General features: G+C 42.8%; 54 protein-coding genes, 1 tRNA gene and 1 pseudogene (2 of these 56 only partly in view). 31 read left to right on the top strand and 25 right to left on the bottom strand.

The genetic code is table 11. The features are described 5' to 3' along the window. The 4 genes from recD to KDW99_RS14650 all read left to right on the top strand — a co-directional run. Positions 1–432, top strand: the final stretch of a protein-coding gene (gene recD / locus KDW99_RS14665) for an exodeoxyribonuclease V subunit alpha (protein WP_255825752.1). It extends 1503 nt beyond the left edge of the window; the window shows 432 of its 1935 coding nt (coding positions 1504–1935); its start codon lies off the left edge, out of view; its stop codon occupies positions 430–432. Positions 433–595: 163 nt separating this feature from the next. Next, positions 596–1603, top strand: a complete 1008-nt coding sequence (locus KDW99_RS14660) for a tryptophan--tRNA ligase (RefSeq protein WP_255825751.1) — start codon at positions 596–598, stop codon at positions 1601–1603. An 11-nt stretch (positions 1604–1614) separates the two neighbouring features. Next, positions 1615–2478 carry a Tim44 domain-containing protein gene (locus tag KDW99_RS14655; RefSeq protein ID WP_255825750.1) on the top strand — a complete coding sequence of 288 codons (864 nt, stop codon included), beginning with the start codon at positions 1615–1617 and terminating at the stop codon, positions 2476–2478. Between the two features lie 105 nt (positions 2479–2583). Beyond that, positions 2584–3093, top strand: a complete 510-nt coding sequence (locus tag KDW99_RS14650) for a chemotaxis protein CheW (RefSeq protein ID WP_175404901.1) — start codon at positions 2584–2586, stop codon at positions 3091–3093. A 116-nt stretch (positions 3094–3209) separates the two neighbouring features. Here KDW99_RS14650 and KDW99_RS14645 read toward each other — a convergent pair whose 3' ends face one another. Further along, on the bottom strand, positions 3210–4508 hold the full coding sequence (locus KDW99_RS14645; protein ID WP_255825748.1) for an inosine/guanosine kinase: 1299 nt from the start codon (positions 4506–4508) through the stop codon (positions 3210–3212). 87 nt (positions 4509–4595) lie between these two features. Here KDW99_RS14645 and KDW99_RS14640 point away from each other — a divergent pair, with 87 nt between their 5' ends. Continuing rightward, the gene (locus KDW99_RS14640) at positions 4596–5366 is read left to right on the top strand and encodes a HesA/MoeB/ThiF family protein (RefSeq protein ID WP_255829298.1); all 771 of its coding nucleotides are present in this window, start codon (positions 4596–4598) and stop codon (positions 5364–5366) included. 127 nt (positions 5367–5493) lie between these two features. Next, on the top strand, positions 5494–6447 hold the full coding sequence (gene trxB, locus KDW99_RS14635; RefSeq protein ID WP_255825747.1) for a thioredoxin-disulfide reductase: 954 nt from the start codon (positions 5494–5496) through the stop codon (positions 6445–6447). 80 nt (positions 6448–6527) lie between these two features. Here trxB and ppa read toward each other — a convergent pair whose 3' ends face one another. Beyond that, a complete protein-coding gene (gene ppa / locus KDW99_RS14630; protein ID WP_255825745.1) occupies positions 6528–7058 on the bottom strand; it encodes an inorganic diphosphatase in 531 nt (176 codons plus the stop codon). Between the two features lie 207 nt (positions 7059–7265). Here ppa and ihfB point away from each other — a divergent pair, with 207 nt between their 5' ends. The 5 genes from ihfB (at position 7266) to KDW99_RS14605 (ending at position 10384) form a co-directional block, all read left to right on the top strand. Beyond that, positions 7266–7574: an integration host factor subunit beta gene (gene ihfB / locus KDW99_RS14625; RefSeq protein ID WP_255825744.1), complete on the top strand. Its 309-nt coding sequence runs from the start codon at positions 7266–7268 to the stop codon at positions 7572–7574. A gap of 74 nt (positions 7575–7648) precedes the next feature. After that, the gene (locus KDW99_RS14620) at positions 7649–7972 is read left to right on the top strand and encodes a LapA family protein (RefSeq protein ID WP_255825742.1); all 324 of its coding nucleotides are present in this window, start codon (positions 7649–7651) and stop codon (positions 7970–7972) included. 5 nt (positions 7973–7977) lie between these two features. Continuing rightward, on the top strand, positions 7978–9156 hold the full coding sequence (gene lapB, locus KDW99_RS14615; RefSeq protein WP_255825741.1) for a lipopolysaccharide assembly protein LapB: 1179 nt from the start codon (positions 7978–7980) through the stop codon (positions 9154–9156). Positions 9157–9215: 59 nt separating this feature from the next. After that, complete coding sequence (gene pyrF / locus KDW99_RS14610; RefSeq protein WP_255825740.1) at positions 9216–9923, top strand: orotidine-5'-phosphate decarboxylase; 708 nt, start codon at positions 9216–9218, stop codon at positions 9921–9923. A 146-nt stretch (positions 9924–10069) separates the two neighbouring features. Continuing rightward, the gene (locus tag KDW99_RS14605) at positions 10070–10384 is read left to right on the top strand and encodes a ComEA family DNA-binding protein (protein WP_255825739.1); all 315 of its coding nucleotides are present in this window, start codon (positions 10070–10072) and stop codon (positions 10382–10384) included. A 29-nt stretch (positions 10385–10413) separates the two neighbouring features. On the opposite strand, the gene KDW99_RS14600 is transcribed toward KDW99_RS14605, so the two are convergent. Continuing rightward, positions 10414–12138: a SulP family inorganic anion transporter gene (locus tag KDW99_RS14600; RefSeq protein WP_255825738.1), complete on the bottom strand. Its 1725-nt coding sequence runs from the start codon at positions 12136–12138 to the stop codon at positions 10414–10416. Between the two features lie 272 nt (positions 12139–12410). On the opposite strand from KDW99_RS14600, the gene uvrB reads away from it, so the two are divergent. From uvrB to KDW99_RS14585, 3 genes are all read left to right on the top strand, one after another. Beyond that, a complete protein-coding gene (gene uvrB / locus KDW99_RS14595) occupies positions 12411–14435 on the top strand; it encodes an excinuclease ABC subunit UvrB (protein WP_255825737.1) in 2025 nt (674 codons plus the stop codon). Positions 14436–14454: 19 nt separating this feature from the next. Continuing rightward, positions 14455–14643, top strand: a complete 189-nt coding sequence (locus tag KDW99_RS14590) for a hypothetical protein (RefSeq protein ID WP_072841210.1) — start codon at positions 14455–14457, stop codon at positions 14641–14643. 82 nt (positions 14644–14725) lie between these two features. Then, positions 14726–14802: transfer RNA gene (locus KDW99_RS14585), tRNA-Val, on the top strand. A 149-nt stretch (positions 14803–14951) separates the two neighbouring features. On the opposite strand, the gene KDW99_RS14580 is transcribed toward KDW99_RS14585, so the two are convergent. Beyond that, positions 14952–16205, bottom strand: a complete 1254-nt coding sequence (locus tag KDW99_RS14580; protein WP_255825735.1) for a type II toxin-antitoxin system HipA family toxin — start codon at positions 16203–16205, stop codon at positions 14952–14954. Continuing rightward, on the bottom strand, positions 16189–16536 hold the full coding sequence (locus tag KDW99_RS14575) for a helix-turn-helix transcriptional regulator (RefSeq protein WP_255825734.1): 348 nt from the start codon (positions 16534–16536) through the stop codon (positions 16189–16191). The genes KDW99_RS14580 and KDW99_RS14575 overlap by 17 nt, the downstream gene beginning before the upstream one ends. A gap of 318 nt (positions 16537–16854) precedes the next feature. Here KDW99_RS14575 and KDW99_RS14570 point away from each other — a divergent pair, with 318 nt between their 5' ends. Next, positions 16855–17520 carry a hypothetical protein gene (locus KDW99_RS14570; protein ID WP_255825732.1) on the top strand — a complete coding sequence of 222 codons (666 nt, stop codon included), beginning with the start codon at positions 16855–16857 and terminating at the stop codon, positions 17518–17520. 58 nt (positions 17521–17578) lie between these two features. On the opposite strand, the gene KDW99_RS14565 is transcribed toward KDW99_RS14570, so the two are convergent. The 4 genes from KDW99_RS14565 to KDW99_RS14550 all read right to left on the bottom strand — a co-directional run bounded on the left by KDW99_RS14565 (position 17579) and on the right by KDW99_RS14550 (position 20372). Then, complete coding sequence (locus KDW99_RS14565) at positions 17579–18451, bottom strand: carbon-nitrogen hydrolase family protein (RefSeq protein ID WP_255825731.1); 873 nt, start codon at positions 18449–18451, stop codon at positions 17579–17581. A 15-nt stretch (positions 18452–18466) separates the two neighbouring features. Continuing rightward, on the bottom strand, positions 18467–19057 hold the full coding sequence (locus tag KDW99_RS14560) for a GNAT family N-acetyltransferase (RefSeq protein ID WP_255825730.1): 591 nt from the start codon (positions 19055–19057) through the stop codon (positions 18467–18469). A gap of 46 nt (positions 19058–19103) precedes the next feature. Beyond that, positions 19104–19511 carry a ketosteroid isomerase-related protein gene (locus KDW99_RS14555; RefSeq protein ID WP_255825728.1) on the bottom strand — a complete coding sequence of 136 codons (408 nt, stop codon included), beginning with the start codon at positions 19509–19511 and terminating at the stop codon, positions 19104–19106. A 165-nt stretch (positions 19512–19676) separates the two neighbouring features. Beyond that, a complete protein-coding gene (locus KDW99_RS14550) occupies positions 19677–20372 on the bottom strand; it encodes a response regulator transcription factor (protein WP_255825727.1) in 696 nt (231 codons plus the stop codon). A gap of 140 nt (positions 20373–20512) precedes the next feature. Here KDW99_RS14550 and KDW99_RS14545 point away from each other — a divergent pair, with 140 nt between their 5' ends. Both KDW99_RS14545 and KDW99_RS14540 read left to right on the top strand, forming a co-directional pair. After that, complete coding sequence (locus KDW99_RS14545; protein ID WP_255825726.1) at positions 20513–21811, top strand: aspartate aminotransferase family protein; 1299 nt, start codon at positions 20513–20515, stop codon at positions 21809–21811. 2 nt (positions 21812–21813) lie between these two features. Continuing rightward, complete coding sequence (locus KDW99_RS14540) at positions 21814–22848, top strand: phosphotransferase enzyme family protein (RefSeq protein WP_255825725.1); 1035 nt, start codon at positions 21814–21816, stop codon at positions 22846–22848. A gap of 316 nt (positions 22849–23164) precedes the next feature. Here KDW99_RS14540 and KDW99_RS14535 read toward each other — a convergent pair whose 3' ends face one another. Together KDW99_RS14535 and KDW99_RS14530 are read right to left on the bottom strand one after the other, a co-directional pair. Next, on the bottom strand, positions 23165–24082 hold the full coding sequence (locus tag KDW99_RS14535) for an ornithine cyclodeaminase family protein (protein ID WP_255825724.1): 918 nt from the start codon (positions 24080–24082) through the stop codon (positions 23165–23167). 1 nt (position 24083) lies between these two features. Next, complete coding sequence (locus tag KDW99_RS14530) at positions 24084–25244, bottom strand: alanine racemase (protein WP_255825723.1); 1161 nt, start codon at positions 25242–25244, stop codon at positions 24084–24086. Between the two features lie 99 nt (positions 25245–25343). Here KDW99_RS14530 and KDW99_RS14525 point away from each other — a divergent pair, with 99 nt between their 5' ends. After that, the gene (locus KDW99_RS14525) at positions 25344–26255 is read left to right on the top strand and encodes a LysR family transcriptional regulator (protein WP_255825722.1); all 912 of its coding nucleotides are present in this window, start codon (positions 25344–25346) and stop codon (positions 26253–26255) included. A 66-nt stretch (positions 26256–26321) separates the two neighbouring features. Here the strand turns inward: KDW99_RS14525 and KDW99_RS14520 are convergent, their stop codons facing one another. The 5 genes from KDW99_RS14520 to KDW99_RS14500 all read right to left on the bottom strand — a co-directional run bounded on the left by KDW99_RS14520 (position 26322) and on the right by KDW99_RS14500 (position 32780). After that, positions 26322–27758 (bottom strand): amidase, encoded by a 1437-nt coding sequence (locus tag KDW99_RS14520; RefSeq protein WP_255825721.1) that lies wholly within the window; start codon positions 27756–27758, stop codon positions 26322–26324. Between the two features lie 55 nt (positions 27759–27813). After that, positions 27814–29058 carry an MFS transporter gene (locus KDW99_RS14515; RefSeq protein WP_255825719.1) on the bottom strand — a complete coding sequence of 415 codons (1245 nt, stop codon included), beginning with the start codon at positions 29056–29058 and terminating at the stop codon, positions 27814–27816. Between the two features lie 12 nt (positions 29059–29070). Continuing rightward, on the bottom strand, positions 29071–30012 hold the full coding sequence (locus KDW99_RS14510; protein WP_255825717.1) for a SphA family protein: 942 nt from the start codon (positions 30010–30012) through the stop codon (positions 29071–29073). Between the two features lie 84 nt (positions 30013–30096). After that, the gene (locus KDW99_RS14505) at positions 30097–31065 is read right to left on the bottom strand and encodes a helix-turn-helix domain-containing protein (RefSeq protein WP_255825716.1); all 969 of its coding nucleotides are present in this window, start codon (positions 31063–31065) and stop codon (positions 30097–30099) included. Positions 31066–31337: 272 nt separating this feature from the next. Continuing rightward, the gene (locus KDW99_RS14500) at positions 31338–32780 is read right to left on the bottom strand and encodes an NAD-dependent succinate-semialdehyde dehydrogenase (protein ID WP_255825715.1); all 1443 of its coding nucleotides are present in this window, start codon (positions 32778–32780) and stop codon (positions 31338–31340) included. Positions 32781–33323: 543 nt separating this feature from the next. Between KDW99_RS14500 and KDW99_RS14495 the strand changes: the two genes are divergently transcribed. The 5 genes from KDW99_RS14495 (at position 33324) to KDW99_RS14475 (ending at position 39064) form a co-directional block, all read left to right on the top strand. Then, positions 33324–34289 carry a tripartite tricarboxylate transporter substrate binding protein gene (locus KDW99_RS14495; protein WP_255825714.1) on the top strand — a complete coding sequence of 322 codons (966 nt, stop codon included), beginning with the start codon at positions 33324–33326 and terminating at the stop codon, positions 34287–34289. A gap of 53 nt (positions 34290–34342) precedes the next feature. Next, positions 34343–34762 (top strand): tripartite tricarboxylate transporter TctB family protein, encoded by a 420-nt coding sequence (locus tag KDW99_RS14490; RefSeq protein ID WP_255825713.1) that lies wholly within the window; start codon positions 34343–34345, stop codon positions 34760–34762. Between the two features lie 10 nt (positions 34763–34772). Beyond that, the gene (locus KDW99_RS14485; protein WP_255825712.1) at positions 34773–36278 is read left to right on the top strand and encodes a tripartite tricarboxylate transporter permease; all 1506 of its coding nucleotides are present in this window, start codon (positions 34773–34775) and stop codon (positions 36276–36278) included. 159 nt (positions 36279–36437) lie between these two features. After that, positions 36438–37361, top strand: coding sequence for a LysR family transcriptional regulator (locus KDW99_RS14480; protein ID WP_255825711.1), 924 nt, complete (start codon positions 36438–36440; stop codon positions 37359–37361). Positions 37362–37717: 356 nt separating this feature from the next. Beyond that, a complete protein-coding gene (locus KDW99_RS14475) occupies positions 37718–39064 on the top strand; it encodes a pyridoxal phosphate-dependent decarboxylase family protein (protein WP_255825710.1) in 1347 nt (448 codons plus the stop codon). A gap of 175 nt (positions 39065–39239) precedes the next feature. Here KDW99_RS14475 and KDW99_RS14470 read toward each other — a convergent pair whose 3' ends face one another. Both KDW99_RS14470 and KDW99_RS14465 read right to left on the bottom strand, forming a co-directional pair. Next, positions 39240–39992, bottom strand: coding sequence for a helix-turn-helix transcriptional regulator (locus tag KDW99_RS14470; RefSeq protein ID WP_255825709.1), 753 nt, complete (start codon positions 39990–39992; stop codon positions 39240–39242). Positions 39993–40087: 95 nt separating this feature from the next. Further along, complete coding sequence (locus tag KDW99_RS14465; protein WP_255825708.1) at positions 40088–42028, bottom strand: FAD-dependent monooxygenase; 1941 nt, start codon at positions 42026–42028, stop codon at positions 40088–40090. Positions 42029–42195: 167 nt separating this feature from the next. Between KDW99_RS14465 and KDW99_RS14460 the strand changes: the two genes are divergently transcribed. Further along, a complete protein-coding gene (locus KDW99_RS14460; RefSeq protein ID WP_255825707.1) occupies positions 42196–43203 on the top strand; it encodes an MsnO8 family LLM class oxidoreductase in 1008 nt (335 codons plus the stop codon). 105 nt (positions 43204–43308) lie between these two features. Here the strand turns inward: KDW99_RS14460 and hpaR are convergent, their stop codons facing one another. The 3 genes from hpaR to KDW99_RS14445 all read right to left on the bottom strand — a co-directional run bounded on the left by hpaR (position 43309) and on the right by KDW99_RS14445 (position 46234). Further along, positions 43309–43731 (bottom strand): homoprotocatechuate degradation operon regulator HpaR, encoded by a 423-nt coding sequence (gene hpaR / locus KDW99_RS14455; RefSeq protein ID WP_255825706.1) that lies wholly within the window; start codon positions 43729–43731, stop codon positions 43309–43311. A gap of 285 nt (positions 43732–44016) precedes the next feature. Then, on the bottom strand, positions 44017–44931 hold the full coding sequence (locus KDW99_RS14450) for a p-hydroxyphenylacetate 3-hydroxylase reductase component (RefSeq protein ID WP_255825705.1): 915 nt from the start codon (positions 44929–44931) through the stop codon (positions 44017–44019). 133 nt (positions 44932–45064) lie between these two features. After that, positions 45065–46234: a p-hydroxyphenylacetate 3-hydroxylase oxygenase component gene (locus tag KDW99_RS14445; RefSeq protein WP_255825704.1), complete on the bottom strand. Its 1170-nt coding sequence runs from the start codon at positions 46232–46234 to the stop codon at positions 45065–45067. 372 nt (positions 46235–46606) lie between these two features. On the opposite strand from KDW99_RS14445, the gene KDW99_RS14440 reads away from it, so the two are divergent. The 6 genes and pseudogenes from KDW99_RS14440 to KDW99_RS20540 all read left to right on the top strand — a co-directional run. After that, the gene (locus KDW99_RS14440) at positions 46607–47563 is read left to right on the top strand and encodes a tripartite tricarboxylate transporter substrate binding protein (protein ID WP_255825703.1); all 957 of its coding nucleotides are present in this window, start codon (positions 46607–46609) and stop codon (positions 47561–47563) included. 52 nt (positions 47564–47615) lie between these two features. Further along, complete coding sequence (locus tag KDW99_RS14435) at positions 47616–48974, top strand: aldehyde dehydrogenase family protein (protein WP_255825702.1); 1359 nt, start codon at positions 47616–47618, stop codon at positions 48972–48974. A 245-nt stretch (positions 48975–49219) separates the two neighbouring features. Continuing rightward, complete coding sequence (locus KDW99_RS14430; RefSeq protein WP_255825701.1) at positions 49220–49732, top strand: universal stress protein; 513 nt, start codon at positions 49220–49222, stop codon at positions 49730–49732. Continuing rightward, on the top strand, positions 49722–50249 hold the full coding sequence (locus KDW99_RS14425; protein ID WP_255825700.1) for a hypothetical protein: 528 nt from the start codon (positions 49722–49724) through the stop codon (positions 50247–50249). The genes KDW99_RS14430 and KDW99_RS14425 overlap by 11 nt, the downstream gene beginning before the upstream one ends. Before the next feature lie 8 nt (positions 50250–50257). Next, positions 50258–51742, top strand: coding sequence for a tripartite tricarboxylate transporter permease (locus KDW99_RS14420; RefSeq protein WP_255825699.1), 1485 nt, complete (start codon positions 50258–50260; stop codon positions 51740–51742). Positions 51743–52207: 465 nt separating this feature from the next. Further along, positions 52208–52921, top strand: a pseudogene (locus KDW99_RS20540) (methyl-accepting chemotaxis protein); the annotation flags it as partial. 268 nt (positions 52922–53189) lie between these two features. On the opposite strand, the gene KDW99_RS14410 reads toward KDW99_RS20540, so the two are convergent. From KDW99_RS14410 to KDW99_RS14400, 3 genes are read right to left on the bottom strand one after another with little or no spacing between them, the layout of a single operon-like run. Beyond that, positions 53190–54146, bottom strand: coding sequence for a PLP-dependent cysteine synthase family protein (locus KDW99_RS14410; protein WP_255825697.1), 957 nt, complete (start codon positions 54144–54146; stop codon positions 53190–53192). Next, a complete protein-coding gene (locus tag KDW99_RS14405) occupies positions 54143–54763 on the bottom strand; it encodes an HD domain-containing protein (RefSeq protein WP_255825696.1) in 621 nt (206 codons plus the stop codon). The genes KDW99_RS14410 and KDW99_RS14405 overlap by 4 nt, the downstream gene beginning before the upstream one ends. A 24-nt stretch (positions 54764–54787) precedes the next feature. Further along, positions 54788–55900: a TauD/TfdA family dioxygenase gene (locus tag KDW99_RS14400; RefSeq protein WP_255825695.1), complete on the bottom strand. Its 1113-nt coding sequence runs from the start codon at positions 55898–55900 to the stop codon at positions 54788–54790. Between the two features lie 90 nt (positions 55901–55990). Between KDW99_RS14400 and KDW99_RS14395 the strand changes: the two genes are divergently transcribed. Then, positions 55991–56899: a LysR family transcriptional regulator gene (locus tag KDW99_RS14395; protein ID WP_255825694.1), complete on the top strand. Its 909-nt coding sequence runs from the start codon at positions 55991–55993 to the stop codon at positions 56897–56899. Between the two features lie 91 nt (positions 56900–56990). On the opposite strand, the gene KDW99_RS14390 is transcribed toward KDW99_RS14395, so the two are convergent. Further along, positions 56991–57671 carry the 3' portion of an AraC family transcriptional regulator gene (locus tag KDW99_RS14390; RefSeq protein ID WP_255825692.1) on the bottom strand. Its footprint extends 315 nt past the window's final position, so the window shows 681 of its 996 coding nt (coding positions 316–996); its start codon lies beyond the right edge, outside the window; the stop codon is at positions 56991–56993.

Raw genomic sequence — 57671 nt, 5'->3', positions numbered from 1 at the left:
TATCAACGAGGACGAGTGAAAGACCCCCATGTTTGGTATCCGGGAAAAGCGGTGATGCTGACGAGAAATGATGCGGCATTGGGCTTGTTCAACGGTGACATCGGTCTTTGTATGCCTGATGAGTTTCAGCGTCTTCGTGTCTGGTTTATGCAGCCTGATGGCTCTTTTACCGGCTTGTTGCCGAGTCGTTTGAGTGAATTTGAAGTGGTGTTTGCGATGACGGTACATAAATCCCAAGGATCAGAATTTGATCAAGTTGCTTTGCTGCTGCCTCTGACGCCATCACCAGTCTTGACCAAAGAGCTGCTTTACACTGGCATTACTCGGGCGAAAAAGTCTTTTAGTTTATGGGGATCGAGCGGATTAATTCGGGCAGCAAGCAGTGCGCGTATTCAGCGTGATTCTGGCCTTATCGGAGAGCTTTGGCATTGATATTTAATTATTCGGATCCATTATGGATAAGATATTGAATATAGGAATAAATAATCTTGATGTGCGATTCTTGATGTGATTTTTTTATGTTAGGGTAAGCGGCATTTCAACACTATAAAATTTCAAATTTCGACATTATGTAAAGTAGGAAAGAGTAGCAGCAATGGCAAAAGAAATTGTTTTAACCGGTGTTACCACCACAGGCACTCCACACCTAGGAAACTATGTGGGGGCAATTCGTCCTGCGATCGAAGCAAGCCGTCAAGAAAATACGGAATCTTACTTCTTTCTTGCGGACTATCATGCGTTGATCAAGTGTCAGGATCCAGAGCGTGTGAAACAGTCTCGTTTAGAAATCGCGGCGACTTGGCTAGCGTGTGGCTTAGATACCGACAAAGCAACTTTTTACCGTCAGTCTGATATTCCTGAAATTGCCGAATTGAATTGGCTACTGACTTGCGTAACCGCAAAAGGTTTGATGAACCGCGCCCATGCGTATAAAGGTGCAGTGGACGAAAACCTTGCCAATGATCAAGATCCAGATTTTGGTATTACTATGGGGTTGTTTTGCTACCCAGTATTAATGGCAGCGGATATTTTGGCGTTTAACGCGCATAAAGTGCCAGTTGGTCGTGACCAAATTCAGCATATCGAAATGGCACGTGACATTGCGGGTCGTTTTAACCATTTATTTGGTGAGCACTTTGTATTGCCTGAAGCGGTTGTTGGTGAAGAAGGTTCTATTCTGAAAGGCTTAGACGGTCGTAAAATGAGTAAGAGCTACAACAATACGATTCCATTATTTGATACCGAAAAGAAACTGCAAAAAGGTATTAATAAGATCAAAACAAACTTGTTAGAACCAGGTGAAGTGAAAGACCCTGAAGATTCTGTTGTATTTGATATTTATAAAGCGTTCGCAACACCAGAACAAACAGCGCAAATGCGTCAGAATTATGCTGAAGGCATTGCATGGGGGGAAGCGAAGAAGGAACTTTTTGCTTTGGTTAATGGTCAACTATCTGAACCACGTGAAAAGTACTTAGAGTTAATTGCTAATCCCGCTCATGTAGAAGAAGTGTTACAAGCAGGCGCGGAAAAAGCACGTGCTCGTGCACGTGGACTGATTTCAGACTTACGCAATGCCGTTGGTTTGGTCAACTTTAAATAAAGGAGAGTTTTGTGAAAACAACAGTATTTGCCATGTTAATGGCATTTGTTTTGGCGATTGGTGCTGGCGGTTACAGTGCTGATGTCCAAGCGAAAAAGTTTGGTGGTGGTAAAAGCTTTGGTAAAAGTTTTTCTATATCCAAATCTAAAAGTACAACAGCGAATTCTTCTAGTACGACGAACGCTGCGGCTGGCGCTAAAAAACCTGGGTTTTTAGGTGGTATGGGCGGCGGTCTGTTAGGTGGCTTGTTAGCTGGTGGGATATTTGCTGCCTTGCTAGGAAGTGGTGCGTTTGATGGTATTTCTTTCGGCGATATCTTGCTGTTTGCTGTGATTGGTTTCTTGATCTACAAGTTCTTTATCGCACCAAAACGCCGTGCAGCACAGGCTCAAGCCAGTGGTGCAAATGGTATGTTCCGCGAAATGCCGAACTCAACACGCGACAATTTTCAGCCTTCGCCAATGTCTGGCATGAGTGGCTTTGGGGCTCACCCAGAGATCAAACTTCCACCAGGCTTTAACGAGCAGGCGTTTGTTGCTGAAGCAAAAAATCATTACATCACTCTGCAAAAAGCATGGGATGACAATAATTTTGATGAAATTCTTGATTATGTGAGCCCTGAGCTTTACAACCTTTTGGTTACTGAGCGCGCGACACATGGCGATAATAAACCTCGTACCGAAGTTATCTCTTTGATGGCTGAGCTTGTTCGTGGTGAGTATGTAGGCTCTATTGCTTCTATTTCTTTGCAGTTCTCTGGCTGGATCAAAGAAGGTGATCAGACTTCCGAAACCAATGAAATTTGGCATTTGGAAAAGAACATGTCTGATGCAAATGGAAATTGGACAATAGTTGGGATACAACAAGACAACTAATTGTTACTTAACTTTGCTCGTAGACTCATCACGGCTCGTTTAAACTAGACAAAGCTTGTGATGAGTTCTACATTAATCTTATTAAATTGAATATGGATGTGAGCCATGTCTGAATTAGCACCTATTAAAGAAAATGGGAAAGCCTTATCTGAATCGAATAAAGGCGAGTTGTTACAGTACTTAACTTTTAAACTGATTGACGAGACCTACGGTATTAACGTCATGCAGATTAAAGAAGTGCTACGTTATAGCGAAATCGCTCCGGTTCCAGGTGCGCCTTCTTATGTTTTAGGTATTGTTAATTTACGTGGTAACGTCGTGACCGTTGTTGACACTCGTGTTCGCTTTAGTTTGCCTGAGTGCACTATAACGGATGATACTCGTATCATTATCATTGAACATGATGGTGAGCAGGTAGGTTTGCTGGTTGATGCGGTACAAGAAGTATTCTATTTATACCAAGGCGAGATTGAGCAAAGCCCTAGCGTTGGTAACGATGAAGCATTGAAGTTCATTCAAGGTGTTTATCAGAAAGAAGAAGAGTTGGTTATTTTGCTTGAGCTTAACCGTATGTTTGAACGCAATGATGCACTTGGCATCGAAGCGATGAGTTAAGCGAGTAAATTCTTTTTGAGCGTCTCTTTTATTGAGTGAGCATAGAAAAAAACCATGTCGTTGAACATGGTTTTTTTATGTCTAAAATTTGTGTAGAAGAGAAAGTGTATTGAAGCTTACCTTTCCCAGTAAGCTTCTTCTAAGCTGTCTTCTCGCTCTGGCAATCCCTTCGATAAACGAGATGCATTTTGAGCAAGTATTTCGTAACTCACGCGGTTGGAGTATTTACAGATCTGTGCGAAAGAAGAGTAAGCCAAAAACGGTGCTAAATGCTTGCTAGAGTTTGGAATCACCTCTTTGTGAAAGTGGTTTGCCGAAATGTCATGTAGCAAGGCGGATAGGGCGCCATCACCCGCGCCATTGGTGTTGCGGATTTTTTCAGGCCCACCCATGTAAGGATCGATGTGAGAAAAGACTTTTACTGGTTGTTTACAGGCTTCTCGCAGCATGGGGCGGCTAAACTCCCAGCGATTGAAATCGGCCAAGCTGCCAGATTTAATCGGATTGGTGGTTTCGCGTTTTAGCTCATCATCAGTGTGGCCACATAAATACATGCCATCTGGGCCTGCTGTCAGCAATACAATGTCGACATAATCTAGAATTGCACTGGCGGCTTGCAAAGAATCAGATAAGCCTGTTAATGCTTCGGCTTCCAGTTCGTTCATTGCTAAAACATTGACGTGTTTCTTGATGATCTCAAGTAATTCGTCTCTGTTTTCTTCTACTAGATGCTTGGTGCCTAATGTCAGAACCGTTGGGACCTGATTGTTGTGAGCATATTCCAAGGCTTTTAGCATGGCTTTTTTGATAGGTTTGCCTTGATGGCGTAATGGGTAAGCACAAGTTACCAGTGCTGCACCGCCAGCTATTATGTGCTCTGGGATGTGGTCTACATCCAGTTCATCCATGTCGCCAGGCGCAATCGCAAAGGTACGTTCGCCATCAGGTGTAATTAGTGTAATACCACGGCCAATATCACCAGGAACGCCTTGTAGGTGATTCATATCGACTTTGCTGCTGGTATGGCAGATATAATGGTAAGCTGGTGAGCCTAAGGTGATATTGGCTGACATAACGCCCAGTAGAACGGATTTATCATCGGCTAGCACGGAATAGTTGTGTATGGTGTTGCCAATAGTGCCACCGGCAAAATGATCTGAGATACTGTTTTGTGCCGTTAACTCGCTGTAAATAGCAGAGGCTGTGTCAGCGTCAACAAGATTTGATAAGCCTTTTTGGATGTTAAACGTTTCTAGAAATTGATCAGAGACATTGGCGACCACGTCGACGATGGTTTCATCCAAGCCAACGATGTAGGTGTCTTTATCGGGTCGAACTTCCGATGTAGGCAAAACCGGCTTGGGTTGAGAAACTGGAAAGTAATGTTTAAGTTTGCGTCTGCCTGGAAACTTCATATCGGTGCTCGTGGGTAAGATAGTAAAGCGAGTTTAGCAAAGAATTGACCAGTCGGGCAGGATGAGTAACAAGAAAGTAAGGTGAAAATGAACGAATTAGAGTTAGATCGTTATAGTCGTCAGTTATTATTGCCCAATTTTGATATTCAGGGGCAGCTCAATCTTGCCCAAGCAAAAGTGTTGGTTATTGGTTTAGGTGGGCTTGGCAATATTGCTGCTACTTATTTGGCAACGTCTGGTGTTGGTCATCTGACTTTGGCGGATGGCGATCAATTAGAAAGTAGTAATTTGCCACGCCAAGTGCTTTATGACGAGAATCAGGTTGGTCTGAACAAGGTGGAAGCTGCTGTGAAGCAAATTGCTCTCAAAAATTCGGCGGTCAAAGTAGAGGTAATTGCGCATAAATTGGCGGACGCTGCTTTACTAAAAGCGGTCGAGCAAGCGGACGTTATTTTGGACTGCACCGATAATTTCACCGCTAGGCAAGCTATCAATCGCGCGTGTTTGTCTCTTAAAAAACCATTGGTCAGTGCGGCTGCTATTCGTTGGGAAGGGCAATTGGTGAGCTTTTTATATCATCAGCAATCTACACCTTGTTACGAGTGTTTGTATCCGTCATTGTCGGATCAGCAGCTCAGTTGCAACGAAAGTGGTATTGTCGCTCCTGTGGTGGGCTTGCTAGGCGTGTATCAGGCGCTTGAGGCGCTGAAGTTGGCCAGCGGCTGCGGGATAGTGAAACATGGCGTGCTGAGGTTATTTGATGGTTTTGAAGGCAGTTGGCGTGAGATGCGTTTATCTCAGGACCCTGAATGCTTTGCCTGTGCAAATGAAAGCAGTAAGGCGCTTGAAAACTCATAGATAGTCCCTATTTTAGTAATTAATATTTTTCTCTAAGAATTTCAGCAGATTTTCGTTAGAATCCACCACAGACTTTTTAGCCGACCATTTTTGAGTCCGGCAAGCATTCATTTACAGGAGCAATAACATGAGCGATGTGAAACACGCTAAATTAATGATTTTAGGTTCTGGCCCAGCGGGTTACACAGCAGCTGTGTATGCGGCTCGTGCGAACCTTAATCCTGTGATGATTACAGGTATGCAAATGGGCGGTCAGTTGACTACGACCACCGAGGTTGATAACTGGCCAGGTGATGACCAAGGCGTACAAGGTCCAGAATTGATGGAGCGTATGCGCAAGCACGCTGAGCGCTTTGAAACAGAAATCATTTTTGACCACGTTAACAAAGTCGACTTAAAAAACCGTCCATTCCGTTTGGAAGGTGACAGCGGTGTTTACACTTGTGATGCTTTGATTATTTCTACTGGCGCAAGTGCTCAGTATCTTGGTATGGAAAGTGAGACAAAGTACATGGGCCAAGGTGTGTCTGCTTGTGCGACTTGTGACGGATTCTTCTATCGTAACCAAGATGTTGCTGTTATTGGTGGCGGTAATACCGCTGTTGAAGAAGCGCTTTACCTTGCTAACATCGCGAAAACCGTTACGGTTATTCACCGTCGTGACAAATTCCGCTCTGAAAAGATTCTATCTGACAAGTTGATGGAAAAAGCGAAAAACGGTAACGTGAAAATTGAATGGCATTCTGAGTTAGATGAAGTACTAGGTGATAGCACAGGTGTAACGGGTGTTCGTATCAAGAATAGTCAAACAGGTGAGAAAAAAGAACTTGCGGTTGCTGGTTTGTTCGTTGCTATCGGTCACAAGCCGAATACTGACATTTTCCAAGGTCAGCTAGATATGAAAGATGGCTACTTGACGGTTCAGTCTGGTACGCATGGTAATGCGACTCAAACTAGCGTTGAAGGTGTTTTTGCGGCGGGTGATGTGTCTGATCACATTTATCGTCAAGCAATCACTTCTGCGGGAACCGGTTGTATGGCGGCATTGGATGCAGAGCGCTTCTTAGATTCTCAAGACTAGGCTCAAAGGCTCTAAACAAAAAAAACCGATCTCAGGATCGGTTTTTTTATATCTACAATAAAGCGTTTAGAACAAACGAATTACTGAGCGTTGTAAGCTTCTATGCCTTCAACGATGGCTTTTTTCGCTTCTTCAGCGTTCGCCCAACCTTCTACTTTTACCCACTTGCCTTTTTCAAGGGTTTTGTAGTTTTCGAAGAAATGTTCGATTTGATCACGTAGCAATTGTGGAATATCGTTCACGTCTTGGATATGACCGTATTCTTTGCTTAGTTTCTCATGAGGAACGGCAACCAATTTAGCGTCCATGCCTGCTTCGTCAGACATGTTCAATACGCCAACAGGGCGGCAACGAATAACAGAGCCTGGAACAACTGGGTAAGGTGTGATAACTAGAACGTCAACTGGGTCGCCGTCGTCAGCCAATGTGTTGTTCACATAACCGTAGTTTGCTGGGTAAAACATTGGCGCAGTCATGAAGCGATCCACAACAAGAGCGTCCATATCATGGTCCACTTCGTATTTTACTGGGTTCGCTTGAGCTGGGATTTCAATGATTACGTTGATGTCGTTTGGAGCATCTTTGCCGGCAGGGATCTTGTTATAGCTCATTTTATTTCTTCCAATGTGGTAAATATTGGCGATATTATAAAAGCTAGACAGCTTCTATGCTAGTTGTGGAAGCTGTCCATTCGTAATATTCTCTATTTCTTAGGAATTAAATACGTAAAAAGAGTCTTAAAATACGTTAACTTATTGCTTTCTTTCTGAATTTAGCTAGTCTTACAGTGTGATCAAATTATAGTCGCGAGGACAGTAATGACAAAATCTGAGCTGATAGAGCTACTAATCGATCAGCAATCTCATTTACCAGTGAAAGATGTGGAGCAAGCAATCAAAGCGATGCTTGAACATATGTCTGATTCTTTGGCAAATGGTGAGCGCATTGAGATACGAGGCTTTGGTAGTTTTTCTCTACATTATCGAGCACCTAGAATAGGGCGAAATCCTAAAACTGGGGAATCTGTTGAGTTGAGCGCAAAATATGTACCTCATTTCAAACCGGGTAAAGAGTTGAGAGAGCTAGTCAACTTACCTGAAGGTGATGAGATAAACGAACTTAACTAATTTACGTCTTATGCCTCGAAATCTATGAGCTATCACGGCATAATAACGCCATTATATTTTTGGTAGGTTGTTTTATGCTTAAATGGCTGAAAAGAGTTATCTACACTGTACTCGTTGTTTTCTTTCTCGCTGTGGGTGTGTTTTTTGCCATCCGTAATCCGCAACTTATTTCCCTTGATCTTGTTTTTTGGCAAGGCCCCGAATTAAGTGTCGCCCTCTACATTATTCTATCTTTTACCGTAGGGGCGTGTGTAGCTCTTTTGGTTAGTTCTGTTGCGTACTTACGCAGTGAGCGTCAGATCAGAGTGTTGACTCGCAAGTACGAAAAATCACGAGATGAAGTAGACGCCTTGCGTAAAGCCTCTATTGCGAAAGAGCTTTCTGTTGGGAAGGAGTGATTGAGTTGACCGAAGTTGGGTTATTTTTAGTTCTTTTTGTCGCGCTCTTTGTTGGCTGGGCAATGGGGCGTAAAAATCCGACTAAGAAAAATAAACAGGCGAAGAAAAGTATTCCAACGGATTACTTTCGTGGTCTTAATCACTTGCTCAACGATCAACATTCCGAGGCCATTGATGCCTTTGTTGATTCCTTAGAAGTCAATTCTGATACCTTTGATATTCACCTTACATTAGGAAATCTATTCCGTAAAAAAGGTGAAATACAAAAAGCCATCAATATTCATCAAAATCTACTTGCTCGTCCGGAGATATCACAGCGTGAAATGCGTATGGTGCAATTGGAGTTAGCCAGCGATTTTATGTCGGCAGGCCTTCTGGATAGGGCGGGTCGCTTGTTATTGAATATGGCGTCTACATCACGAAAAACAGAGTTTCAGCCAAAGATACTGTCTTTGCTGGTAGATCTGTATGAATTTGAGCAAAGTTGGGATAAGGCTATTCAAATAGGCTCTGAGTTGATTAAAGAAGCGCCTACGAAAAAAGAAATTAAGCGCTTAGCGCACTTTCATTGTGAAATGGCAGAAGAGCTACACAAGAAAGAGCAATGGAAATCGGCATTCCAGAATTATAAAGAAGCCTTAGGTGTCGACTCTAGCTGTATTCGAGCCAGTATCGGTGCGGCGGATGTGTTGAACAGTCAGGGCCGTTATCGCGATGCAATCAAAGAATTAAAGCACGCTGTTGAGCAAGATCCAGAATTTATTTCGATCATCATTCCTAAGCTAAAAGAGTGCTATCAAAAAGTGTGGGGCAGTGGCGGCTATATTAAGTTCTTGCAAGAACAGAACCAGAAAAAGCCATCTACAGCTTTGATTATGGCGCTGGTTCAGCATTACATGGAAACCGACAAAGACTATGCAGAAATGTTTTTGGTTGAGCAGCTAAGAAAACATCCTACGATTAAAGGCTTTAAAGAACTCATTAGTTTGCAGCTTGCTGATTCTCAGGGATACAACCAGCAGCATTTGGTGGTTCTATTTGAGCTTATTGATCAGTTGGTGCAAGCCAAACACAAATATCAATGCCGCCAGTGTGGCTTTCCGGGTCATCAATTACATTGGCAATGTCCAAGTTGTAAAAATTGGGGCGTTGTGAAGCCTATTCATGGGTTGGAAGGCGAATAAAGCCGCCAGAGCATTGTGATACTTATAAACGATAGAAACTGAAAGAAAGAGGACACTGAATGAGCTGCCAATCCCCTATAGTGGTTGCCCTAGATTACCCAACAATGGCGCAATCTATTGAGATGGCGAAACGACTTGACCCTAAACAGTGTCGAGTAAAAGTCGGCAAAGAGCTTTTTACGACATCAGGCCCTGTAATTTTAGATGAGCTACATAAACTGGGCTTTGACATATTTCTAGATCTGAAATTTCATGATATTCCAAACACAGTGGCGAATGCAGTCAGTGTGGCGGCAAAAGCCGGCGTTTGGATGGTAAACGTTCATGCGACGGGTGGTCGTCGAATGATGGAAGCCTCTGCTAATGCATTGCAGCAACTGCCTGATAATAAAACATTGTTGATCGCTGTGACGGTACTGACCAGTATGGATCAAGCGGATCTTTTAGAGATCGGTATTGATGCGACACCTGAGCAACATGTTAAACGTCTTGCGGCGTTGGCGAAATCGTCTGGAATGGACGGTGTGGTTTGTTCTGCCCAAGAATCCAGTATGCTTTCAACGGACTTAGGTAAAGACTTTGTTTTAGTTACGCCGGGAATTCGTCCAACAGGATCTGATCAAGGTGATCAGAAACGCATTATGACACCTGCTGAAGCTATGGCGGCGGGCAGTCACTATCTCGTAATGGGGCGTCCTATTACGCAAGCTGCTGATCCTATTGCGATTTTAACAAAGGCTAATGCTGATTTAGGGGTGATGGTATAAATTGCCTCGCCTGAGTCTTGAAGTCTGACTAAAAAGCTTTTACTCTAAAACCACTTATCTGTTTCAATCTTGTTGATACGGTAAGTGGTTTTTTATTGGCAAGATGCCATCTTTTATCTTTAAAAGAATTTGAAAAGGAATTTTCTATGACGAATCTTAAGCGTATTTTCCGTGTTTGTGTTTCTCGCTCACTTCTAGCTGTCTCTTTGGCTTTTATGCCGTTGTCACTTTTTGCTGCAACCCCTTTGGATATAAATACCGCAACAGCGGCCCAGTTTGCCGCTGTAATGTCTGGTGTTGGGGTTAAAAAAGCTGAAGCGATTATTGCTTATCGAGAGGCCAATGGTGGTTTTGATTCCATCGATCAATTGTCTCAAGTGAAGGGGATTGGCGATGTACTTTTAACTCGCAATCGCGATTTACTTCAAGTGTCGACAACGGTTGAAAGTTCAGCAAATTAGCTTTATTCAGACAATAGAAAACAAGCGGGTTAAATATCCGCTTGTTTTACTGTTAAGGCTTTCATCGCTTGATGCTGGGTTAAAAAGACTTGGCCACTCAGATTTTCTATTAGGCTTGAGCCTGTCAGTTTATCCATTACAGGGCCTTTGATTTCAGAAAAATGCAGCATGACGCCTGCAGATTGTAATCGCTCGGCAATGGTTTCTAAGCTGTCTAATGCACTGGCATCTATCATATTGACCGCATTGCACATGAGAATAAGATGCTTAATGTCTTGATGTTTAGATACTAGCGTTAATATGTAATCTTCTAGAACTCTAGCGTTGGCAAAAAATAAGTTCTCATCAATTCGAATGGTGGCGATTTCAGGGTATGTTTCAACTTCAAAGCGCTTCACATTACGAAAATGTTCAGTACCTGGAAGGCGACCCACCACAGCAATATGTGGATGGCTCGTATGCCAGAGAAAGAATAATAATGACAAAGAAACCCCAACGATAATTCCTGTCTCCATACCAATAAAAAGTACGACAAAAAAAGTGGCCAATAAGCCGAACGCTTCTTGTTTAGAAAAGCGATAGAGTCTTAAGAAGTCTTTAAAATCGATAAGCTGTAAAATAGAAATGGTAATGCTGCTTGCTAATACTGCCGTTGGCAGATAGTAAAAAAGCGGTGTAAAAAAGAGCAAGGTAACAAGCATGAGTAATCCGGTTAAGATTCCTGTCATTGGGGTTTTTGCCCCTGCGCTGACATTTACTACGGATCTTGAAAAACCACCCGTTACAGGAAAAGATGCACTGAATGCCGCGCTTAAATTTGCTAAGCCTAATCCGACCAATTCTTGGTTTGGATTAATGTCTTGTTTGCGCTTTGCCGCAAAAGATTGAGCAACAGAAACTGACCCTACAAAACCGACAATGCTAATTAAAAAAGCACCTGGTAATAGATCTACCATGCTCTCTAGCGTGAATTTTTCGAAAGGAATGATCGGTAAACGAGTGCTTATGTCGCCAACGATTTTGATACCAAGTGAGTTGAGAGAAAATAGTCCAACACAGCTCGTTGTAGCGACAACGACGACGACAGGGCCAGCTTTCCCAAGCATTTTTGCAGTATTTTCTGCTACCCCAAGTTTGCTAAGAATGGGGGTTAGGTAGCGTTTAAGCAGTAAGAGAAAAATGATTGAAATTGCACTTAGAGCAATAGTGGGTAGATTGATGTCATTGATATGCAACATCATACTTTGGGCGAGCTCAATAAGATTGTTACCATGAGCTTGAACACCAATTAAATGCTTGAACTGCCCAACCGCAATCAAAATAGCAGAAGCGCTTATGAAACCAGAAATAACCGGATGACTGAGTAAGTTAGACAAAAAGCCCATTTTTAACAGACTCATCAAAATCAAAAAGACACCGGATAAAAATGCCAGCATCATGGCGATAGCGGCATAGTTTTCGCTTCCGGGTAACGCGAATGGCATGGCAATCGTTGCCGTCATCATTGAAGTGACAGCAACCGGGCCTACAGCGAGAGTGCGGCTAGTACCAAAAAGAGAATACAGAATAGAGGGAATGATGCCAGCGTATAAGCCGACGACAGCGGGTAGCCCTGCAAGTAAGGCGTAACCCATGCTCTGTGGGATTAATAGAATGGTTGCAATGAAGCTGGCCATCGCATCCGTTTGCATATCTTCTCGTGAATAGCCTTTTAGCCAAGCCATTGCTGGAAAGTATTTTTCCAATTTAGTCATATAACTCGCTTAAACAGTATCTCGATTAGGTGACAGGTAATCATGCCTCATAAGAGCGCAAAGCTGATTTTCTAATGTAAGTGATTTAATTTGTTATAAGAATATTTCTTTATATTATATATGGTGACCAAATTGGTAAAGCCGAATATTGGTGGTTTTTCTAGTAAAGAGGGAGCTTTGCATCAAGTTATTATGAATGATGGAAATACCAGACGTCTCTAGCAAAATTTGTTAATCTATTGAGTCGATTGTAAAGCTAAGGGAAGATATCCGTGTCGCACGAGTTTCAGGTTGTTTCATCTTATTCACCCGCAGGCGATCAGCCTAAAGCCATTGAGAAACTTGTTAGTGGAGTCGAGTCGGGCTTGGCCCACCAAACCTTACTTGGGGTAACTGGCTCAGGTAAAACCTACACCATTGCCAATGTGATCTCGCAAGTAAAGCGTCCAACTATAGTTATGGCGCATAACAAAACCTTGGCGGCACAGCTTTACGGCGAATTCAAAGAGTTCTTTCCCAATAACGCCGTAGAATATTTTGTTTCCTACTACGATTATTATCAGCCAGAAGCTTATGTGGCTGCGTCTGATACCTTTATCGAAAAAGACGCCTCAGTCAATGAGCACATTGAGCAAATGCGCCTGTCGGCGACTAAAGCCTTACTAGAGCGTGAAGACGTTATTATCGTTGCCACCGTGTCAGCGATTTATGGTTTGGGTGATCCGCAATCTTATTTAAAAATGATGTTGCATCTTGATCGTGGTGATCGTATTGATCAACGCGATGTGTTGCGTCGTTTGGCAGAACTGCAATACAGCCGCAACGATTTGGTATTAGAGCGTGGTAACTTTCGTGTGCGTGGTGATGTGATTGAGGTATTTCCAGCGGACTCGGAAGACACGGCGATTCGTATCGAACTATTTGATGACGAAGTCGAAACTTTGTCGATGATTGATCCGTTAACCAACAAGACCATTCGCAAAGTGCCTCGAGTGACGATTTACCCGAAAACGCACTACGTGACACCAAAAGAAACCGTACAAGCGGCGATTGAACGCATTAAAGTGGAATTGGATCAGCGCCTTGAACAGCTAAAATCACTGAACAAATTAGTGGAAATGCAACGCCTTGATCAGCGTACGCGATACGATTTAGAAATGATGCAAGAGCTTGGCTACTGCAACGGCATCGAAAACTATTCGCGCTACTTATCGGGTCGAGAAGAAGGTTCACCACCGCCAACATTATTTGATTATTTACCAGCGAATGCCTTGTTGGTAATCGATGAATCCCACGTTACCGTGTCGCAGATTGGCGCCATGTACAAAGGTGACAGATCACGTAAAGAGAACCTTGTTGAATATGGCTTCCGATTGCCTTCTGCTCTGGATAATCGTCCTATGCGATTCGAAGAATGGGAGCAGATTAAACCGCAAACTATCTTTGTTTCAGCCACACCGGGCAAATACGAAGAAGAGCATCAAGACTGGGTAGTAGAGCAAATTGTTCGTCCGACTGGCTTGATAGATCCAATTCTAGAAGTTCGACCTGTGGCGACTCAGGTGGACGACTTGTTGTCTGAAATTAATCTACGAACACCGATTGGTGAGCGCGTTCTGGTGACGACGCTAACTAAACGCATGGCGGAAGATTTAAGTGACTACTTGAGTGATCATGGCGTTCGTGTGCGTTATTTACATTCTGATATTGATACCGTTGAGCGCGTAGAGATTATTCGAGATCTGCGTCTTGGTGAGTTTGATGTCTTAGTCGGGATCAACTTATTGCGAGAAGGTTTGGATATTCCAGAAGTCAGCCTAGTGGCGATTCTTGATGCCGATAAAGAAGGCTTCTTACGATCGGAGAAATCACTGATTCAGACCATTGGTCGTGCTGCCCGTAACGTTAATGGTAAAGCCATTTTGTATGCAGACCGCATTACTGGTTCTATGGATCGGGCGATTAGCGAAACGAATCGACGTCGAGAAAAACAGCAAGCTCACAACGAAGAGCATGGCATTACGCCAACAGGCATTACTAAATCTGTCGAAGACATCATGGAAGGGGCGTACAACCCAGGAGCGGGCAAGCGCGGCAGCAAAACCAAGAAAGTGGCCGAGACAGCAAAAGATTACCAAGTGGAAAGCATGGAAGACGTTGCTCAAGTGCGCAAAGCTATGATTCAGCTGCAAAAAGAAATGATGCTGGCATCGGAAGAGTTGAAGTTTGAATTGGCGGCAGGTTACCGTGACCAAATTCGTCAACTACAGAAAAAACTAAAAGACGTTGGTGAATGATAGAAGGCAGGAGATAAGCGTGGCGATTACCTTAAGAAATTACAACATTATCCGTGTTATTGACAACGGCGTTATCGTCAACTGCACCGTAATTGAGATGTGCTACGACTACGCACTGGTTCGATTTAAAGACAAAAAATACAAAGTGCCTTACGGCTTAATTGACGAAGTGATTGGTCATGAACTACTCGTACCTGTCAGTGAATAATGGTTTTAAAACAAAGGCTTCAAAAAATATCAACGAGGGCTTGTCAAAAGCAAACCTCTGCGTATAATAGCCAACACTTTTTAGGACTATAGCTCAGTTGGTTAGAGCGCTACCTTGACATGGTAGAGGTCAGCAGTTCGAATCTGCTTAGTCCTACCACTATTTAAGTAACAATAAAAAGTAAGTAATAACAGAAAGCCTCGACAGTTTGTGATAATTCACAACGTCGGGGCTTTTTTGTATCTGAAAACGATAAAGCCTCTTCTGCTTATTTTACTGACCTCCCAAAAAACGATTTCCTAAAACGCTTAAACTCGAAAATCCTCATGAAGCCTTTGCCAATGTTGTCTTAGCTGTTGTTTGTGATCTTCATTCATTGGTAGGTCTTTTAGCGCGTTCGGCCAAAGTGTTCTGGCTTTTTCTATTGCATCGTCCAAATGTGGTTTGATTGCTCGCCATGGAATATCTGATTTAGTAGCCCAATGTTCAAAGTGTTTATAGGAGACATCGTACCAAGCTTTTGTCTTTGCGAGGTTAAGGGCAAAGTGCTGTTCGTTTTCAATATAAACGCTAGTGGTAACTATGTCGTAAGCTGGCGAGAGTCTGGGGGTGACTTGATCTGAATACAGTAAGCTCCAGTTTTTCAAATGGGCGTCGCCGTTTGCTAATAGGATGTTGGCGAGTAAACGACGGGCAAGTTGTTGGGCGTCATTTAGACCATCACCAGAAAACTGATACAGGATTTTTGCTATTTGTTCGTAGTTGCCTGAATTGTATTTTTCATGTGGGTACTTCACAAGAACTTGAGCAAAGTCTTCCATGTGAATACGTTGGTCGTTATGTCGGTCAAATCGCTTTATGGCGAAGGCCAATTTTTCATCAGGAAGATTGATTTGTGGAAGGTTATCTAATTGGTCTATCTCGACCAATTTTATTTCAGGAATATCTACGCCAATGAGGGAAGCGAGAGTCATGGCTGTGAACTCGTTGGCAGGCACTTCTTTGTGTTTAGTAGAGGGTGTTTTCACAATCCAATCGCCAAGCACATTGCCTTTCGATAGGTTGTATCGACCGTCTTTTTCCTTCATGGAAAACTTCATCTGAACGCCTGCCAAGGAGAATTTGTTTTCTTGGCTGAGTTTGTCGAATTTAACTGCTTTTACTTGGCCATGAGATGAGAATAAATGTAGAGGCACATCTTCAGGCTCCATCGGTTCAGCGACTAATGCACCAGGTAAATCCATACCCAGATAAGACAAAATATGGAACTCATTATCAACATGGGTTTTGAGCCCTTGAGCGATTAGTTCCCGCAATGAACCTTCAGGCAATAGATTAGACAAAATAGGGTGCAGGCGTTGGTTTGTCGCCCATGGCTCAGATAGCATTTTATTGGAACGTGGAAAATTTGGATGTGTAGTTAAGCTAAAAGTGGGGCGCGCTATATTAGATTGAAAGCTTTCAGCAAAATGTAAAACATTACGTCCATTCTTTGCCCCTGCCAAATACCCCACTAGATGGCCATGTAACGTCAACTTAAGGACACTAATTTCCGTTGTCATATTCGTCTCCATCTTCTAGTAATCCTTTCCATGGGTCATCCGATAGTTGTTTTTGTTCATCAGAATGATCAGGCTGTTTGTGCGGTAAAGATGTGTTGTTACCATCACTTTCAAGAACAGCTAAAACAGCATTCAGCTTTTCTTTTGGAATCAGCATGACGTCGCTATTGAGACCCTTGGCAATCAGTTCAAGAGTATCGAGTCTTGGATTGCCTTTTGCTTCAAGCCGTTGGTACTGCTGCCTAGAAATACCAATACGCATAGGCATGTCATTCTGCTTGAGTTTCAGTACTAAACGACGATGTTTGATTTGCTGTAGTAGATTCATCATAAGGAAACTAATAAGTTGCTTTTTCTGGAATAGAAATATATTAGTTGCTATTTTGTTTTAAGGCAACTTAGGAGTTTCTTTTTTTTGGGATTAATGATTAGTGTAAATGGCATAGATATAGCCGTTGATAATTCGAATGGAGTGCGCATTCAAATCAAAATTCGATTCGAATGGCGTGGGTAATCAAATCATAGTTGTTATGAACGAATAAACTCGTGCAAATCTGTATGAGGCAGGATTGAAAACGATAAAAGGTCAGTATTTATTTTGTGGTTTTTGCTATCCTGCTTTCCATGGAAATTATTTATAGGATGTAAGATGGCTGGTCGAGTGGCGTTGTTTGTTTTTCTATTAGTATCCAGCCGAGTCTTGTTCGCTGAGGTGCTGACCTTCCCCAAAATCGATGGATCTATTTTTCCTCAACTTAGCCGAGATGAAATGGCGTTGATGGAAAGGGGAGACTTGAAAAAGTTGAGTGCGGATAATTTGCATACCGCATCTGGAATCTCTTCATTCATCCAGTTGGTGACAGGCGAAAAAGTGAAAGCGCCACACATTACAATCGCTTTTACCAAGCAAGATTACATCGATAATATTTTGAGCTTGGATAGGTGGCTGCTAAAGAATATCGATAAATCCAATGACGCGAGGGCGGTTTCTCAGTCGAAAAAAGACCCTGTGCGAGTCATGATATCCGATATTGTGATCTTAGAAAGAGACGCCTCATGTGAAGCTAGGCCTATTACTGAGACCTTGTACGTTGGCGACGTGTATAAATTTGAAGTCGATTGTGAGTTAGATAGAAAGCGAGATAGTATTTTGCAGGCTAGTTTTCTATTAAGTTATTCATCCGCTTACACCTTTCGAACGATAGGCCAGCAATTGCAGGCTATTGATATCTTTGCTAGCGAACCTCGCTCTTTTTCACACACATTTGAAGGCAATACTTCCGTTAAGATGAAGGTTACTTACAAACCAATATGACTCTTTGCATAGTCGGATGAAACAATCCCAAGGCTAAAATAGCTGCATCGGGATTTATTTATAGGCCTTTTAGGTCAAATTGCTTGGGCCAGTCGCGGTAGTTAAACACTTGGCCTTCTTCACGAATGCGGGCGATTTCGGTTAGGTCGACAGTGGCGTAAACCCAGCCAGCTTCATTGTCTTTGCCTTCTACTAATATGCCATTATCAGGAAAACCATAATCCACTGGTGTATAGACGCTGGCACGGCCGGTATTCACGTCTACAGCTTCAGACCAAGGCGCGTTGCCAATGGTAGGGGATTGCACCACATAGCATTGGTTTTCTAAAGCGCGAGCTTGGCAGCCTATTCGTACACGGTGAAAGCCTGCTTGAGTGTCTGTGCAGCTTGGCACCAATAGAAGATCTGCTCCCGCTGCTACTTGTTGGTTGGCGATCATGGGGAATTCGGAGTCATAGCAAATATGAATGCCAATGCGGCCAAGGTCGGTATCAATAACCTTGATCTGTTCGCCACCGCTGATGTGCCATTGCTCGTTTTCAAAGCGCGTCATCATCAATTTATCTTGATAATCAATTAGGCCAGCAGGGCCAAAAAAATGTGCGCGATTTAAAAATCGACCGTCATTCTGCTGGGTAGGGAAACTACTGGCGAGGATGAATACGTTATAGCGTGTTGCCAATTCTTCATGCAGGTCATGCCACTTTGGTAATAGGGTTTGCATGGCGTGAAGCTGTTTCTGCAAGTCACTGTAAACGGCTTCGCCAAACAGCGAGGCCAGTTCCATGCTGCCGTACTCGGGGAACACCAATAGTTTGGCATTTTGTTTAGCGGCATTCGATACCCAGCTTTCTAGTTTGTCAACAAATTCTTCCCATTGTGTGAAAAAGCTAATGTCGTATTGTGCCGTCGCCAGTTTAAATGCACTCATATTCTGTCATCTCGTTCATGCCAAGGACTTCATCCAAAAGGTCATGGGTTTAAGGGATTCTTCTTGTTCACCTATTTCTTTCCAGCTGAAATGAGTGGCCAGTTCTGGGCGTTTCTCATAACCTCTGTTAGACCAGAATTGATCCAGTGGTTGGTAGTTGGTAGGGCGAGCTGGGTGATTGTCGGGGCGTTGCACGCCACAAAAGCAAGTGTATTTTATGCCTTCTAAGCTTTTTGCATGGGCTTCGCGATGGTCGAAAAAGGCCACACCTGCGCCTTGGCCACGATACTCAGGTAAGAGTACCGATTCGCCACAGTAGAAAATCTCATCAAGATTGTAACCAGCCGTTGTAAATGGCTGTGTTACTTCGTCGGTCTCATAACCTAGAGGCAAACCGGTTGAAGCACCAACGATTTTATCGCCATCAAAGGCCAATACGATCACGCTGTTGGGGGCTTCAATATAGGTTTTTAGGTAGCGGGCTTCGTATTGCGTATCGCCATCATAAAGATATGGGAAGTCACGAAAGACACGCATACGCAGCTGGGCCAGTTCATCAATGTACTGGTTCAGGGAAGAGCCGGATAAACGTTGAAATGTCAGCATAAGGTGCTCGCTCTACGGTTTATCAGTTGTTAATCAGTCAGTGTCTTTACGCTGATACTTGCGCTATCCAGTCTTCTAGATTGTAGTAATTCGTGACACGTGCAACTTTACCATCGCGAATGTCGAAGAAAGCGCCAGCTGGCAGTTTATAGGTTTGGCCATTGGCTTCTGGTAAGCCTTCGTCGGTGGCGATGTATTCGCCTAATACAGTGAATTCAACGGCTGCACGGTCGCCTGCAGGATTGGACATGACGACGATATCAACAATGGTTTCTTTGTAGTTGTTGTTCATGCGTTCCATGAAGCTTGCAAAGGTATCTTTGCCTATTTCACGGTCGCCTTGATTTATGTCGTGAATAACGTCGTCGGTTAGTAAAGACAAAAAGGTATCCATGTCTTGAGCATTGAAGGCATCGTAATAGGTTTGCAGTAGTTCAATCGTTGTCTGGCTCATGGCAAAGGTTCCTAAGTGGTAAAAAGTCAAAGGCAGAATGTTAATTATTTACGGCGTGTCGAGAAAGGTTTTTTTATCAAACTGGCAAAAACAAGCAAGTGCCTGTCGTCTATATAAGGCGTTGCTTGCATTGAAAGCGGAGCTTATAAAATTTGCAGCCTTTATTTACAGTTCAGACATTATTTTGGCTGTTAGCTCTGTTCTGGATTGAACGGCAGTCTTTTTAAAAATATGGTTCAAATGGGTTTTCAAGGTCGCTAACCCCATTTCTATGTGTTTGGCTATCTCTTTATTGCTGGCACCTGATATAAGCATTTCTAATACATCTAATTCTCTGTCAGTTAGGCTATATCGAGTTTGTAAATCAGTACGCTCTTGATCTCGTTTAGGAAGGTAAACCGAGTTTAAGCTGTACTCCATGAAAGAATGAACGGAATGCATTAGCTTAATTTCTTGTTGGGTAAAGTCGTTTTGAAACTGGGTCCTTAATAAGCTAATAACGGCAATAATTTCATTTCGCGAATTACGGAAAAACATGTCTAAGACGTATCTGTGTTGGTACTTCTGCATAAATTCAAGATAGTAGCGATGATTCATTAAACGTTCAGTCGAGATTTGAGCGCTGAGCGTGACAATTCGTTCGCTGGAGTGCTTGAAGAGGCTTGGGTGAAGTGGATCAATTGCAAAGTAGGTTGAGTTGTAGGCTTTTTCAATATCAGAAGGAGCATTTGAAAGGTAGGTGCCTTGGTGTTTCATATCTGGCTGTACCAAGAAAAACACAGACCCGCTTACCGGTATAAGGTCGTTGATCAGTTCAAGGCTCTTGGCCTGGAATAAACTAGGAAATTGATTGCCCTGCAAACTGTCACCACCAAATTATTTAATTATAGATCATTGGTTTTATTCTACTCCGACGAGTATCAACCATCTGGTTGATACTCGTATTGATTGAGTAGTACTAGAATGTCGTTTCTATTTTACGGTTTTTTGTAGGTGCTACAATGGAAAGTCAAACAGAGTTGTTACTACAACGACGCCACAACACGATTGGTAAGTACTCGCCATTATTTTATGAGCAGCCGATTCATCTTGCTCGTGGCGAAGGTGTTTGGTTATACGATGCAGACGATAACAAATTTTTAGATTGTTATAACAATGTACCGCATGTAGGTCATTGTAACCCAAGAGTGGTTAATGCCATCACTCAACAAGCCAGTACGTTGAATATTCATACTCGGTATTTGCATGAAAATATTGTTAATTACCTTGAGCGATTGACCTCTACATTTGCAGAACCTCTAAATGCAGCGATGCTGACATGTACGGGCAGTGAGGCAAATGAGCTTGCACTGCGCATGGCGCGATTCATGTCGGGTTCTCAAGGCATTATTGTGACCGATGCGGCTTATCATGGGAATACCGAAGCGGTTGGTGAGTTGGGTACAGGCTTTATGCCTGAAGCCAAAGCGACAAAGCGCGTGCGCTCTTTTCCTATTCCAGATACCTATCGTGGTCTTCCAGATGTACCACCAGAAGCACTAAAAGACGCTTACCTTAAGCATATCGAAAAAGCGATTCAAGCCTTCCAAGAAGAGGGACTTGGTGTGGCTGGCATGTTGGTGTGTCCCGATTTCGCCAATGAAGGTTTGTTAAATATTCCAGAAGGGTTTCTCGAAGACGCTGCAGAAATGGTACGTGCTGCGGGCGGCTATGTCATTTTTGATGAAGTTCAAGCCGGCTTTGGTCGCACTGGCAAGCATATGTGGGCACATCAGTGGTATGACGTTGTGCCAGACATTGTCACCATGGGCAAACCAATGGGTAATGGTTTTCCATTAGCTGGCGTTGTTTCTAACTTAGACAATGTGAATGCTTTCACCAAACACGCTATGTATTTTAACACGTTTGGTGGAACACCAGTTGCCTGTGCTGTTGGCAACGCTGTTTTGGATGCACTGGAAGAAGATAATTTATTAGAAAATGCTGTCAAGACAGGGCAATACGTCACTGAAGGTCTACTTAAGTTACAACAAGAGTTTGACTTAATCGGCGATGTGAGAAGTCGAGGCATGTTCTTTGGTGTCGAGTTGGTTCTAGACAAAACATTAAAAACGCCGGCAAAAAAACAAGCTAAGCAGATTGTCAATTTCATGCGTCATCATGGCGTCTTGATTAGTACGATCGGGCCTGATGACTCCGTTTTAAAAATCCGTCCCCCTATGCCATTTAAACCTGAGCACGCAGACATTCTGCTAGCCGCTCTGGCTAAGGCGTTCACTGCCGTTTCTGAAGAGGTATAAATATGACGAATCAAATCGATCCCCGTTTAGTACAGTTAACGGCGGCTGCCGAAGCGTCAATGTCACATTGGGGGCTAGAAGGCTCTACTTTAGACCTGATTAAGTTTCGTGAAAATGCGGTATACAAACTAACAACTAAAGAAGGTGAGCGCTTCGCATTGCGAATTCATCGCCCTGGTTATCATGATTATGCGGCACTGTATTCTGAACTTCAGTGGATGAGTGCACTGTCTGATTTTGGTATTGAGACGCCTGATGTTATTAAGACGAACGCAGGAGAATTGATGACCAAGGTGATCATTCCAGAAACCGGGGAAGATGTGTATGTAGACCTGTTTGGTTGGGTAGATGGTACCTCTCTTGGTGCAGAAGAAGGTGTTGTACCAACGGCTGAGGAAAGCCGAGTCATGTACCACACAATCGGAGAGATTGCCGCTCAGTTGCATAATCAATCTTCTACTTGGACTTTACCAGAGGGCTTCAAACGTCACTCTTGGGACTTAGAGGGTTTGGTAGGCGAAGAACCATTTTGGGGACGTTTTTGGGAGTTGGAATTACTGACTTCTGAGCAAAAAGCCAAAATAGAAGAAGCACGAGCAAAAGCCACTGAGATGTTACAAGGCATTGAAAAAACGCCTGACAACTATGGTTTGATACATGCCGATTTTGATCCTCATAACTTAATGATAGAGGGGGATAAGATACGCCCGATTGATTTTGATGATGCGGGATTTAGTTGGTATATGTTCGAGATTGCAACGGCATTATACTTTATGCAAACCGAGACGCATTATGAGGTTATAAAGGCCGCGACTATTGAAGGTTATCGTTCTAAGCGTGAGCTACCGGAAGAAGAGCTCGCATTGCTTGATTTGTTCTTGGTATTACGTAGTTTCACCTATCTTGGATGGATTCGTAGTCGTCAAGAAACGGATACGGCAAAAGAGTTAGCTGGTGATTTGATTGAGCGTGCGATGAATCAAGCCAATCAGTTTTTAGAGTGGGCCGATAAATATCAAACCACCCAGACTAATTGAGATAAAAGAGTGTAGGCTGTGATAATGAAAAAATGGGTTGTTATACAAAACAACCCATTTTTTTATGTCATTTTTCACCAGTAAGGTAGATGCCTTTAAGCACAAAGTATTTATTCAGTTACTACTCACTTCGTTCCAAAGCAGCTAACGGCACGGCTGGGCTCAATAACGATTTTTATCTGCTCCCAGACCAGTCTCATTGCTTGAATAATCTACTCTTCCCTGACTGTCAGAATGTCATCCACATTATTTTGTATTAATGGAGAAATTCTTTCTGCTGCTTTATAAATATCTTGAATTGTCGGTAAATTCATCATTAATTCCCCTCGTGAATGTTGAGCAGTTTTTCAGCAATGAAAAGGTCTTGAAGCGCGATGCCTGAACTATCAAAAATCGTGATGTCATTCGCTGACGTTCGTCCAGTGGATGTAGCGTTAATCACTTGCCCAATGTTGGTTATATTGCTGTTGCTCGTATGTTGAAGTTCGCCAATCTCAACCGATTGTTTGGCGAAGTCGCAAAACAATAAGGCGTTTGAATACAGTTCGACAGGAAGTTCCTGTTTGCCTTTCTTATCCGCTCCCATGGCTGAGATATGGGTGCCAGGTTTTACCCACTCGGCGCGAAACAAGGGTTCGTTTGAGGTGGTTGCAGTGACAATAATGTCAGCGCTCATACAGGCGAACTGGGCATCAACGGCTTTGGCATTTAGTCCTTTTGCTTTTAACCTTTCGACAAAAATATTGGCCTTCTCACTAGAGCGACCAACGACGAACACAGAGTTAATTGATCTCACATTACAAACCGCCATGGCTTCATATTCCGCTTGGTGACCCGTTCCAAAAATGGCTAAGGTGGTTGAGTCTTTTCGAGCTAAGTAATCAACGGCGACGGCATCTGCGGCGGCTGTGCGATAAGCGTTTACCGCACTGGCTTCAATGATGGCTTTTAATGCGCCTGTTTCTGGGTCAAGCAAGAAAATTGTTGTGCCATGGCAAGGTCGGCCTAGTGACGCATTGTTTGGCCAATAGCTTCCGGTTTTCCAACCGACAACCTTATCGGTACAAGCGGCTTTCAGGGAAAATACGGTATTTGGGGCGGCACCACCTGCATTGACGACAGGAAAGAGTGTCGCATTGTCGGAAATAACGGCCGTTAACGCATTTTTAATAGCGTCATAGGCCAATTCGTGTGTGATGAGTTTGGATGTGTGTTCTTCATTAAGATGAATCATATTACCAGCCTTGTATGCGGTTCCAAGTTTCGTAAGTGTTTTCTAGATGATCAAAAACATGATAAGACGTGTGCATGGACGTCGTTGCACAAGCGTGATTCGGTAAAATGTGTAACCGTGTTCCTATAGGGAAGTCATCGTGATTGATGGCTTGCGCAGTTGCACTTGCAACAATGCCATGCTCCTGATTAGCGCTTATGACCTGCATGTGACCTAGTAATTGGCTATCAGAGTTTGCAACAAGGCCATAGCCGCAATCTTTAGATTGCTCAGCAGTACCTTTGTCTGCAGATAGTGCCATCCATCCTGCATCAATAAATAGCCAGCCTTTTTCTCTGTTGTGTCCTATAACCGTTGCCACAACCGTAGCAGCAATATCATTTGTATTGCATACCCCGATTCCTGTCATGACCAAATCAAAAAAAGTATAAACACCTGCTCTTACTTCGGTGATGCCTTCTAATTCCGTGTAATTATGTGCGGTTGGTGTTGAGCCAATGGACACAACTTGGCAGTTAATGTCGTGTTCTAATAGCTTTTTAGCGGCTAAGCGGGCTTGATCGACTTCATTTTGTGCGGCTTGTTGCAGGCTGGTTTTATCGACGCAATGATAGGACTCGCCAGCATGGGTGAGAATGCCAAAAAACCTTCCTTGCCCTTGGTTTAAGGTATCTGCAATGGTGATCAGTTGTGGGTCATTTGGTGCTATACCTCCTCGATGTCCATCACAATCAATTTCAATTAAAACATTGATAGAGCAATTGTTATTTTCACAGTAGCGATTAATGCTTAGAGCTTGATTTAGGCTATCAAGAATGACCATCACGCTAGCGCCTTGTTTATTAAGGGCGTGAATTCTATCCAGTTTGTCTTCCACTATACCGACTGCGTAAAGCACATTTGTGTATCCTGTTTCGACTAAGGACTGGGCTTCTTTTATCGTTGAAACGGTAATAGGGCTCTGTTTATCGGTTAGTAAATACGGCAATGCCTCTATAGAGCGGATGGTTTTAAAGTGGGGGCGTAGATGTGTATTGAAGCCGCTTAGGATCCTATTAAGTCGCTTAATGTTATGTAGAAATTTTATTTTATCGACAGCTAAAAAGGGGGTGTCCAACGCTCGCTTTTTTTTATCGAGGTCGTGTTTTGTTTTTACTTTCATGTCAGTTTCAACCCTATGTGATGATTAGGCTGTAGTATTTGGTGAAAGTGGTTTAAAGTAAATTAACCTAGAATTACTAATTAGTTAAGTTGAAACTTAATGATAACAACGGAAGATTTGTCTTTTTTACTGGTACTTAGTCGTTGTAAAACTATGGCTGAAGCGGCTCGTGTGCTGAATGTAAGTGCTCCCTCAGTGACGTTAAGGGTTCAGCATATTGAGAAAAAATTAGCTGTGCCTTTGGTGCAGAGACCGTCTCGAGTAGTTAGCTTGACCGATGAGGCTAAGTTGCTAGTGGAGAAGGGAGAGCTAATTTTAGAGCAGATTGATGATTTACAAACACAGCTTAATGATGTGAGAGCGCATGTAGTAGGTAAATTAAGAGTACTCGCGCCACTGGGTTTTGGTAATGATTACGTAGCTAAATTATTAGCTAAATACAAAATAAACCACCCTGGATTGGAAATTGAGTTAGAGCTATCAGATAACCCGAATTGGTCTGCTCACCATAAATGGGATGTGATTATCTATATTGGAGAGCTGAAAAACTCATCTTTGAAAATGATTCCATTAGCGCGGAATAAGCGTTTTATTTGCGCTTCTCCTGATTATCTGAAGAAAAATGGAGTCCCCCAAACGCCTAAAGACTTATTAAGTCATACCTGTATTGCTCTGCGAGAAAACAATGAAGACGTTACACTTTGGGACTTCAAAAACCTTGATGGTGAACATTCCTCGATTCGTATTCATCCAAGCTTGGCAAGTAATGAAGGGCGTGTGGTTAAAGACTGGGCTCTTTTAGGATTGGGTATTATTATGCGATCGGAGTGGGATGTAACGCCAGAAATAAAGCGGGGAGAATTAGTACAATTACTTTCTAGTTATCAGTTGCCTGATGCTGATATTGTTGCTCTGGTGAGCAGTGGGAAAAATGAACGCTCAGCACGAGTATCAGGCTTTATCGATATGTTAAAGACATCATTAAGTCTATCCCCATGGAAAAAGGCCTAGATAAAAAAAGACCCCGAACGAATCTTTCGGGGTTAAAGGGAGGTGAATCAGAATAGAAAAGGGCAGTTATAAACAAGCGCTTAATTTTGGTCGGTTATTAAACCAGGGTTGTGCGGCTTCGAGTTGGGCGGCAAGAGAGAAAAGGGTTTCTTCATCGCCAAACCGTCCTGCGAAATGAGCGCCAATTGGTAAGCCATGTTCCGTCCAATAAAGCGGAACTGACATAGCAGGTTGTCCTGTGGCATTGAAAAGACACGTGTAGGGCGAATAGCTGTGATAATTCTGAATCATATCATCAGCAGACTTGCTCTCATCCATCACGTCCAGCGTGCCAATGAGTACCGGTGGTTTAGCAAGTGTCGGTGTCAAAATGACATCATAATCACTCATGTAATTCGCGAAATTACGGCCTAATGCATGCATGGATTCAATGGCTCTTACGTATTGAATCGCACCTATGTCACCCTTTTCACGAATCATTATGCGTGTATGAACTTGCAACTCTTCTAGAGACACTGGCTTGCCACGCATCTCTCCCAAAAGTTCGACATAGTTTTTAGTATTAGTGCCGATGATATCGAAACACTGATCAAAGAACTGATACAAATCGACAGGTAAGACAGTTTGAGTCACCTTATGTCCTAGGCTTTCACACAGTTTTGCGGCATGCCTAACAGCGGCCAAAGACTCAGGGGAACTTGGCCATGGATCCATGCTTTCCACTAATGCGATACGCAGTGGGCGAACGGGCGTCTTTGTTGCCTCGAGAAATGACATGGATTGACCTGGTGATGCATAGGGCGCACCGAGATCCATGCCTGCAGTCAAATCCATTAAGGCAGCGCTGTCTCGCACCGAAAGAGAGATGGCGTGAGCCGTACCGAATCCTCCCCAACCTTCACCTACTAAAGGACCATTTGGCATACGGCCACGGCTTGGTTTCATGCCAAAAAGGCCACAGCAAGAAGAGGGGACTCGAATAGAACCACCGCCGTCATTAGCGTGAGTAAAGGGTACGACGCGAGCGGCAACCAGAGCGGCTGAACCACCACTTGATCCGCCACAGCTGTGGTCGGTATTCCATGGGTTACGGGTTGGGCCAAAACGGGTGGACTCGGTCGTGTAAGAGGCACCAAATTCAGGGGCTGTACTGGTACCAATAAAAGTACAGCCAGTTTTGCGCAAACGGCTAACAAGGTTGTCGTCCATGCCTGGGCGTGCTTCACCGAGCGCATGTGAGCCATTTGTCATGCGGGCTTCCGCTACAGGTGCAAACAAGTCTTTGACAAACGTTGGAACGCCAGAAAATAGGCCATCATTTGGCGTTGCTTGTCGTGCAGAATCGTAGAGTTTTTCTGCGATAGCGTTAATTTCTGGATTCACTTTCTCAGCGCGTTCAATACAGCACTCTAATAACTCAGTGGATTTGATATCGCCTTTTTTAACGAGTTCAGCGAGACCGATTCCATCATGGGTGTCGACTAAGTTGTGTATGTCTTTCATAAAAATATCCACTTAGAAAAGGGGCAACATAGTGTTGCCCGGTTAAGATTTTTAGCTAAGGTAAAGAGCTTTCTGACTCTGGACTTGAGCCTTTATTGCTTAGGAAAATACTTGAAATGACCCACAAAGCAGCAACAACAAAGCCAGCAATAGCGAGGCTGTAAATCGTGCCACGAAGATCAGAGCCAGTTGATAAAATAATGCTGACAATGATCGGGCTTACAAATTGGCCAAGATACAAACTGGATGTGAAAATCCCCAAACCACGACCGCGTACTTTTGCAGGAAGGATGTTCATTGTTGCGGCCATGATATTAGGTACCATTAGACCAGCACCAATACCTTGAATCGTTACTGCAAAAAGTACTTGTTGGTACGTCGTTGCATTGGAAAGTAGCCATAGTCCTGTACCAACCAAAGCAAACAGTATGGCGTTGCAAAGATTAAGTCCGAATAGGCGACGCAATACAGGCCAAAGGATTGAACCTATTAGGGTTGCAAGTAAGCTTAATCCCGCAGACATACCTATTTCGGTTGTGGATGTCACTCCCATTTGAACCAGTAAAGTAGGCGTTTGAATCGGAATCACAAAGTTCAGCACCATACCGCCCAGTATCATTAAGTAGCTGATGATAAGTGGAAACATAGCAATTTTTTCTGCTGATGCAGGTACGCCCGAGAAGGCTTCCGCTTCATCCGTCCTTGATTCTTTGCTTGGCTCCCAAAGTACTTTGAGCATAAACGGAATGAGTAATAACGGTAGAAGGTAGAGATAAAACGGTGTTCTCCACGATTCTTCACCCAGTACTCCACCAATAACAAAAAACAAGGAGCCAATTAATCCGATGGCTATCACTTGGAAATTGACAAACTTCATCCTCTCTTCACCAAGCCAATAATCGGCAATTAACGTAGTACAACACGTCATAATGGCGGCCTCAGCACAACCGAAGAGGAGGCGAGAGATTACAATGCTATTTAAGTCGCCTAAAATAGCGGGTACAAAACCGAAGAGTGCGTATAGGAACGTGGCTATAACAAGTAATTTCTTACGACCAGCTCTATCTGCTAACCAGCCCGCTAAGGGCGCACAAATGGCAATTGCTAATGCAGGACCTGCAATGGCTAAGGGTACTAGGGTGGCTGCATCAGGCGTGGTTGGCCCGAATTCTGCCCCGATTTTGGGTATCATGGGAGCAACCATGACAGAACCCATAATAGTAAGGCTACTACCCAGTACAAGGATAAGGCCTTCCTTACTTCCTGAAGCTTTTCTCGGTAATGATTGATCAATAGACATAACAATTACCTCTTAGAATGATTGTGAAACACGTAAAGCTAGGTTGTAACCTTGTGCTCGGTTAGACGTTTTAAATTCTTTGTAGGCATGGAAAGAAACCATAGGTGATCCAGGTTTAAAGTAGGTTATCGCCGGTCCAGCAGCTAAGGTTTCTGCACGATTGCCATCTACGATTGCTTGACCAGTATAGCCAGAGTAAGTTTTGTCATCCGTTAACTGACGGTAGTAGTAACCGCCCAACCCCAAAGTCCACTCATTGACGTGTTGTCCAACAGCAAATTCGTGACGATATTCGATACCGTTTTTATAGTCTGTGTCTGAGTTTTTCGTATTGATGTCGAGCTCAAAGCTGGAAGACACTTCAAAACCTGTGTCAGAAATGTAGCTGACATTATAAATAGGCGAGAAAGCCCAATGATTTAAGCCAGGAGAAACCAGACGATCTTTATCATAATCACCTGTTGGGGCCTGAATCTGGAATTGTGCGTTCATAGCTAAGTTTGGAGACAAGTTCCACTGTAGGATCAATGGTGTGACCTGTATGTCTGCTTGTTTTGTAATATCTGCACTTCGGTCGATCGAAGCGACGGGTACTTTTAGAGATGCGTCCATACTGAAGAAAGGTACAACTGTACTAAAGCCATACTTAGCACCGAAAATTTCGTGATTGGTCATTTTTATATAAGCTAAACCAAGGCTGAGTACGTCTAGCGAAAAGTCAGTGCCGTTGTCATTACCAGCGGCATTTCTGCTCGAATCAGAGCTATAGTAGGCAGTACGTAAACCAAAGGCGCCAACATCCGTTGCTGGTGGCATAAACCCTGCCCCGAAGTCATAAACACCCATCGCTGTAGTTGGCGCACCGTTTTCAGTTGCTAATGCCAAATTTGGTACTGCGAATAAGGTGGCGCCACCCATGGTTGCTAATAGTAGTTTGTTTTTAAGAGTTTTCATTTTTTGTTCCCTATATGTAATTATTTTGTCTCTTCAGACTACATAGCGGTGCAAAAAATGTGTTAGCCGAAATTGGCAAACTTACTATTGATTTCGTTTAAGGGTGTCCGACGGAAGCTCTCCAAATAGTTGTTTGTAGTCATTTGCAAAGCGGCTTAAGTGCAAAAAGCCCCATTTTGCCGCAATATTTTGCACTTGTTTGGTGCCATCTTGCATTAATAATTCACGATGCACGGAATTGAGTCGAATGGTTCTTAGGTAAGTGACGGGATTGATTCCTAGCGTTTCCTGAAAACAATATTGCAGCTTTCTGCGGCTGGCTCCCACGTTATTGCACAAGTCAACAATCGAAGGGGCGTCGTTGATATTGGCTAGAACATAGTCTCTTGCTTTATCGACAATACGCTTTCGTGCTAAAGAGGTTAAATATTGGACTTCCTCTTCATTAACTAGCTCGAGCAAGTTCTGCAGTAAGGTGTCTCTTATTCCTTTTCGAATTGCTTCGTGTTCTAACAGCGCCTGAGTGTTATTTGGTGTCATCACTGTTTTCAGTAGGTTCAGTAATTCATCCTGATTGCTTATTTTGTCTAGCCCATAACAATGCGCTGTATCCGATATATCAAGGATAATATTTTGTCGATCAAGTGCGTTTTGTAAAAGATCTTTTTCGGCATTAATGCAAATTACATCTAGGTTTGCTGGCGTCTTAATTTCTGGAAGGTTTTGCCAGTTAGATACCAGTAAATTCGATGGATTGAAGATATGTCCCTCGCAGTATAGATTTTCAACGACGGGGGTCAAAGGTAGGGTAAACATGATGGTGTCAGGTACTGACTCACCACTTTTAATTATCGCCTGGTTAGACTTGTCTCTGATTAGCTGCATGCCAGCTAAGTTGAGCTCTGTAATGCTTCCTGCAAATTGTCCTGCGGATATTTGGTCATAGCGGACCTTCCATCCCGACATGTTTCCTGCATGTTCTTCAATATCAATGGTCTCTTTAAATGAAAGAGGAGATTGAGATTGAATTTCAAAAGCACTATTTTGGAGCATAATTTTCACCCTGAATAATTTTTATTTGAATTTTTTAATGGGGTAATGCAAAGCATGTACCTTTTAAAAATCGGGTTAAAGCATTTTTGCTAAAAACGGATACTCAGTTTCTAAGATCTTTTGATAAAAGACTATTTGGGTCTTTTAATCAGTATAATTGTTTTATTTAATCCATCCTGTTGATTAACAAATATCATCATAAAATAACGCTATAGATACCTCAGGCACTTCGATGAGAAGGCCTGAGGTCTAATGCTGCTATGTTTTAACAACTAAGCAATGGAACTACAGATATATTTCATTTCTAAATAATCTTCGATTCCGTACTTAGAGCCTTCACGGCCAAGTCCTGATTGCTTCACACCGCCGAAAGGGGCTACTTCATTTGAAATTAAGCCGGTGTTATGACCAACCATGCCGTATTCTAGCGATTCTGATACGCGAATCATGCGAGCATGGTCACGGGTAAAGAAGTACGCGGCTAGGCCAAAAATAGTGTCATTCGCCATCGCAATAGCTTCCTCTTCCGTATCGAATGGGAAAAGTGGTGCCAGAGGGCCAAAAGTCTCTTCTTGAGCAACGTTCATTTCAGGTGTTACGCCCGTTAGAATGGCTGGTGTGATAAATAGTCCACCTAAACGATCACCACCATGCACTAAGGTCGCGCCTTTGCTAACGGCATCCTTAATGTGTTCTTCCACTTTCAAAATGGCTTTTTCTTCGATCATAGGGCCAATGTCTGTGCCTGCCTCTGCACCATTACCCACTTTTAATGCTTTAACTTTCTCTGTGAGTTTGGCAGCAAACTCGTCGTAAACGCCACGTTGAACCAAAATACGATTGGCACAAACGCAGGTTTGTCCCGCATTACGGTATTTAGAGGCCATTGCGCCTTCAACCGCTTTATCAAGATCTGCGTCGTCAAAGACGATGAAAGGGGCATTGCCGCCAAGTTCCAAAGATACTTTTTTGATGGTGTCAGCGCATTGCGCCATTAATAAACGGCCTACTTCTGTGGAGCCTGTGAAAGACAGCTTGCTCACTACATGACTATCAGTCAGAACTTTGCCAATCTTACTAGCCGAACCGGTTACAACTTGAAAAACTCCCGCTGGGATACCGGCACGTTGGGCTAATTCCGCCAATGCTAACGCCGTAAGAGGGGTTAGATCTGCAGGACGAACAATCATCGAGCAACCCGCTGCCAAAGCCGGAGCGGCTTTTCGCGTGATCATGGCAGCAGGGAAGTTCCAAGGCGTAATTGCTGCGGTAACACCGATAGGTTGACGAATAACGGTTAACCTTTGGTCTGCTCGTGGCGCTGGAATCGTATCGCCATAAATGCGTTTGGCTTCTTCAGCGAACCATTCAATAAACGAGGCGGCATAAGCAATTTCGCCTTTTGCTTCTGCAAGCGGTTTGCCTTGTTCCGATGTCATTAGTAAGGCCAAATCATCTGTATTCTCAATCATTAGCTCAAACCAACGACGCAAAACAGCAGAGCGTTCTTTAGCAGGTAAAGCGGCCCATTTCTTTTGGGCAACTTTGGAAGCTTCAATCACTGCAGGGATTTCTTCAGGAGAAAGGTGAGGAATCTCAACAATGGTTTCGCCCGTTGCTGGATTGGTGACTGGGTGTGTGGTTTTCGCTTCAGCTTCAACCCACTCACCATTAACTAAGCAGCGAGATTTAAGAAGGGACATATCCTTTAACATGAGTATCACCTATGTGTTGGTCAATAAATAAAGTGAGACCTTCGCTCGCGACGTCGTGTAAAGGTCTCAAAGTGAGTTATTTTTTATTAATCTCGTCTCTATTATTAAATCTTAAAGGATTAAAGTAAATAGATTAACATGTTAACTATTTTGTTTTGATTAAATAGAACGTTTTGTATGGCCACAGAAGCCATGATCTTGACCTTTCTTACTAACTCATAAAGCCACTGGCTGCTTATGAGTTTTATGCATATGCCCAGTGAGTACGACTCATTTCTCAGCTGGTTAGCAGAGTTTTACTCTTAAGATTCTTCCTTATATTTCATTATAAAAATAATACCTTGGAGGTTCTAAGTGAATAAAGAAACCGTAACGAGTTCCAATGTAAGTTTCCCTAATAGTGGCAACACAAGACAGCTTTTCATGAGTGGCTACGAGTACTCAAAATTGTCTGAAGATCTTTTTGAGGAGTGACTGTTACATGTTAAGCAAAACCACTCAAACCTTGTTTCTCTCACGTTAAAACCTAAAGAGGTCAGAAAAATGAAACTCACTCATATTTTGAAAGTAGCTACGTGCGCTGCGGTAATGACAATACCAGGAATTGCTTTAGCCGATTGGACGCCGAATGGTCCTGTGACATTAGAAGTTGGCTTTGGTGCTGGCGGTAGTACTGACACGCTAGCTCGCGCAATCGCTACTCAAATGGAAGAAAATACTGGCTGGAATATCATAGTAAAAAATAAGCCAGGCGGTGGCGGTATTGCCATGTTTTCATCTCTGGTTTATCAAAAAGCGGATGGCCGCACAATCGGTATGGGGGTCACAATTCCGACACTGATTAATCTGGCGGAGCGTGGCGATACGCTTCCTTTCTCGACAGACAGTTTTGACTACTTAGCGACTGTTGTGGTTGCGCCACTTGCCGTCGTGGCACCAGCCGATGCCCCATATAATACGATTGGCGAACTTATTAAGTATTCGAAAACACATGATGGCGCACTGGTTGGCTTTGATGGTGGAGAGATGCGTTTGATGATGCAGGCCATCAATAATACCGAAGATGCCGATTTTGAGCTGGTTAGTTATAAAAGTGGCGCAGAAATTATTCAAGGTTTGCTGGGCGGTCAATTGCAGGCAGGTTGGGGCGCGGGTGCGCATATCCAATACGTTGAATCGGGTGATCTAAAAATGCTTGCTGTTGGGACGAAGACTCATCAGGGCTACTCACCTGAAACCAAGTCATTCATCGAACAGGGCTATCCTTATTCCGCTGAACCTTACTTCTACTTGGCCGCGCCTAAAGGGCTAGAGCCAGAGGCTAAGGATGCCTTAGCCAAAGCGCTTGATGAAGCAATCAACTCAGATGCTTTAACCAAGCTCATTAGCAACGTTATGCAGACAACGCCAACTAATCTAGGGCCACAGGGCACAGAAGACAAGCTGGTAAATGGCCTTACTGATATTACAGCATTGCTCAAAGCGTCGGTATTTAAGTCAGAAAACTAAGAAATATGACCGCTGGTGCTTGATAAAGCCCGGCGGCTTTTTAAGGGGGGAACATGTCTTTAGAACGTATCGTGACAGGGGGCATTTTGGTCTTTGGCCTCACTTTTCTGTTTCAAGTGATGCCTCAACAGGTGGAAACGGTATCTTACGGTCGTATTGTTCCTGCCACTCTTCCTACAATATTGTTGTGGATTATCGTCGGAGCATCGTCGATACAATTGATAACGCTGAAAGATAATGTTGGCTTTAATGGTCGTGTTGTTTTACGCACAGTCGTTCTTTTAGCATTGATGGTAGCGACTGCTTGGTTGATGAAACTCTTTGCATTTGAATATGTTGCTCCTATTTTTGCGCTTCTGATTATGCTTTTCATCGGTGAGAGGCGTTGGTACTGGTTGTTGCTCGGCGGTATTTTGATTCCATTGGGGGTCTGGTTGCTTGTAGAGCAGGTCCTCGGTAGAGCTTTGTCATAAAGGAACCATTATGGTTGATTTCAATACAATACTTGCCGGTTTGGGTGATGCGTTTACTCTGACCACTATCCTTTTCGTTTTGTCCGGTGTGGTTCTTGGACAGTTCGTCGGCGCTATGCCCGGGAGTAGTCAAGAAATGACTATCGCGATCGCTATTCCTTTTACCTTGGTATTTGCGCCTTTATCCGCCATTGGTTTCCTGATTGGAGTTAATAAAGGTGGGCTGGTGGGGGGAGCTATTCCGGCAATTTTGATCAATATGCCTGGTACACCAGACGCCAGTGCGACGGCGTTTGACGGCTATCCGATGACGAAAAAGGGGAAGCCACTTAAAGCGTTAAAAATGTCGCTCTATTCCTCGGTTAGCGGTGATACGCTGAGCGATCTGGTTTTGATTACCGTGGCAGCGCCGTTGGCGGTTGTCGCATTAAAGATGGGGCCAGTTGAGATATTTGCGTTGATTATTATGGCTTTTGCGTTGATCTCTGGACTGATTGGTGCATCGGTGACAAAAGGCATCATCGCGACCGCTTTGGGGTTGCTTGTCTCGACGGTCGGTCTTGACCCAGAGCACTCGACACCTCGATTTTTGTTTGGGTTTACTGATTTGTATGGCGGTTTTCCTATTTCATCGGTTGCGATTGGGTCGTTGGCGGTATCTGTCATTATCGCTCGCCTTGCTGGAATGACAGGTGGTATGCGGCCCGCATTGCATATTCCCCGAAATCAGACCGATGATCAAAAACGGGTGAGTTTGGCTGAATATTTATCTTGTCGTTTTGTGTTGTTGCGTGGCGCACTGATAGGAATCTGTATCGGCATTGTACCGGGGATTGGGTCGACCGCGGCCGCTTTTATGAGCTATGCCTCGACGAAACAAGCGGCTAAAGATCCTGAAAGCTTTGGTAAAGGGGATCTTCGCGGTATTGCAGCGACAGAGTCGGCCAATTCGGCTGTTGGTGGCGCCAGTTTGATCCCATTACTAACGCTGGGTATACCGGGGAGCGTCTCGGCTGCTTTGCTTATTGGTGCCTTTATGATTCAAGGATTACAGCCTGGGCCGTTATTGTTCGAAGAGCAGGGGCAACTCGTCTACGGATTATTTGGCGCCATGATGATAGCTAACGTTTGTAACCTTATTTTTGGATTATTTGGACTGCGCTTATGGGCAAAATTGATTACGGCCCCTGAGTCGATAGTGTTTTCAAGTGGGCTTGTGCTATGCATGGTTGGGGTTTATCTGTCTACTGGTGGTATGTTCGGTGTCTATGTCATGCTGATGTTTGCCGCAATAGGTATGATAATGAACGCATTGAACTATCCGATCGTCATTTTTGTCATTGCCTATTTTCTCGGACCGCGGTTTGAACTTGCCTTAGGCCAAACTGCGACTATTCTTCGTGGGGATATCACGAATCTCATTAATCATCCGATTGCTGCTGCCTTGTTGCTTATGTCAGTTTTTTCAATTTACTGGTTAGGAATTAGATCCTCAGTTAAGAGTGGGAAGCAATAAGAAGACAATAAAAGCTAAAATTGAGTTTAATCGGAATTGAAGTTCAGGGTATTTTCTATCAGTGTAAAAGGCGTTTTTAATGTGTTTTGGTATCAAGTGGTTTCGCTATAGGCAAAGTGATATTGTTAAACCTTATTTCTTTTTCGGAAAGAGAGTTTTATGGAGCGCTTAAACCTCAACTTGTTGCGAGCTTTAGCGGTACTGCTTGAGCAGCGTAATGTGACAAGTGCCGCGAAAATTTTGCATTTGACGCAATCTGCTATTAGCCGACAGTTGGCACAGTTGAGGGAGTATTTTGGCGACCAACTTCTGGTAAGAGAAGGTAATGATTATTTACTGACGGCGATGGCCCAACAGCTAAAGCCCAGATTGCAGGACTTGCTTAATCAGATCGATAACTTGCGTCAACAGGAGGCTTTTGACCCTTCTTTGTGCCAGCGACGTTTTACGTTTGCTTGTACAGATTATGTGGCTAATTTCATTTTTCCCGACATCTTGTCTTCTTTGCATCAACAACCTAATCAAATCGATTTAACCTTTAAAACGTGGCAATCCGATTGGTTAGACAGTCTAGGATCAAAACCAATTGATTTTGTCGCTACCATGATTAATCAAGTACCGGATAATCTTTATGGTATTCATTTAGGCCGAGACGAACCTGCTTTGTTGCTGCGCAAAGATCACCCATTATTACAAAAAAGTGATCTTAGTCTAGAACAGCTGCTAGCGTATCCGTTTGTTAGTATTACCATTGGTGGCGATAAGGATAGTTTCTTTGATATAGAGTTGAGCCGTTTGCATAAACAAAGGCGCATTGCGTTTGAAGTGCCTTTTTATACGTCCGCTTTTAAGGTGATTGCAAGTACGGATATGTTGTTGGTCGCACCTAAGCACATAGCGCTAAGGGCTGGTGAAATTTATGACTTAACCCATTTAAGTTTGCCTATGGATAATATCCCTGAGCATAATTACTATGTGCTATGGCACAGTATTCACCAACATGACAGTGCTCATAGGTGGCTTCGGGAAATTATCGCTGATCAAATGTGTCGTTCTATTTACTCGCCTAGAGGCATGACATAATTCCATCTTATTGATTTCTTAATAAGTCATTCTATCTTCATTCACACAGAGCGAATTATTGCTCTTGCCTCTTCATTACGCTAAGCCTTTATCTGGTCTCGGCAATCCTGAGCTCGGAGATTAAGTTATTGAAATGAAAAAAATCACAATAGCGAGGCTGACTAATAGCTTGAAGTTTAAACAATTTTAAGACGGCTGTGCATATGAATTTTCTGCACAGAACTTGTGAGCATTAATCATTTCTCAGAATGCCACCACAGTCCTACTCTTACTATTCTTCCTCATCAGGTATGAGTGTCTGACTTTTGATATGACAGTAACTACGCCTGCATTGCAACAACATTATAGGAAACAACATGACTATAGAAATGCAAAGTATCGGAATTTTAGAAAGAGCGGTGCATAAATTAGCCGAGGGTTACACAGATCTGCCTGAGTTTCAGACAGAATACGATCAACAACGTGCCGAAGAAGTCTTGCTGCAGGCAGCGGAAAAAATGTGGGATAACTATCCTTATCCACATCCATTGTACGCAGGACAAATGCTTAAACCGCCTCATCCTATTGCGCGTATGGCTTATATGATGGCCATGTGGATTAACCCTAATAATCATGCTTTGGATGGAGGTAAGGCCAGTTCGGCTATGGAAAAAGAAGCCGTTGCTGGAATTGCAAAAATGTTTGGCTGGCAAGATCATCTTGGACACCTTACTGGTGGTGGCACACTTGCTAACTTAGAAGCCTTATGGATTGCAAATCAGGTGCATCCGAGTAAGAAAATTGTCGCCTCACAACAGGCTCACTATACCCATAATCGTATTTGTGGCGTATTACAGATTCCTTTCGAAGCGGTCGCAGTAGATGACAACGCTCGTATGGATATCACCGCCTTAGAGGAAAAGCTAAAGCAGGGCGATATTGGTACGGTTGTAGTGACTCTCGGAACAACTGCAGTAGGTTCCGTTGATCCATTACCTGAAATTATTGCACTGCAAGATAAGTATGACTTTAGAGTTCATATTGATTCGGCTTACGGTGGTTATTACAAGTTAGTGGATATCTTGCCGTCTAATGTGTGTGATGCGTTTGCACTCACTCATTGTGTTGATTCTATTGTGATTGATCCTCATAAACATGGACTTCAGCCTTATGGGTGTGGTTGTGTCATATTCAAAGACCCAGAGGTGGGACGTTTTTATAAACACGATTCACCTTATACTTACTTTAGTTCAGACGAACTTCATTTAGGTGAAATCAGTCTCGAATGTTCTCGTGCCGGAGCGTCGGCTGTAGCATTGTGGACTACGATGCAAATGTTCCCGTTGGACGTTGGTGGTGAGTTTGCTAATGATTTAGCGAGCTGTCGTCGCGCGGCGGAAGCGCTTTTTTCTCGCTTAGAAAAGGATGATCGCTTTATTACGCCACTGGTTCCAGATATGGATATTGTGATGTGGGCACCAAAAGCAGCGACCACGAGTGAAATCTCAAGGTTATCTGAAGCGACATTTCATGCAGCAGAAGAGCAGCATTTGTATTTGGCTACCTTTAGTTTTCCATCTTATTTGATAAAAAAAGCATACCCAGATGTGGTTGTTGATAGTGAATATACGACTTGTCTACGTTCCTCTTTGATGAAACCTGAGCATGAGGATTGGTTAGATCTAATTTGGTCTATTCTAGATAAAGTTCAGAACGAACTATAACCTGCAAAATAGGTTTAAATGGTATGCAGGAAGGTTATGTTCGAGAGTATAACCACCTGTATGCCAATCGGTAGACACCTTTCAGTTTGCGCTTTACTCTGCCAGCGGCTATCCAGTTGCAATCTATTCAATTGATGTGTCTACTTGGCGGGAATTGAGGGTTGTTCGTCTTTGGTCAGATAAACCGAACTAACTCAGACTTTCGATTGATTCTTAGCTTTTTGAATGCTCTTTTTTTATAAGTGATGACTGTCGATTCGGACAACTCAAGATGATTACCGATTGATTTTGCTGTATGACCTTGAAGTATCATATTGCAGATCTGAGATTCGCGTTCAGAAAGGCCGGATGCCAGTAGGGATTTCATCGTTCCGCGTTGTTTACGTTCATCTCGAAAATGTTTTAACAACAATGAACCTATTAGGGAGGATATCGACTTCAGCGAGTCAAGTTGTTCTTCTGCAAAACTATGTTCTATTTTGCTGTAAAAGTTGATGTAAAAAATATGTTGGCTTTTTCGGTCCATCACCACAAATGAAAACTTAGTATCGAAGTTAGGAACATTAAAAAATCGCTGCCGATAAACGGGAGGAAGCTTTCTTTTTTCGAGTAGACGGCACGATGCCACGTCCATTTGGGAAAGAAGTGACTCTTTTAATTCTTTTAGCATAATGTCATCTAAATAGGCACCGTCCAAATATAGTGAAGCCAGCTCTACCCCTAGGTCAGGATGTTCTACATTATGTGCTAGGCGGCAGGTTGCATAATCGCCATTGGGGGAAAACTCAAACACCATGTACTGATCGACGTGAACAAGGTGTTTCATCATCTGAAAAAATCTAGGGTAAAATTCACCGCTACCGAGCTTGTCTATGCAGCCAGCAATCTGTTGGGATATATCTGGCCAGATATCTTGAGAGTTATGCATATACTCGTTGGACGTGCCTCATGTAGCCATTTCATCATTGTTCGTTAAGCATGCACCTCTATCAATTTATTATTGAAGAGGCGCTTTTTGAGTATTTATACCTGTGTTGGGATCATGAAACCATCAAAGAAATCCCTTAATCCATCAAACGCATTGAGAGGTAATATATTCGCAATATGCTGGTCTGGACGTACTACAATCATACAGCCTTTTGAGCGATTGATACCGCGTTGTTCAAATATATCGTTACCTTCTTCTGTATGGAACACCTTTTCGTAATCCCTTAGCCCGTATTTTCCTTTTGCTGGCCATAAGAAATTAGGCATATTTTCTATGGATAAATCTTGTTGCTGAAAGACAGCATAGACATCAATGACAGAGTCAATGTCGCTACTGCTTGAGGTGTATTTTCGGACAGGAGAAGATTCAGAGCGATCTAGAAAATCTATAAGCTTGTACGAATCTGAAGTGGTATCCATTGGATTTTGTTGATTTCCAAAAATGAAAATACGCCAGCGACCATCTGCTTTATTCAGATGTCCTAAATGTTGTCGTCTACCATCTGCAACTCGAATGGCGGTTGCTGAGTGGAAACGTTGGCCTATGATAAATCCGGTCGCCAAGTCTTGATGCGTGTGCCCTGTACAGATAAATGAAGCATCATATTGAATGGAGGTTCCGGCAATAAAACCGTTTTGTCTGGCAATGAATTTTTCAATATCAGCTGTATTGGTTTTGGCTTGTATAACACCGGACTTAGCAGTAGGTCGAGTTGCCACCAGACTGGACATTTTTTTATCTGCATTAATGAGTTGTTGCGCCACTTTTTGTCTTTCCGAAGAGTATGTTTGTAGCAATTTAGGCAGACTTTTACCCAATAAAACAGCTGCTAGCTTCCACCCCAAATTGAACGTATCTGGTAGTGAGGTATTTAGCCCCCATCCACCTTTTGGACTGTGTGTATGGCAGGCGTCACCTGCAACAAATGCACGAGGGATCAAACTTTCTGAATTATCAGCAGGTGTATCATCAAAGCGATCTGCTACTCGTTGACCAACCTCATAGATAGACCACCAAGCAACCTCTTTAACATCCATTTGATAAGGCGTCATAATGAGTTGTGCTTTTTCAATAATATCTTCAATGGTAAGGTTAAGATGAGATGCTCTTTGATCTTTCTCCAACAGGCCGAGTTCTACATATAGTCTGACTAGATAACCACCTTCACGGGGAACAAGCATTACGGCGCCGTTTTCTTTTGATTGGATAAAGCACTTCACTCTGATATCGGGAAAGTCTGTCACTAATAAAACATCCATGACTCCCCATGCTTTGTTGGCTGAGTCGCCTTCTAGCATTATTGATAGATTTTTACGGACAGCACTTCTAGCACCATCACAACCTACGACATATCGCGCTTGGATAGTCTCGACATTGCTTGATTGTGACATGTCGTTGCGTGCGAATTTTGCCGTAATAGGGTGGGCATTCAAATCTTGAGTAAGATTAGGGTCAACATGCAGCTCAAGTAGCCGACGATTGTAATGGGGAACAAGTTTCGTGATTGAATTTTCCATGCCTTCAAGTAATAAATCTTGTAGACGAGCTTGATTTACAACCCCATGGGAAAATTCGGAGAGCCCAATTCTTGCGTCAGGAACTTTGTGAGTACGTTTTATGTTCTCTGGTTGCTTATCGTCCGGCTCCCAGAAAGCATTTCTATTAAGCTGGTAGGTTTCCTTAACTAGCATTTCGCTACAATTAAATGCTTCCATGATTTCCATTGTGCGACAAGATATACCATCTGCCTGACCAAATAATAAGGGGCCGGACTTAAGTTCAACGATGCAAGTTGTAATATCAGAAAACTCCGACAGTTGCCTTGCCAAGGCTAGTCCTGCTGGGCCACAGCCCACAATTAACACATCGACTTTTTTGGGCAAGTCAACAATAGCTGGTGGAGCAGCAGGTAGTCGTACGGAATCTGGAACTTGATAGTTACCGGGCTTAAAACCATTTAGGTGATATTGCATCATATAATCCTTTTTTCTTATTAGTTGGCTGGTTCGTTTACTGATGAGGTAAAGAGTACGTGGATTAGCTAATGGGACATGTCATCTAAAAATGGGGGCTTAGTGAAACTTCATCAATCAGAATAAATAAGTTAACATGTTAATTATATTCTTAATGATGAGAGCGACCTATGAAGATAAAATTATCGGTTGTGGACCAAACGCCAGTCCACGGTTCCCATAGCAAAAGTGACGCCCCTTTACTAACGGTCGAGTTGGCAAAATTATGTGATGAGTTGAATTATCACCGTTACTGGGTAGCAGAACATCATGACAGTGTGCACTTTGCAAATCCTTGCCCTGAAATTTTAGTCGCGCATTTGGCCAGTATCACGCAGCGAATGAAGATAGGTAGCGGTGGCGTGATGCTGTCTAATTACAGTCCGTTAAAAGTGGCTGAGTGCTTTTCTATGCTGGCATCACTTTTTCCTGGTCGTATAGATCTTGGTGTTGGGCGTGCTCCTGGTGGTTCCGCTATAACATCGGCCGCTTTAGCTTTTCCTAATAAAGCCTCTAATGGTCAGTTTTATGCAGAACAAGCGGATTTACTAGAAAGTTTTATTCATGGTTCTTTTAAGGAGGGGCATCCTTTTAGCACGATACATGTAATTCCCGAAGTGCAAGATGTACCAGATTTATGGATGCTAGGATCAAGTGGCGGCAGTGCTGAGTTGGCTGGGCAATTAGGCTATCATTTGGCTTTGGCACGATTTATTGATTCTGAAAACTGTCATCCACGTATTTTTGACGCTCATCAGAAAGCATGGCAACAGGCAGGGCATGAGCGAGCATTACAAAGGATGTTGGCTATTGCTTGTATTTGCGCAGAAACAGAAGAGGAAGCAAAATTGCGGGCAGGTACCGCCGTGTATCGTAAATTTGCTACTCAAATCGGCGAGCGGGAAGACTTTTTAACACCAGCTCAAGTGCGAGATAGGTATCACGCCATGCCCGTTTCTCATCAAGCTATGTTTGACCGTATTGAGGCCAGTTATACGATAGGCACATCAGAGCAGTGTTGGGCCGAAATGGAATCTCTGGCTGAGACATTTAACACTGATGAAATTTCTCTTGTTACCGTGACACATAGTCAAGCGGATCGTTTAGATAGTTACCGATTATTATCGAAGAATTTGTAAGCTTTAACACTCAAAAGGCAGTGCAAATGAAATAGGCTGAGAGATTGCCTATTTCATTGCGATTGAAGATCTATGTCACCATAAGCGTATGCTGAATAAAAAATATTAACTCTCTAAAGCAATAATATCGCTCAATAACCGACTGAGTTCTTTAAGCTTATCTTCTCCCAGTTTGTCTTTGAGCCGTTGGTAAGCCGCATCCACTTCAGGGCGGAATTCTTTGACAACTTTGTTGGCTTTAGAGGTGAGCGAAAGCAAGGATATGCGCTGATCAGTAGGGGATTTTTTGCGTTTTATAAAACCATCATCTTCAAAGCGCGTAATAATGCGCGTCAAACTAGGGCTAAGAATACAGCACAAATGCGCCAGTTGTTTTGCTTCTAATTCTTCATGATCATTTAAAACACGTAAGACTCGCCATTGTTGCTCAGTAAAGCCTGCTTTTTGGAGCACAGGCCTAAAAAAAGTCATGGATGATTCACGTGCTCTTAATAATTGCAGTGTCAGGGAGTCTTCTAATCTTTTCATGTAATCTCATTCATTCCTAAAAATATTGTCTTAAAGTATCAAATGCGCTTTCTAAATAGAATGCTAGCGCATGGGTCCGTGGCTATTTCATGGTTCTATTATTGTTATGGGTAACGGTTGCTAAAAGTGTACCGACTAAGATAGCAAAGGCAATCATGTGGGGTGGGGATCATTGCTGCAATCAATAACTTAACTTGTTAATTAGGAAGATATTATACATACATAAAAAAATCCCACGAGGGGATTTTTTTGCTTTTATCTTAAAGGTCAATGAGCCCTTGTTAATTAAGATAGCTGTTTTAGTAATTGATGTAACTGAAGTTTAAAACTGTTTAATTCGTCTTCTTTCAGGTTGGCAAAGATATCGGCTTGTTGTTGGTCTGATATCGCCCACAAGCGCTCAGCCATCTCTTGGCCTTTTTTAGTAAGTTCAAGGTCGCTGTTAATCAGCTCAAAGCCTTTTAGGCTTTCAACACCGTCGATGACATCAACCGATGGAATAGTTACCAAGTTAGTTAAATCATCAATGGTGATTCCAGCCGTGTCACTTAAGACAAGTAGCAATCGAGCTTCACTGGTGCTTAGTCCTGTTGCAGACTGCTTTGGCAGGTAGTTCTCTTGGACTTTTTGCAGCACTTTGTGCATCAGATAAATAGCACTGTCATGCAAACGTGCCAGTGTTTTATCTGATGCGACATTTTGAGCCGGTGTTTTAGCTCCTGTAAAAGGAATCGCACCAGCATAACTGCCTTGTACGTAAAGTAACGGCGCGCGGCCAAAGTTTTCAAACGCAACGACTTTGCCTATCATGATCCAATGATCACCACCGTCGACAACTTGGTATTTTTCGCATTGAAAATTAGCGGCTGTGTTTGTCAATAGAGGTGCACCACCGACACCATTTAGTGTCTTAATATTGGCAAATTTATCATCGCTTGGTTTCGCGAAATTATTGGATAAATCAATTTGATCTGCCGCTAAAATATTGACAGAAAAATGGTCTGCATTTTCAAAAATAGCATAACTGCTTGATGTTTTAACAATGCTCCATAGCACAAGAGGCGGATCAAGGGAGACAGAATTAAAACTGTTAGCCGTTACACCAACTTGCGTTCCATCAGAGGATTTTGCGGTAATAACGGTTACGCCTGTCGCAAAATTGCCAAGGCATCGGCGGAATTCTTTAGGGTCGAAGCTCATAATATTCTCTCTTATTCTTATGTATTTATTTCGTTTTTAAAGGGGGCAGATCCCTTTTAAATAATGCCAGTATCAGTTCAACATCAGTCTGGTGTTTAAGGTATCTGCCCCCTTTAAGGTGATTTATGAGGGCTTAAAGTAGGGATGGATCGGGTTCTAGGCCCATCAATTCACGCCCAAATATTTGCGCGCAAACGTCGTAATCTGTGTAAGCGTGGGCGCCAGTGATATGGCTATCACGGAATAAGCGTTGTGCTTCTTTATCCAGATACCAATGACTTGCGCCCATGCTGCTGAATAAACGATCTACAGCATCAATACACATTTTCACCACATAAGCTTGGTTGGTTCGCCATTCTGCTAATTTTGCTCGATCAGGATATTGATGAGCTTCAGCGTATTCGGCGTGTTCATCCCATGTTTTTTCCAAAAAAGCTCGAGCTGCCATGACTTGATGGGTGGACTCAGCAATTCGTAATAGCGCAGGTGTGGCAGTACCCACTTTGGCGCCTGTATAGGCACGAATTCGACCTTGAGTTGCTTCTTTAAATGCTTCTAGCATGCGCTCTGCTATGCCTAAGCTGATCGCAGAGAAGCCAGATGCAAAGTAAGGTCGGTAAGGGGCGTAAAAAATCTTACTATCTGGGTATAAACCAAAGCCGCCAGACTTTCCTTCCATCATATCTTTGGCTTTTTGGATTCTGTGTTCTGGTACAAATTTGTCACGTATGACCAGTGTTTTAGTGCCGCTGCCTTTCATCGCGGCAGCATACCAATCATCGTCGATACTGTAGTCAGTCGCAGGAATCAGTGCAAAGCAGTGGTCCTTTGTACCTTCTTTGTTTTCTCTTAGAAAACCGCAAAGCGCCCATTGGGCATGTTCACAGCCGCTGCTCCAGCGCATATCCCCCGTAAAAATAACACCGCCATCGGTTTCTTGATATTTGCCAAAAGGGGCAATGCTGCTACTGGCCAACATATCGGGATTGTCTTGCCAAACATCGTCTTGTGCCTGTTTAGGAAACAAGGCAATTTGATGGCTGTGAGTGCAAAGTAAGCTAAACGCCCAAGCCGTACTCGCGCACGCCCCAGCAAGTGCCGCAATACAGTCGCCAAACTCTGGTAAGGAGTTCTCATAACCACCATAGACTTTAGGCAGAAAGGCTTTGTGTAATCCTACTTTTTTGAGCAGTTCAATATTTTCAGTAGGTACTTTTCTAAGATCTTCCGCTTTGTCTGCATTGCTAGCGATTTCAGGAAGTGCTTTTTTTAGCTCTTCCAATAATGGATTTTGACGTTTCATGTGATGTGTCCTCTTATTTTTTTTGTATCGAGTTTTTACAGTATTGATATTTGATGTTTTTTAAGGAATGTGTTTTTCAGGCAAAACTTAGGACTTTTCTAGAAAAAAAGAAAAAAGGGCTTTTATAGTGATTCATAAAAAGTGCAATAAATAATTAAAAAACACTTGAAATTAGTGAACATGTTAACTAATTTAGGGGTAGAACAAGGTCACAAAATAATGAATATACGACTAGGCTGAGTTGTTCTCGTTTCAATGTAAGACCAGCTTAAATTGTTAAACGATAGGGATAAAAATATCCCTATCGGGACATAGAAGGCGCTTGCTTGAGGGTGTAGGTTTGATCTGTATTACTAAAAAGGAACGATAAAAATGAAAAAACAAATATCTTTTGCTCTAAAAGCGCTGGTCGCTTCAACCTTAGTTATTTCTTCATTGGCAAGTACGGTGACATTCGCGGCAGACTACCCGAATCGACCGGTTAAATTCATCGTTCCATTTCCTCCTGGTGATTTGGAAGATGTTTTGACACGCGTTATTGCTGAAGAAATGTCGAAAGAAACTGGCGTACCAGCGACTGTGGTTAACAAGCCTGGTGGCGGTGGTGTACTTGGTGCAACGACAGTGGCGCAATCTCGTCCTGATGGTAGTGTGATTGGTTCTTTTGTGGTGGATCTAGTAACAAGCCAAGTCGTAGGCGGGAATGCTCCGTACCCTGCTGATGCGTTTGTTCCAGTTGGGATTTTTCTAGATTATCCATTTGTTCTTGCCGTTAAATCGGATGCGCCATACAGCACATTGCCGGAGTTGGCTGAGTATGCAAAAACACACGATGTGTCTTTAGGTCACTTTGGTTATGAAGCGACGCCAACGGCTGTTACTTTTCAAGCCGCGAAAAAATTAGGGTTTAAATTTGCCTCCGATTCAGCCTTTGATGCATTAGATTGTTCTGCATTAGCCAATGGCGATGCTGATGTTATCAATACAACGACACAACAAATTCTTCCTTGCTTGGATTCAAAAGATGTGAAGGTTTTAACTTCTTTCACATTCCAGCGTCTGTCTATTTTACCAGATGTACCAACTTTGAATGAAGTAGCGGGTATTTCTCAAACCCTATGGAATGGTTTGTTTGTGAAAAAAGGCACTCCGCAACCTATTATCGACAAAATTGCGGCTATTGCCGAGACGGCCCTTCAGTCACCTGACGTGTTGAAATTGCAAGAGAATACAGGTGCGAGTGTGTACTGGACAAACTCGAAAAACGCACAAAAGTTGATCGAACTTGACTTCGAAAATGCAAAAAAATTAGTAGCTGAGAATAAATAGTTATTCATTTTTTGCACATCGTATTGCTCAAAATAAAAAGAATGGTGGAAACATGGCTTTAGATATTATTAATCCTGCGACTAAGCAAACCTATAAGTCGATTCAGACTTCAACAGTAGACGACGTAAACAGTGCTGTTGAAAACGCTAAGATTGCTTTTAAGCAGTGGAGTGCGAAATCTCACGAAGAGCGTACAGCAGCCTTACATAATGTTGCTAATGCCATTGAGGCGGCAGCGCCTGAGCTGGCTGCAATCATTACAGCAGAGCAAGGAAAGCCATTGTTTCTTGCTCAGTTTGAAGTGGGCGGTGCTGTGGGATGGACTCACTACAACGCAGATTTAACACTCGAACCAGAAGTGCTGGAAGACAGTGAAGAGCGTCGTGTTGAGGTGCATCGTATGCCCGTTGGTGTCGTTGCCTCCATCACGCCTTGGAACTGGCCTTTAATGATTGCCATTTGGCATATCATGCCAGCCCTTCGTGCGGGCAATAGCGTGGTGATTAAGCCTTCTTCTTTGACGCCCATTAATACACTTCGTTTAGTCGATATTATTAATGAGCACACAATACCAAACTTAGTACAGTGTGTTATCGGTGAAAGAGAAGTTGGCGAACCTTTGGTATCGCATCCTGATGTTAAAAAAGTGGTCTTTACTGGTTCAACACCGGTAGGTAAGCGTATTGCTTCTTTGGTTGCCGGTGACCTGAAAAAGGTAACACTGGAACTGGGTGGTAATGATGCTGGGATTGTTTTAGAAAATGCCAATGTTGAGAAGATTGCCGAAAAGATTTTCATGACTTCTTTTGTCAATATGGGGCAAACATGCGCTTGTTTAAAACGCCTCTATGTCCACCGTTCTAAATATGAAGCTTTATGCGATGCTTTAGTAAAAATAGCCGCGGCGCAAGTTGTTGGTGATGGTACGCAAGAAGGCGTGACTTTTGGGCCTGTGCAAAACGTAAATCAGTATGAAAAGGTGAAAGCTATGATTGCTGATGCACGTGAATCTGGGGCTGAGGTTATTGCCGCAGATTTACCGTCTGGCTTAGATGGGTATTTTATTGCGCCTACCATTATTAAAGACCCACAGCACAGTATTGATGTGGTTTGTCATGAACAATTTGGTCCGGTGCTTCCTGTTATTCCTTACGATGATCTTAACGAGGTTATGTCAAAAGCTATTCACGAAGAGTTTGCTTTAGGTGGCTCTGTGTGGGGTGAGCCTTGCGCTGAACTAGATTGGGTTGTTGATCAGCTTGATTCAGGGACGGTATGGGTAAATAACCATGCAGAAGTGCTACCTCACGTCCCTTTTGGTGGTAATAAATCATCTGGATTGGGCGTCGAGTTTGGTATGGAGGGGTTGTTAGAGAACACGGTTCGTAAGGTTGTTAACCGAGCGAAGTAAGTTCTTACGCTGAAGTATAGCCATGGTTTAGATGGCTATATTTCGGAAGACCTTTGCATGACTACAGCGCTCACCAATACTTTGTTAAAAACAGACTTTAGATGTGTATTGATAAATCATGAACTCGGCCTCGGCTATCTGCGTCGCCTTAATAACTATATTCATGTAGTTATCTGCTTTTTCGTCTGTTTTATCTTTTCTTGGTTATGCTCGTGACATTGTGAAAGGCCTCTTGGAGTCCATAAATGCGAAATATTTTATATGCATCTGATTTAGAACAAGGGAGTCGAGTCGTACTGCGCGCAGCGTTAGAACAGGCTGCTTGCTCTAACGGCAAGATCTTTTTCCTGCATGTTTCTGATCAGTTTCACCGTGGTAATGATGACTCTTTTGTGGGGTTCAAATTAAAGAAAGCGCATGATGCGCATTTGGAATCGTTGAAAGACGAGATACGAACTTATATGAAGCTGCGAATCCATAATTTCGTTGCTGAAGAGTTGAGTGATATTGAGTTCAGTGAAGACAGCATTGACGTTGTGGTTCGTTTTGGCGACCCAGCTAAAAAAATTGTCGACACGATAAAAGATGTTGAGGCGAGCATGGTTGTAATGGGGGATCGTCGTGTCAATGCTTTGTCTCGTATGTTCCTAGGTTCAACGGCACAGAAAGTTATTCATAATACGACCGTGCCTGTTTTGATTGTGCCTATCTCTAATACTGTTGTTAGTAAAAAAGAGGGGGGTAAAAATGGAATATGAGCACCGTAAATCCAAGCTGTTTTTTCTGGTCATAACCATCGTTAGTGTCTATTTAATTTTTACTTATCAAAGCCACACTCTCGAAATTAAACGTGATCATGGTTGGTATACCCAGCCGTATGTCGCACCTTTATTTGGCTTGGGCATATTAGCATTTTTTTCTTTTATCAAACTCATGTTGGTGATTAGGCCGATAGAGGGAGAAAAAAGCTTGCTGGAAAGCTTTGTAGAAAGCCTAAGCTATTACCGTATGGTTGTTATTACTGGCATTCTTTTCTTTGTCTATGTCAACGCTATTACGATCCTTGGCTTTACTCTATCAACTCTGTTGTTTGTTTTGTCTATTGTTTGGCTTAGTCGTCTAATGTCGCGAATTTGGGTGCTGAACACCTTTATTGCTGTCGCATTAATTGTCCTAATCTTTAGAGTTGGGGTAAATATCTGGATTCCAGACGTGCTTTTGTATGAAACGCTATTCAGCGGTGAAACCCTTTGGTTTATGAATAAATACTTTTAGAGATTTTTATGGATTTAATAGCATTAGGTATCAATGAAGTATTTGGTAACGGCGTCATATGGGCTGTTATTATCGGTGCCCTTATTGGTGTCACTATCGGCTCCATTCCCGGGCTAGAACCCGCTGGTGTAATGGCGATATTGTTGCCTTTAACTTTTACAATGGAACCATTGTTTGGTGTGACATTATTGTTAGGGGTTTATGGTGGTGCTTGGTATGGCGGCGCTATCCCTGCCATATTAATGAATACACCAGGAACGCCGGTGGCTGTTCTTACCACTTATGATGGTTATCCCATGGCCAAACGTGGGGAAGGCAAAAAGGCGTTATCGATTGCCTATACGTCTTCATTTTTTGGTGGAATCGTCAGTGTTCTATCGTTAGTGTTTTTTGCACCGACTTTGTCTCAGGTCGCGACGCTATTTGGTAGCGCAGAATTTGCCATGCTGGCATTACTTGGGATGGTGTTTGTCGTGCTAGCGCACAATAAATATGCCCTTGAAGCTGCTGCTATGATTGGTCTTGGTATGTTTTTAGGTTCGGTCGGTATTGACCGATCTTTTAATACTCAAGTTTACACTTTTGACCAACCTTGGCTGTTAGCTGGGGTGCCATTAGTCCCCGCAGTGATTGGCCTTTTTGCTATGTCGCAAGCGTATGTACTGATTTCTGCAAAAGGTAATGACTCTTTTAAAACGAAGTTAGAGGGATCTGGGCGTTTTGAAGGCTTTTTTGTTTTGATGCGCAATAAAGTGACGGCAATACGTTCGGCAATTTTAGGGGTCGTGATGGGGCTATTGCCAGGCGTTGGCGAATTTGGATCCCAGTTCTTTTCCTATACTTTGGCACAGAAGTTTTCGAAGAATCCTGATGAATTCGGTAAAGGCGCTGAGGCAGGCATCGTCGCTTCAGAAACGTCAAATAATGCGGTAACAGCGTCTGTCTTGGTGCCTTTGTTAGCATTTGGTATTCCTGCTGATGCTTTAATGGCGATGCTACTGTCGGTATTTATGGTTCATAACTATACGCCAGGTCCAAGATTATTTACTGAACACCCTGAATTTATTTCCGGTCTGTATGTGGCTTTGTTCGTGATGAATATTTTTATCTTCATCTACTTAACTTTTGCTTCGAGGTTTATCGTAAATATTACTCGGATTCGTGGCCGTTTTATTGGTGCACTGATTTTTGTTCTCGGTTTCCTAGGGGCTTACAGTCAGAATTATCAGTTTACAGATGCCTTTATTGCACTCGGGTTCTCAGTGATTGGTTATATTATGAAAAGAAATAATATCCCCGCTGTGCCTATTATTTTAGGTTTGGTGTTGGGGCCAGTGTTCTTAAATCGCATGCGTCAGGCTTTAGGTGTATCTAATGGCAGTTTTGATGTCTTTTTAGATCGTCCAATTGCATTGACTTTATTTAGTGTGACTCTTTTATCTATTTTTGTATTTACTTATAGCAAAATTAGAGAAAAGCGTCGTGTAGCTTGATCATTAATATTCATAGGGTTTCAATTTAGGTTGAGGCCCTTTTTTATGGAAGTGGTTATGTTTGCTTTTAAAAATTCGAAAATAATAACAGAACAAAAGAACATCATTTTCTCATTAGAAAATAAAAACCAGCAACTTCAGTCACTAATGGATCAGCAGGACGCTAAAATAACGTTATTGGAAGAACAGTTATCTTCTCAAGGAAATACAGGGAATGGCTTAGACTTTACTACAAATTTATTAAGTGGAATGAGTGGGCTTTTAGTGCCTATTACGCAAATAGTGAATCAGGTATCTGAAGAGCTGTTTGAGCCAATGAGTAAAGTTGAAGAAGTCAAAAGTGAAAATCAAAAGAGTAATTTAGAGCTGAATAAACTTTGTGAAGCAACCAAGCTTATGTCTGAAGACGCAGAAAAAAGCTTAGTCGAAGTGCTAACCTTGCGAAGTTTAGCGACTGAGATCGATAGTTTTGCAGAGGTGATTAATAAAATATCTCAACAGACTAACTTGTTAGCACTGAATGCGGCTATTGAAGCGGCTCGCGCTGGTGAATATGGTCGCGGCTTTGCCGTCGTAGCTGATGAAGTGAGAGGATTGGCGAGTCGTGCAAGAGAGTCCAGCGATGAAATTTCGACACTGGTGCAGCGTATTCAAACCACAACCGCAGAAGTCGATCGACGAATTCAGGTGTTAAATGAAGGCATTAATTTACACCATGAGCATTCCGTTAATATCCAGTCAAGCATGGCCAAAACCAATACTACTTCTGAGCTCATTATTTCGGCGGCTTACAAAGCGATGCTGTACGGGCATGGATCGACTTCATTGTTTGAATTAGTAAATTTAAAAGATGCTTGGATTTCATCGTGGTTAAATGGGCTGCAAGTTAATAGTGATGTACTTGATATAAATAAAACCGTCTTCGCTGAGTGGTATATACATGGCGACGATGATGATTTTAATTATCGAAGTCATGACGCCTTTAAAGCCATTGAAGCTCCGTTATTTCGCCTATTTGAACTTGGTGAAAACTTACTGAAGAACACCTCGAGACAAGACTATGAGGCTGCAGAACCGCTTATTGATGAGATAAATAGCGCCATTCAAGAAATTGAAGTGGGCTTAGTAAAGGTTCAGCGTCATCTCTTAAGCTGCATCGAAAATCTATTGGATGCATAGCACAGTATTAGCGGCTTATTTTTGTGCTCAAATACAGTAGTGTGCAAAGGGTGCCACAGCAGGCCATCCGAAAATGCTTGAACGACCTTCTGGGGAATCATTTTTTATTTCGGTACACAGAAAAAGCATTCAACATTCATTGAATGCGTTTGCTTGTGTCGCATTTCTTTTATCAGACTTTCTATAAAGTGAAAGACATAGTAGGCTCACCATCAGTTAGTGCTACTGGTATTCTACTGTCTCCAAGGAGTGCAGTTTTGATTCATTATTATTGCTCCGTTTGTTTGTTGAATAGTCCACCAGCCATGTATTTAATCCCTGTATCGCATGCCACTGTAACAACGGTTTTACCTGGCCCTAATGTTTTGGCAAGTTTGATGGCGGCCACGACATTAAGTCCGGTAGATGTGCCTGCAAGAATACCCTCCTTTTCGGCTAGCTCTCGACACATTTTACGGCCTTCAAGTTCACATATTCCCCATGCTTCATCGTAGAGCTTTTCGTCTAGAAAGGGCGGAATAAAGCCAATACCGATACCTTCTACATGGTGCTCACCAGCATACCCTTTCGATATCATCGGAGAAGTGTCAGGCTCAAGCACGTAAATCTTCGTTTCAGGGTTAATTTGCTTCAATACTGTAGCAACGCCCATTATCATTCCAGCAACACCTGCCGCCCCACAAAATGCATCCACACCTTGTGGAAACTGTTTTGCAATTTCCTGGCCGATCACCTCGTAACCAATTAATGCATCGCGGTTTGAAAATTGGTCGGTGGGATAAAAATTCGCAAGTTTGCCATACTCAACAGATTGGCTAATCATCTTGGGAATCAGGTCAGCACTAATTTTTCCTGATTCACTGTGTATGATTTCTACATCTGCACCAAATGCATCCATAGTTTTTAATTTTTCTGAGGCAAAAGCATTCGACGATATGATTTTAAATTTATAACCTTTTACAGCACAAACGAATGCGAGTGAGGAGCCAGTGCTGCCTCCGCTTGCTTCCACGACCGTCATGCCTGCTTTTAATTCTCCCCGTTTTTCAGCTTCTTCGACCATTGTCTTTGCCATTCGATCTTTATAAGAGCCAGTAGGATTGAAATATTCCAGCTTTACATAAACATCAGCACAACCAGCGGGGAGGATGTTATTAAGCTTAACAACAGGCGTGTTACCGATTGCTTCAAGCATGTTGTTGCACGTTAGGACATTTTTATTCATATAGCTACTCCCGACATAGCTATATCAACTGAGCTTTTGCCCATTGTTTGTGAGCCTACGTATTGTTCGGAAAAAGCTGGCCTTGTGAAAATTTTTCGGACTAATGGCTCAAAATATTCTAAAGGTTTGGTAGGGTAATCTGGGTCGAATGATGCTTGATCCCATTTCTCGCAGAAATCGACGCACTTTTGATACCAAGGGTGGTCTTTGAGGTAGTCACGTTCATTAGGGTTGCCGCCATAAAAGTGAATATAGTAATAATTTTGGAATAAGCCATGTTGATTAATAATCCATGTAACCTCAGGCCTCACGTATGGACGTATAATTGAAGCGGCAAGTTGCGAATGATTGTATGGTGAAAGATCATCTCCTATGTCATGTATAAGCGCAGCAAGGACCATCTCTTCGTCTGCGCCATCAGCTTCTGCTCGAGTTGCTGTTTGTAAAGAATGTTCTAACCTTGTCACTTGATAACCTGACAAGCTGTTTTCAAGGTTTCTAAGAGCGCTAAGAATTCTATCAGGCAAGCCCGCTGCGTAGTCACTTTCATGCTTTTCTAAAAAATCGTATTCTTCTTTTGTGCCATCTTTCATTTGGCGAAACTGTACTTTTTCCATTTCTTTCTCCTGCTGGTTTTAGGTTTACGCTAAGAGCCTTCTTTTGAGAGCTAAATAACGGCCTTTAGGCTCATCAAGATCGATATAGGCTCCCTGTAAATGACGAAGTCCTTCATTCGGGTCAAAAGAGGTTCGACCATGTAAGACTCGAGTATTATGGAACATTTGAAGCTGACCTGGTTCCAGTTTGAAGCGCCATTCAAAGCGTGCATCGGAGAATAACAGACCCAATCTCTTGCGTGCTCTATGAAATACTTTTAGTTCTTCTGGTTGCAATAATGGTAAGAAATCCAATCTGGGACTGTAGGCGACGCCTTCGACTCGTCCAGCCGAGTCCAGCTGAATCATGGTGCGGCGCTCAATGAGGTCGACATCTTGATCAAAGTGACGGTAGCGAACAGGTATTGTGCTTAGTAGTTTTACGCCATGCGGGTCTTCTTTACGTAGCTGCTCTATAACAGAAAGACTATCAACAAGTGTTGATAGTCCACCTGTAGTTTCATTTTTAATACAATGCAGTAGCTGTATGCCAGGCATTGGGTCTCGATAAGGGTTATCAGTATGTGGTCCAAGAGATACGGAACGATAGGCTAAATCGTTAGAGTCTGGTCGGGTATAAACTTCAAAATATTTACCGAAGTTAGTTTGACGGACATGTCCGAAAAATTCGGCGACCTCTAGGACAGTGTCCGAGCGCTCAGGTACGCCGTTAACGATAATAAGGCCGTATGTTATAAAGGTTTTTAGTGCATTAAAAAGACCTTTTTCTGATCTTAGGTCTTCATATTCCACATAGAAATTAGATTTATCGACATCGCTTAACCATGGCTTTGGTTCTGGTGCCCCATCCCAAATGTCAAAATCAGCATCAAATTCATTTATGTTATAAGTTCCTTCATAACCATCGCTGAATGAGATTTGTAGTTTATCTGCAGATAGAGACTCTATTTTCTTAACGCGAAGGTCTTCTGGAAGTTGATGTGGATCGAAAAGGCGTTGCTTGGTTACTCTGTCTAAGTGCAGTTCGTCTTGACAGCGCTCTCGAAGCCATAGAGCAGGTAGCTCAATGCTCTCCCCTTCAAACTGGCCTAGCAAAGCATTATTCTCTTTATTGACTGAAAATGTTACTTGTTTCATATTTGTCTCTCCCATATATTGGTATCAGTATCTGTTATATTCTTTCCACAAGGCAGACTTAAATTCTAATGTGTTACATGCAGAAATCTAATGATAAAAGAAACTGACTTTCCATCTATCTCGGCACTTATTGCTTTTGAAATGACTGTAAAAAAAGGCTCTATGACCGCTGCAGCCAGAGAATTAGGTATCACTCAGCCATTAGTCTCTCAACGCATTCGAGCGTTAGAGGAATATGTAGGAGGTATCTTACTTGACAGGTCTAAAAAGCCGATTGTAACAACCGATGCAGGACAAAAATTTTACAAAGACATGAAAAATGGCTTAGGTCCCCTTTTATCTTCGTTAGAAAAAGTCAAATCTAACTTGACTGCAACAAAAGTAAAGGTGTCTATTAGCGCCTATTTTGGCTTTGCCTTTTATTGGCTGATGCCCAAGTTGACAGAATTACAACGCCAGTTCCCAGATTACCTATTTGAAATCCGTCCAACGAATAGTAAGCAGGATATGCTTTCATTAAATTCCGATATCTCGTTTCATTTCTGTAATGAATTAGGCCAATATCAGTTTGAAAAACTACTTATCGAGGAAGAAGTTTTTCCAGTATGTTCTCCCGAATTGGCAAAAAAATTAAATCTATCACCAGGTAAAACCTTGGGGGATTTGAGATCACTTCCACTTTTACATAAAGATCAGAATGACCCTAGGTGGATAAATTGGTACAACTGGGCATCTACATTGGGGGTCAATATTTCGGATCAGCCTATTATATTTTGTTATCAAAATTACCCGCTTGTTGTTGAGGCTGCCATTGCCGGTCAAGGTCTTTGTCTGGGGTGGAAAGGTTTGTTAGATAAACAGATTGAAGAAGGCAAGTTAATTGCATTCAACCCCATCCTTAAATCTCCACGGCGTGGATACCATATTTGCTCTGATTATAAATCCACTGCCGCAATCGGATTGGTTATCGATTGGTTTATTAATGAAGTAAATAAATAGCGATTAATTAAAGTCGATAACTTGATAGCGCAACGCCGCAGACTTGCTTAAACACTTAATTAAAATGGCTTTGGTCTTTCTTTTCTTCGGATTAGCCTTGGTTTAATACGGCATCACGCCATTTGGCAGGGGAAATATGCTGCCAGTTTTGAAACGCTCGGAAGAAAGAAGCCTGATCCTCATAGCCCAACATATAGGCAATTTCACTTAATTCGTAACTGGCATTACGTAAATAATCCAATGCCAGTTCATGCCTAGTATCAGACAGAATTGCCTGAAAACTTCCTCCTTCACTACTAAGTTGGCGTTGTAATGAACGTTCACTAATTGCTAGTTCGCGGGCAATTGCTTTCAGCTCGGGACGCCCAGCGGTCAATGTTTTTCTGAGCAACCAGCGAACTTTATTGGTGTAAGATGAATTGGCTTGATATTGATCTAATTGCTCATTCAAAGCTTTATCAAGCATGGAGGTGAGTTCTTCATTGAACTTGATAAAAGGTAGCTCCAATTCCTGTGTGTTCAAATAAAGGGCATCTTGTTCTGCATTCCATTTGATAGGGCATTGAAAATAGTCCATGACTGCTTCTGATTTAGACCGCCGTAGTTCCAGTTTGATTTGCTTTAATGGTGTTTCGGTGCCATGGCGTCCAAGTGCGATAATGGAGCTAAAGGTTGCATCTGTTAGAGAATGTGGGGGAGGGTCTTCTGCATAAATCCAATGTGTAATAATTTTTACATACGGACCGGCAATTTCGAGTTTCAGTTCTTCTGG

Origin of the sequence: Marinomonas rhizomae (assembly GCF_024397855.1) — a bacterium.
Lineage (GTDB): Bacteria > Pseudomonadota > Gammaproteobacteria > Pseudomonadales > Marinomonadaceae > Marinomonas > Marinomonas rhizomae_A.
Note: the sequence above shows the minus strand (reverse complement) of the source record. Positions and strands in the feature narration are given on the sequence as shown.

Coding starts and splice junctions, on each gene's coding strand:
- KDW99_RS14660 (WP_255825751.1), top strand. CDS start 596: ATGGCAAAAGAAATTGTTTTAACCGGTGTTACCACCACAGGCACTCCA.
- KDW99_RS14650 (WP_175404901.1), top strand. CDS start 2,584: ATGTCTGAATTAGCACCTATTAAAGAAAATGGGAAAGCCTTATCTGAA.
- KDW99_RS14645 (WP_255825748.1), bottom strand. CDS start 4,508: ATGAAGTTTCCAGGCAGACGCAAACTTAAACATTACTTTCCAGTTTCT.
- KDW99_RS14640 (WP_255829298.1), top strand. CDS start 4,596: ATGAACGAATTAGAGTTAGATCGTTATAGTCGTCAGTTATTATTGCCC.
- trxB (WP_255825747.1), top strand. CDS start 5,494: ATGAGCGATGTGAAACACGCTAAATTAATGATTTTAGGTTCTGGCCCA.
- ppa (WP_255825745.1), bottom strand. CDS start 7,058: ATGAGCTATAACAAGATCCCTGCCGGCAAAGATGCTCCAAACGACATC.
- ihfB (WP_255825744.1), top strand. CDS start 7,266: ATGACAAAATCTGAGCTGATAGAGCTACTAATCGATCAGCAATCTCAT.
- KDW99_RS14620 (WP_255825742.1), top strand. CDS start 7,649: ATGCTTAAATGGCTGAAAAGAGTTATCTACACTGTACTCGTTGTTTTC.
- pyrF (WP_255825740.1), top strand. CDS start 9,216: ATGAGCTGCCAATCCCCTATAGTGGTTGCCCTAGATTACCCAACAATG.
- KDW99_RS14605 (WP_255825739.1), top strand. CDS start 10,070: ATGACGAATCTTAAGCGTATTTTCCGTGTTTGTGTTTCTCGCTCACTT.
- KDW99_RS14600 (WP_255825738.1), bottom strand. CDS start 12,138: ATGACTAAATTGGAAAAATACTTTCCAGCAATGGCTTGGCTAAAAGGC.
- KDW99_RS14580 (WP_255825735.1), bottom strand. CDS start 16,205: ATGACAACGGAAATTAGTGTCCTTAAGTTGACGTTACATGGCCATCTA.
- KDW99_RS14575 (WP_255825734.1), bottom strand. CDS start 16,536: ATGATGAATCTACTACAGCAAATCAAACATCGTCGTTTAGTACTGAAA.
- KDW99_RS14570 (WP_255825732.1), top strand. CDS start 16,855: ATGGCTGGTCGAGTGGCGTTGTTTGTTTTTCTATTAGTATCCAGCCGA.
- KDW99_RS14565 (WP_255825731.1), bottom strand. CDS start 18,451: ATGAGTGCATTTAAACTGGCGACGGCACAATACGACATTAGCTTTTTC.
- KDW99_RS14560 (WP_255825730.1), bottom strand. CDS start 19,057: ATGCTGACATTTCAACGTTTATCCGGCTCTTCCCTGAACCAGTACATT.
- KDW99_RS14555 (WP_255825728.1), bottom strand. CDS start 19,511: ATGAGCCAGACAACGATTGAACTACTGCAAACCTATTACGATGCCTTC.
- KDW99_RS14545 (WP_255825726.1), top strand. CDS start 20,513: ATGGAAAGTCAAACAGAGTTGTTACTACAACGACGCCACAACACGATT.
- KDW99_RS14540 (WP_255825725.1), top strand. CDS start 21,814: ATGACGAATCAAATCGATCCCCGTTTAGTACAGTTAACGGCGGCTGCC.
- KDW99_RS14535 (WP_255825724.1), bottom strand. CDS start 24,082: ATGATTCATCTTAATGAAGAACACACATCCAAACTCATCACACACGAA.
- KDW99_RS14530 (WP_255825723.1), bottom strand. CDS start 25,244: ATGAAAGTAAAAACAAAACACGACCTCGATAAAAAAAAGCGAGCGTTG.
- KDW99_RS14525 (WP_255825722.1), top strand. CDS start 25,344: ATGATAACAACGGAAGATTTGTCTTTTTTACTGGTACTTAGTCGTTGT.
- KDW99_RS14520 (WP_255825721.1), bottom strand. CDS start 27,758: ATGAAAGACATACACAACTTAGTCGACACCCATGATGGAATCGGTCTC.
- KDW99_RS14515 (WP_255825719.1), bottom strand. CDS start 29,058: ATGTCTATTGATCAATCATTACCGAGAAAAGCTTCAGGAAGTAAGGAA.
- KDW99_RS14510 (WP_255825717.1), bottom strand. CDS start 30,012: ATGAAAACTCTTAAAAACAAACTACTATTAGCAACCATGGGTGGCGCC.
- KDW99_RS14505 (WP_255825716.1), bottom strand. CDS start 31,065: ATGCTCCAAAATAGTGCTTTTGAAATTCAATCTCAATCTCCTCTTTCA.
- KDW99_RS14500 (WP_255825715.1), bottom strand. CDS start 32,780: ATGTTAAAGGATATGTCCCTTCTTAAATCTCGCTGCTTAGTTAATGGT.
- KDW99_RS14495 (WP_255825714.1), top strand. CDS start 33,324: ATGAAACTCACTCATATTTTGAAAGTAGCTACGTGCGCTGCGGTAATG.
- KDW99_RS14490 (WP_255825713.1), top strand. CDS start 34,343: ATGTCTTTAGAACGTATCGTGACAGGGGGCATTTTGGTCTTTGGCCTC.
- KDW99_RS14485 (WP_255825712.1), top strand. CDS start 34,773: ATGGTTGATTTCAATACAATACTTGCCGGTTTGGGTGATGCGTTTACT.
- KDW99_RS14480 (WP_255825711.1), top strand. CDS start 36,438: ATGGAGCGCTTAAACCTCAACTTGTTGCGAGCTTTAGCGGTACTGCTT.
- KDW99_RS14475 (WP_255825710.1), top strand. CDS start 37,718: ATGACTATAGAAATGCAAAGTATCGGAATTTTAGAAAGAGCGGTGCAT.
- KDW99_RS14470 (WP_255825709.1), bottom strand. CDS start 39,992: ATGCATAACTCTCAAGATATCTGGCCAGATATATCCCAACAGATTGCT.
- KDW99_RS14465 (WP_255825708.1), bottom strand. CDS start 42,028: ATGATGCAATATCACCTAAATGGTTTTAAGCCCGGTAACTATCAAGTT.
- KDW99_RS14460 (WP_255825707.1), top strand. CDS start 42,196: ATGAAGATAAAATTATCGGTTGTGGACCAAACGCCAGTCCACGGTTCC.
- hpaR (WP_255825706.1), bottom strand. CDS start 43,731: ATGAAAAGATTAGAAGACTCCCTGACACTGCAATTATTAAGAGCACGT.
- KDW99_RS14450 (WP_255825705.1), bottom strand. CDS start 44,931: ATGAGCTTCGACCCTAAAGAATTCCGCCGATGCCTTGGCAATTTTGCG.
- KDW99_RS14445 (WP_255825704.1), bottom strand. CDS start 46,234: ATGAAACGTCAAAATCCATTATTGGAAGAGCTAAAAAAAGCACTTCCT.
- KDW99_RS14440 (WP_255825703.1), top strand. CDS start 46,607: ATGAAAAAACAAATATCTTTTGCTCTAAAAGCGCTGGTCGCTTCAACC.
- KDW99_RS14435 (WP_255825702.1), top strand. CDS start 47,616: ATGGCTTTAGATATTATTAATCCTGCGACTAAGCAAACCTATAAGTCG.
- KDW99_RS14430 (WP_255825701.1), top strand. CDS start 49,220: ATGCGAAATATTTTATATGCATCTGATTTAGAACAAGGGAGTCGAGTC.
- KDW99_RS14425 (WP_255825700.1), top strand. CDS start 49,722: ATGGAATATGAGCACCGTAAATCCAAGCTGTTTTTTCTGGTCATAACC.
- KDW99_RS14420 (WP_255825699.1), top strand. CDS start 50,258: ATGGATTTAATAGCATTAGGTATCAATGAAGTATTTGGTAACGGCGTC.
- KDW99_RS14410 (WP_255825697.1), bottom strand. CDS start 54,146: ATGAATAAAAATGTCCTAACGTGCAACAACATGCTTGAAGCAATCGGT.
- KDW99_RS14405 (WP_255825696.1), bottom strand. CDS start 54,763: ATGGAAAAAGTACAGTTTCGCCAAATGAAAGATGGCACAAAAGAAGAA.
- KDW99_RS14400 (WP_255825695.1), bottom strand. CDS start 55,900: ATGAAACAAGTAACATTTTCAGTCAATAAAGAGAATAATGCTTTGCTA.
- KDW99_RS14395 (WP_255825694.1), top strand. CDS start 55,991: ATGATAAAAGAAACTGACTTTCCATCTATCTCGGCACTTATTGCTTTT.